The following is a 57671-nucleotide window of genomic DNA, read 5'->3' on the forward strand; positions in this document are numbered from 1 at the left end:
AGATGAAAAGCATGTAAGTCTGTTTAAACTTTTTGGCAAAGAAAATGCGAAAATTAATGGAATTATTTTATTTAATTTACGCTATGATTTTTTTGAAAAGGTTTTTAGTACTTCATTACTTAATAAAAGTGGATATTTAATGTTAGTCAGCCCGGAAGAGGCAATGACTTTTAAAAAAATCGATGAAAAATATCAGGTAAATAGTGAGATAGTAAAGCAATTACAAGAAGCCAAAACTAAAGAGGGGCAACTTGAGTTTGATAATCCACAGGGGAAGAAGATGGTTGTAATTTATAATACCTTGCTTACCAATCAGTGGAAACTTGCAGCTGTATTTACACAGGATGAGATTTTAGATCGAGTTAGGTATATTAAATATATTACATTATCCCTAATTGTTTTGTTAGTTATTGTTGCTGTTTTCTTGACAAATGTGCTTGCAATTTATATTACAAAACCGATTTCAGTTTTGACAGACAGTATGAAACGTATACGGGGCGAGAATATAAATTTTGTTTCTGATTCTCATCCTTTAAATGAGATGGGGGTTTTAAATCAGGGGGTTGAAGATTTAGTAGAACGAGTCAAAAATTTGGTAGAGCAGATCAATATAGATCAAGAAACAAAAAGGCAATTGGAATTTTCGGTGATACAAACCCAAATCCATCCACATTTTTTGTATAACACATTGTACTCTATTAAAGGGTTATGTGATATGGGGTTGAATGAAGATGCCAGTGCAATGATTACAGCCTTATCCAACTTCTTTCGCGTAAGTATTAGTTGCGGTAAGGAAATAATTAGCGTTGAGGAAGAGATGTCACATATACGCAATTATTTATTTATTCAAGAGATGCGCTATGGCGATGCCTTTTCATATGAGATTAATGTAAAGCCAGATATTCTATCTTATAGTATTGTCAAATTAACGTTACAGCCCTTGGTGGAAAATGCAATTTACCATGGTGTAAAACAAAAAAGAGGAATTGGTTGGATTAAGGTAAATGGCTATGAGCAGGATGGGCTTTTATGCTTTGAAGTGCAGGATAATGGGCTTGGAATGAGCTGTGAGCGGTTACAAGAAGTCCGTGGCAGTTTGAATAATAGAGGATTTGGACTAGAAAAGGTTGGGCTCGGTGTGCGTAGTGTGCATGAAAGGCTCCAACTTCATTATGGAAAAGAAGCTGGATTGCAGATAGAAAGTAAGTTAAGTGAGGGAACGATAGTAAAGGTAATCATTCCGATGAAACAATTGGAGGATAAATTAGATGTATAGGATTTTGATTATTGATGACGATCGGATTATCCGTAAGGGCTTAGCTAAGACAATTCCTTGGGAGGAACATGGGTTTCAGCTTGCAGGGGAAGCAGCTGATGGAGAGGAAGGGCTTAGACTCATTGAAGAGTTCCATCCTCACATTATAATATCTGATATTAGGATGCCATTTATGGATGGCCTGGATATGGCACGCATTGTTAAGGAACGATATCCTATGATTAAATTAATTCTTTTAACAGGATATAATGATTTTGCTTATGCACAGCAAGCTATAAAAATAAGGGCATTTGATTATTTACTCAAGCCAGTAGATAAAGAAATACTACTAGAAAAAGTAAAAAAAGCAGCGGAAGAATGGGATAATGAGAATCGAACACAGCAAAAAATAAGTGAAGCCAATCCCTTTTTTAGACAAGCATTCTTGAAAACGTTGTTAGAATGTCGAGAAGAAGAAGAGGAGCTATTGCGGGAAGCTCGGTCCTTAGGTATTGAATTAGTAGGTAAAACCTTTATTGTTTTTCTAATCAAAGTAGATGAATCTTATAAAGATGTTTCAGGGAAGGCAGAATCTCTTGAAAAAAGAGAAGCGCTAAAGTATTGTGTCTTTAATATTTGCGAAGAATTAACTGCAGGAGAAAAAAAAGGCGGAGTTGTTGGCTTAGAAAAAGATGAACTCGTTTTAATTTATTCCGCGAATGAAACACCTAAGGATGCAGAAGCAAACGCACGTAATTTTGCAGAAAAGATTAAAAATATTGTAAAAAAATATTTAAAAATTACTGTGACAATTGCTATAGGAGGAGCTTATCAGGGTATTTCCTGTATTCGATCTTCCTATCAGGATGCTAGGTCCGTCATTAGTTTTCGTCATTTTATTGGCAAGGACAAGGTATTTTCAATGTTAGACATTGGCGATCTGCCTAGTAAAAGTCGCATGCAGATTCAGTGGGACGAGGATGAGCTTGTAAACAAAGTGAAGTTAGGTTTAGTGCAAGATGCTATGGGGATTATCCATGATCTAGAATGTGAAATCTTGCAGCAAAATTACATATCCTTATATCACGTTCGCCTTCTTGCTGTGCAGTTAATCATATCATTATTTAGAGGTGCAGCAGAATGGGCACAAGAATGGGAGAAGGCACAGAGGGAAAACGTATCAATTTACTATAACCAGATAAACGAAATGCAAACAATTAGAGAAATCATGAATTTAATTAGGCCAGTTGTTTCTGCTCTTGCCGAGTTTATGACAATGCAGCGTGAAAGTCATAGTTATGGTGTCATAGGGGAAGCAGCAAAATATATTGAAGAACACTATGCAAAACAAGGACTGTCATTACAAGAAGTAGCTAAACATGTTCATATGAACTCGGTTTATCTGAGTACACTGTTCAAGCAAGAGAAAAATATTAATTTTTCCGATTTTTTATTGCAGATAAGAATGAATAAAGCAATGGAACTTTTGAGAAACAATAACATGAAGACCTATGAAGTAGCAGAGGTAGTGGGATATAGCAGCCCAGAATATTTTAGTGTATGTTTTAAAAAATATACGGGTGTTCCGCCTATTGAATTTAAAAATAAGGTATAAATATATAATAAACGGGGCTTATACAGTAAGATGTATAAGCCTCGTTTATTTACGAATTAAATCATCGTCTGTTGGCAAAACATTAAAAATGTTTACTAATGTATTTGGAGGTTATCGAGGAATATTAAAATATTACATAAGTGTCTTAAGATGTTTAATTACCAGAGAATTCATATTTATATAGAATGTAAATAGTTACTCTTATGGTATTTGATAATGGTAGTTAATTTTGGGAAAAAAGGAGAAATGATTGGATGAAAAAAGCAAAGTATATATCTCTTATGCTAGCTGTGGTCTTTACTTTTTCGGCGGTTTGTAGTATAGCCCTGCCAATAGAAAAAGCCTTTGCCGCAGCTATTGTGCAAGCTCCTCAAAATGTTCAGGTACCTGCATTAGCATATGATGAAAACAGCATTACTTTAGTGTGGGAAAAACCAGCGGTATATGATAATGTTGTAAACTACAATATTTATATGGATGGGAAACTGGTCGGTACGGCGTATGACAATAAGACTTCACCGGCTAAACCGTATATGGACAAATTCTATGCAGACAGTAGCAATCAGGATGCACAGAAAATTACCATGCATAACTATACGGCAAAAGACTTAAAACCGAATACTACTTATAGGTTCACCGTGCGGGCAATTGATAAAGATGGTAATGAATCACCGCCCAGCAAGGTGGTAACTCAAGTTACTACTGAGGTGCCTAAAGCATTTAATATTGTGGACTATGGTGCAGTTGGTGATAGTACTACTAGTAATACCAAAGCCATTCAAGCAGCGATTGACGCTTGTACGACTGGTGGAAAAGTAGTCGTTCCACCGGGTGTATTTAAAACAGGTGCTATTTGGTTAAAAAGTAATATGACCTTGGAAATTAGTAAAGATGCAACTTTGCTGGCAACTGAAAATGCAGATGAGTATGTGTATGGTAATCTACCTTACATCTACTCGACAGATACCCGCTTTTATTCTCTGATTAATGCCCACACTTTTGATTTTGGCAGTATGTCTAATATTCGAATTGTAGGGGAAGGCACAATTGACGGGAATGGATGGAAACAAATTGGCGTTGATAAAGACGAACCATCATTGCCTATATATGCAAGCCCGTTAAATGCTGCAGGACAGTCAGACCTTAAGGAAGTTCTCAATATTGGCATAACGGCAAAGACTACTGTGGAAAGAGCGGTAGGTATGGGGATGACGATGAAAGCCGTATACCCTAGACGACCAAGTTTAGTCAATTTTAGAGGCGTAAATAATGTGTACTTTAGTGGAATTACAGTAATAAACCCTGCAAATCATACGTTGATGAATGCCAATTGCAACAATGTGACAATCAATGGTGTAATTTTTAAAACCTATGATTGTAACAATGGGGATGGGATTGAATTTTCACATGGCTCTGGGTTAATAGTATTTAACAACTTCTTTGACACTGGTGATGACGGCATGAATTTTGCGGCAGGTCAAGGTGCAGTTGGCAATAAAGAACAACCAACGCAGAATGCGTGGATTTTCAATAACTATTTCCGTCATGGTCATGGTGCTATTGTAACAGGGAGCCACACTGCTGCTTGGATTCAAAATATATTAGCAGAAGATAATATTATGAACGGCGTCGACGTAGGATTACGCTGTAAAACAAATGGACCTACTGGTGGCGGTGCCAGAAATATTGTGTTTAGGGATAATGCATTAAAAAATATTCAATTGCAAGGGTTTATCTTTACTTCTGCTTATTCCGATCCAAATGCGGTCATGGAATTTGAACCTGCAGTTGAGCCAGGACGATTCAAAGATATAAAAGTTCAGAATTGTACAGTCGATGGCACTGGTAAAGCTTCTATTGAAGTGGCGGGCAATGCAAACGGTTATCATGAAAATATTAACTTTGAAAATGTTAGATTCCTTCATGTTAAATCTGCGCTACTTGATTATATGAAGAATAGTTCTTTTAAGAATGTCGTCTTTGACAATACGGAAGAACCTTGGAAAATTACCAATTCTACTGGACTTTCCTTTGACAAAAAGACTACACAAAATTCTGCATCAGTGGATGCAGAGTCCGCGCCAGTTTGGCCTGCTGCAAGTTCGATGACCGCAGGTGAAATAGGTGAGACAAGTGTAGTAGTAAGCTGGTCTGGGGCGATTGATAATGTAGCTGTGGCTAAATATAACATATTAGCTAATGATATTGTTGTAGCTACAGTAGTAGGCAGTGAAGTGAGTGAAAAAGTTACTGGGTTTGCCCCAGGTGAAACTTATAAACTTAAGGTAGAAGCGATTGATGCAACCGGTAATGTTACCACAACAGGTCCTAGCGTGATTGTTACAACAATGGGGATAAAAAGTACAGAACCTCCCATCGTGTCGACTGATAGCGATAGTGTGAAATTGGCGAACATCGGCACTACATGGGTAAACTTGACTTGGAATCCTGCTACAAGTCAGTATGGTATAAAACAGTATGTCGTGTATGTAAATGACATACAGGTTGCAGTTCTTGATTCCAAGGTTAAATCCTATAATATTGGCGGACTTACTGCTAATGAAAAATATACCTTTAAGGTAAAAGCTGTAGACGTTTCAGGTAATGAAACTGTTTATAGTGTACAGCCTGAAGGTACGACTAAACCGTTATATGATCTTGGTGCTCCGAAATGGGCAGCTAAGAGCAACATCACGGCTAATGTAACTAGTACCAGTGTAACCCTTAGTTGGCCTGCAGCAACGGATGATAAAGCGGTTATTGGCTATAGAGTATACAAAGATGGTAATGCGATTAGTCTGAGTGGTGAATCTATGAACACGGCGAATACCGTATATACGGTTAATAACACCACATTTGCCGTTAATGGCTTGTCGCCAAATACCAAATATACATTCAAAATAGAAGCCGGCGATGCAATGGGCAGATGGACAGGAACTGGGCCAAGCATAACAGTAACTACATCGAAGTAGAAAAAGGGCATTCCAAATTCTAGTTAAGTAAACGAGCAAGTTGAATCTTTTCAGCTTGTTCGTTTTTAATAAATAAAAGTTGGACAAAAGATAGTCTCGTTGAAAAGTTAAGACAAAAGACTCAACAAGCAGTGCAATACTGCAAGTTGAGTCTTTAATAATATCTGCATGCGAACTGCCGACAGCCATCGCATAGCAATTTCGTTCTTTTTCAGATTACTCCGTTTTTCAGAATATGATTTGATTGTCAGTGAGAAGCCTTTTAACATGTTATCGTGATGTGGATGTACATCATGATATTCTGTAAGTCTTGTATTATAGGTCTTAACTAGGTGAGCCTAAGGTGATTAGAGGAATTTGTTCAATGGCTAAGGAGTGCTATCATATTGCCATCCATTTGCACAGTGAGTATCAATCTTTAATGATATGAAGGATGTTACTCTTTTAAGACAAAACAGGCACCTTACGATTTGCGTAGGGTGCCTGTTTGACTACATCTTTTGTTAAGTTATTAAGATTAGAAGAATAATTCCATTTGAGCATATGCCATATGTTTATTGTTTATACCGGCAATATCATTCCCATTTACAGGTTTACCGGCAATGTAGAAGGCTTCAAATTTAGTATTTTTAATTAAGGTGTAATCTAATCCAACTTCCATACCTTTAATATTGTTCATACGAGCTGCTTTAGCATTATCATGACGGAAGCCAGTGGTCATGTCACCGCGATCAAAGCCATCATCGGCATATCTGTAGCCGATCCAAGAACCCCAAGTGCCAACTTTGCTTTTATCCGCATTACCGTAATCTAGTTTAATTTCATAACCTTTTGGTTTCTTGTCTGTAGCAGCTACTTTGTTGCTAAGCGCACCGTTTTTAATTCCCATAACTCGAGCAGCTCTGTTTTCAGCATACTCAGCACCTAATGTAAAATTACCCAAGTCATACTTAAAGCCAAGACCTATTGTGTCATAGCTACTACCTGTTATGCCCCTATCTTGGATAGGATTCTTTAACCATTGAGTAGCTACAGTGAAGTCAGGAGTAAAAGAGTATTTTGCCTGCATCAATTTAAACCAGGTATTTTTCTGTTTAAATATATCAGTTTCTGTAGTACTAAAAGTAGCAGTAGTATTAGCACCGCCATATTTCATAGCATACATGTCCAAGGTTACTTTATTGCCGATTGTCACGCCTGCGCCTTCCCAGTTATCTTTATCCCAACCGGTATAGGCATTGAAAGTTTTGAAATTGCCGCGACCAGCGAGTACATGCATACCGGAAACATCGCCTTCTAGATAAGCACGGACTAGGTTATTTGGATTGTCACTGCCGCTGCCGCCAAATTTCGGAGCTGACGATTCAAAACGGGAAACCATTTTCCAGTTATCATCCAAAGGAGCAGTCATATTCAAGCGATACCGTACTTGGCCATTTTTCTGTTTGTCAGAATTCGCGTTATCAAAACCAAGAACGCCATTACCAGCATAATCATAGCGAAAGCGTAATTCACCGCCAATTTTCAATCTACCAAGAGCGTCAACTTTCTTTTCCAACTTGCCTACACGAACCCCCAAATTGTCGAGTTCTTTAGCATATTCTGCAGTAAGTTTGTCAATTGAAGCTTTATTAGCAGCATCTGCTTTGTCGACATTACTCATTGCTTTGGCAACCAATGAAGCCATTTCATAACGGGTGATAGCATTATCGCCGCGGAAATCGCCATCTTTATAGCCATCAATAAGGCCTGCTTTAACTAGTTGTGTCACGGCAGGATATGCCCAATGAGTGGACGGAACTGTTGAAAACGGATTTTCCGATCCGGTTGCCGCAAGTGCTGTACCCGTAATACTACAGCCAAGCATTACAGCAAGTGCCAGGGCTAAACTTTTTTTTGTTTTTTTCATTTTTTTTCCCCCTAATTTTTTTTATATAGAAGGGGAGTCAAATAGAGTATATTGAGTTGCACATGTTCCCTCAACAGTTCTATTCTATCCCAATTATATCTATCACCATCATTAGAACTGTCTGAGAAACCTAGTATCACCTCATCCCAGCAGTCCCGATGGTCAAAGATCACGAATAAGTTATTGTATTAAAAACCATCTTCTTTCTATTAGCCCATTTTTTTACTTTATTTGAAAAAATGTCTACTTTTATGTTAAACAAATATTAACTTTTTGCGAATTCAATATATTAAGATTATTCTTCAATTTCTTAATATATTGAATAACATTCGTTTTTGATATAAATGACATAAGAGTGAGTTAAGCTAGCAGGCGCATCTTGTAAATCCATTGTTTTAATAAACCTCAGTCGAAGGTAGGATTGTATTGCCTAAAATGTTAAATTATCATCTTAATATTTTAAATTCACAGGAAATTGTTTATTGCTTAAAATAGGGAGGTAATGCTTATGTGAAAGTGCAAAAATAGCATCCATATAAATTGCATTTATTTTGATATCAAGAAAAATTGAGTGGCTAAAGCATAGATAACGCTTTAGCCACTCAATATGGTTATATTTAAGGATGCGTTCATTTAACAAATTACGGAGGTGGATAAGGTAAGATGAAGTGGTCATTAAAAACAGCAGCAATAATCCTTGGGGCATTGATGTTGATGCAAGAACCTGTAATTAAGGCAGAAAGTTTTTTATATTATGAGCCTGTAGAAATAAAAAGCCTGTCAGAGGAGCAGGTTTTTCCTGAACTTGCGGAAAATCTTCAATCCATTATATCAGCAGCGAACAAGGCATTAAAAGAAGAGCCTGCTAGTGTAACTCACAAAACCATACTTCCACCTTCAGGCGATCCTCATGATTATGTAAGCCTTGGTAAGTATTGGTGGAAAGATACTGATCAACCTAATGGATCGCCCTATACTAGTCGGGATGGCCTAATTAATCCAGAAGGGAATGACCCGTTACGGTATGATCATAATCGGCTTAGTAGAACCGCCAGTAATATTCATAAACTTAGTCTTGCTTATTATCTTACAGGTAAGGCAGAATATGCTGCTAAGGCAATTGAACTTATTGAGGTGTTTTTTATAAGCCCTGATACTCGTATGAATCCAAATCTAAATTTTGCTCAGGCCATTCCTGGAAAAGTTGTAGGTAGAGGATCGGGGATTATAGATACTGTCTGTTTGATTCAAATGACAGATGATTTACGAATGCTAGAAAAATCACCATTATATTCTAAGGATGACGACGAGGCTATGAGGCAGTGGTTTGCTAGCTATTTAGATTGGTTGCAGACTAGTAAACCTGGGATTCATGAAAGGCAAGCGCTTAATAATCATGGAGTGTGGTATGATGCGCAATTGAGCGCTTATGCTTTATTTATTGATCATAAAGATCTTGCTGCCCAAATTGTTAAAGAAGCTACAGTGAAGAGAGTCGATCAGCAAATACAGCCTGACGGTAGTATGCCAAAAGAACTAGCTAGAACAAAATCCATGAGCTATACAACCTTTAATTTGAAAGCATTTATTACGTTGGCGAGAGTAGGAAATCAAGTTGGGGTTAATATCTGGGACGATAGTAGCCCTAATGGTCGAAATATAAAAAAAGCGATTGATTATCTCATACCCTATATTGAAGGTACTGCACAGTGGCAGTACGAGCAGATCGTACCCTATCACGAGCCGGGTTTTGCTAGGTATTTATATTTGGCAAAAACTCAGTATGGGACACATGAGTATGACCAGGCTATCCAAAATCTTTTGAAAGATTAAGAATCTTAAGAAAGTAAATACTTGTCTTAAGATGTTAGATTCTCTAGAAAGTCATTGCAAACTATAATAGATTTGTATTTGGATTAGTAAAGAGATTATAAGGTAGGGTGTAGAAGTGTTGAAATTGAACAACGTTAGTATTGTGTATAAACTCTTTATATTGTTGGTTATTTCTATTGTAGGAGTAGGTATAGTAGGCTACACTGGCTATTCCCATTTACTAAAAGCAAATCGGGATATGAACGCTATGTACCAAGATCGATTAATTGCTGTAAAGTTAATTAATGAAAATATTGGTCATTTTCGTTTTATACAAGCATTTGTGTTTGAAGCGATGGTTACTGTAGATGGGGCCCGGAAAGAGGCGGTGGTAAAAGCCATAGATCTTCGGGATGAGATGTTTAATAAAAATATTATAGAGTATGAAAAAAGTAACTTGAATGAAAAAGAGATAGAACAACTGAAGGAAATGAAAATTGCCATGGAAAAATATCGTGATGGGCGAAAAAGAATCATGAATTTAGCTATGGAAAACAAGAGTGCAGAAGCATATAAAGAATATGTTACAAATGTGTTGCCTTATTCCAATATCTTTATAGACTTGTTAAAGAAAATAGCAGAGGATAATACGAAAGCGGCTGATGAACTCAACAGGCAAAATGGTGAAGCGTTTATTCGTGCGAGAAATTTAATTGGTGGTAGTTTTATCGGGGTGTTAAGTATCATGGGGGTAGTTAGTTTTTTGATTGGTCGAAACATAACCCATCCGATGAAAATAGGTACTAGTCACTTGTGTGAAATGGCAAAAGGAAATTTTTCGATTGATGTACCTAAAAATTTGCTGGAAAGTAAAGATGAATTTGGCGTCATGGGGCAAGCCTTTCATATGTTAAATCACAATATGAGGATGTTAGTACAAAAGATTGGAGATTCTGCGGAGAAGTTGGTTGCAGCATCAGAGCTGTTAACTGCTAGTGCCGAACAATCTGCGGATGCCTCAAATCAAGTAGCTGCTTCTGTGACTGATATTACCTCTGGAACCGAGATACAGGCAAGTGCTTTGAAGGAAACGACTGGAGTTATAGAAGAGATGTCTCGTCAAATTCAAATTGTGGCAGATAATACAGAACAAACTGTTGTCTTGACTGAGAAGACAGCTGTAGCATCTAAAAATGGTACTCACTCGGTCAGTGTTGCATTAGAACAAATGAGAAATATTGAAAGAACGGTCAATACATCTGCAGAGGTTGTGACTAAGTTAGGAGAGCGTTCCAATGAAATTGGACAAATTGTTGGTACCATTTCCACGATTGCTGGACAAACGAATCTTTTAGCATTAAACGCCGCTATCGAAGCGGCAAGAGCTGGAGAGACGGGGCGAGGTTTTGCTGTTGTCGCGGAGGAAGTAAGGAAATTAGCAGAACAGTCTCAAGAGGCAGCGGAGCAGATTTCTACTTTGATTCATGAGATTCGTAGCGAAACAGATAGTGCTGTTACTGCAATGATGGCAGGAACGCGAGAAGTCGTAAGCGGAAGGGTAGCTGTCAACGGAGCAACGACTGCGTTTTCAGATATTGCTGATTTGGTGAATTCTGTTTCTGGCCAGGTACATACCATTTCCAGTGCTATGAAGAATGTAATAGAAGGAAGCAGGCAAGTAAATTTAGTAATGAAGAACGCAAGTGATATTACTACAAATACATTCATGGAAGTACAGAATGTATCAGCAGCCACACAAGAACAATCAGCAGCTGCAGCTGAAATTGCATCCTCTAGCCGGGACCTAGCAAAATTGGCGGAAGAATTGCAAATCACAATGCATCAGTTTAAGGTATAAAGTATTTAGCCATTTTTAATATAGTGCTTATGGAAATAAAACTAAGGGTTACTTTGTGATGGAGGTAAATAGTATGAAGTCTGAACACATTATGGATGACGGGGCAGAAGTAGAACAAGGGTGGGGGAAACTAGAGGATATTCTAAGTCAAATTACGCCTCCCACTTTTCCAAATCGGGATTTTGTGATAACAGATTATGGTGCGGTTGGGGATGGGATAACGGATTGTACGGATGCTTTTAAGAACGTAATGAATGTGGTGAATGCAGCTGGTGGAGGGCGGGTGATAGTTCCTCCAGGAATCTATCTTACAGGCCCAATCCATTTTAAAAGCAACACAAATTTATATATTTCGAAAGAGGCGACGATAAAATTTAGCCAGGACTTAGAGAAGTATTTACCGATGGTATTAAATCGTTTTGAGGGAGTAGAGCTGTACAACTATTCTCCATTAATCTACTCCTACGGGGCAATGAATCTTGCGATTACTGGAGAGGGTATTTTAGATGGAAATGGTGATAATGAACATTGGTGGCCATGGAAAGGGCTAACGAAGTATGGATGGCAAGTAGGGCAGCCTCATCAAGCTGAGGATCGCGATCTGCTTTTTGCAATGGCAGAAAAGAATGTACCGGTAGAGGAAAGAAAATTTGGTACGGGACATTATTTGCGTCCAAGCTTTATACAATTTTATAACAGCAAAAATATTTTAATCGAGGGTGTAACAGTAAAGGACTCTCCCATGTGGCAGATTTCTCCCGTTCTTTGTGAAAATATTACGATTGATAAGGTGAAAATTATTGGGCATGGTCCTAATACGGACGGATTTGATCCCGACTCTTGCAAAAATATGTTGATTAAGAATTGCTATTTTGATAATGGAGATGATTGTATCGCTATTAAATCAGGTAGAAATGGTGATGGCAGGCGGATCAACATTCCATGTGAAAACATTGTGATTCAGAATAATTACATGAAGGATGGGCATGGTGGAATAACAATCGGAAGTGAAATATCAGGAAGTGTCCGTAATGTTTTTGCTGATAATAATGTGATGGATAGTCCCAATTTAGATCGTGCTTTACGGTTTAAAACCAATTCTGTACGTGGCGGTATTATTGAAAATATTTACTTTAGAAATACAGTAGTAAAAAGTATTGGAGAAGAAATTCTTATTGTAGATATGGATTATGAAGAAGGAGATGCTGGAGAACATACGCCCATTGTTCGCAATATCTACGTTGAAAATTTAGAGAGCTTTGGCGGAAAAACAGGAATTTTGATGAGTGCATATGATCGCACTCCCATTACAAATGTACAATTCATGAACTGTACATTAAACAATGTAAAAACTCCCTTTGTTTTGAAAAATGTTGAAAAATTAGTATTTAAAAATGTCAGTATTAATGGAAAACATTATGATGACATAAAATAAATTTTGAAAGAGTGCAAGCCACATTGGGTTTGCACTCTTTTGCATAGCGGCGATAACATACTAAAATATTTAATAATTATCTTAATATATCAAAGTATTAGAAAATTGATTTTATTCTTTAATTACAATATGATAAAGAATGAGATGAATAGTTATCCATGCAATTATTATAAAAGCTAAGTCACTAAAAAAACGGGCTCTCTTAAGGATCGGTTAATTTTCTTGTCTAGAATGTAAACGACTAAAAATACTAAAAGCAAGAAGGAGTGATGTTAACCATGCTCACAAAAGGTACCAGGATTCTATTGACGGCCTGTATATTAAGCTCTATTGTATTCTTGTCTGGATGTGGACAAAAAGCTGCTGCCACTCAACCAAACACGGGAGAAAAGGTCAATGTTGTATTTTGGGATGAAAATGCAGGTCCTGATCGTACTCCATATTATGAGGTATTGATCAAAAAATTTGAAGCCCAGAACCCTAACATTCACGTTGAGTATGTTGGTCTTCCCAAAAAATCAGCAAAACAAAAAATTGATACTGCCATTGCAGCCAATGACCTTCCTGATGTATCCGGGATTCAAACAAGTTGGATAGCGGATTTTGCTGCACGAAAGGTATTATTGGATCTGGATCCAATGTTTGATAAATGGAGTGAGAAGGAAAAAATCTCTCCGTCGATCATACAATCAAACCGTGATATGGTATTGGACAAAAAACTCTATCAAATTCCAAATACGATGAATATGGAAATTTTATGGTATAGACCCGATTGGTTTAAAGAAGCAGGGGTAAAGGCTCCTGAAAATTGGGATGAGTTTTTTGATGCTGCTGAAAAAATGACAGATAAAGAAAAAAATCGTTATGGTTTTACCATCCGCGGTGGTGATGGTGCAGCAATACAATTACCAAGAATGATGTTTGCTTACTCTGGTTATACCGATTTTTTTGATGAAAATGGTAAGTGCCGAATTAATGATCCTAAACATATTGAATTTGTAAAAAAGTATTTGGCTCTTTATAAAACCTTTACACCGAAAAGTGATGTAACGAATGGTTATAAAGAAATGGTTACTGCGTTCGATACGGGTGCTGTTGCTATGGTACAACATAATATTGGCTCTTACTCAGAACAAAAAAAATCGATGAAACCAGAGCAATATGCTCCGTTGATTTTGCCTAAGACAGCAGATGGTAAGATGATACAGGAAGGCGGAAATACAATTGGATATGGTATTTATAACACGTCTAAACACCCAGAAGAAGCGTGGAAGTTTATAAGCTTCTTATGCTCACAAGAAAGTCAAAGTTATTGGAATCAAAGTATAGGTCAAATCCCTACACACTTAGATTCACTAAAAGAGCCATGGGCGAAAGAATTGCCTCATATGCAACTTGCATTCAAGGTACTTTCCGATCCTAACCTTAGATTCTATCAACCTCCTATGTATTTGCCTGAATATCGTTCCATTTTGGATCAAACAGGTGACCCAGGTATTCAAGCTGTAATGATTGGCAAGAAAACAGTAGAAGAGTTTCTCAATGAGTGGGCTGCCACTTTTGAGAAATCAAAACAAAAATATGATGCATACATAGCAGGTAAAAAGTAATCCTATGAAGGGATATCCATCTGAAATAATAGTAGATATAAGTAGGAATTGGATATAATAGGGAAACGGTAGGTGTAAACGATGGTGGTGTAAAGGTAGAGAAATATAAGTTAGCGTAGGTGGCTGTAGAAGGAATTATTTATAAAAGTACACGATAATTACCAAGTAACATGGCAATTATCGTGTATTTTTTTTGTTTTTTTCCTATCATTTTCACATTTGTAAAATAATGAGATTAATAAAAAACTTATTAAAATAGTAAATAATTATCTTAATATATCAAATTCTTAGGTAATTCTATTCGTTCTATAATAGAGTCAAGTTCAAACATTATTTAGGGAGGTGAGTTGTTAATGGATAAAATAAAAAAGTGGAAGAACCTTTGTCAAGCAAAGGATATCGTAGAAGTACTAAATAAAAAACACTTTAAGGCTTCCTATGTGGAAACCCTGGAGGAAGCTAAAGATAAACTCATTGAAATGATAGAAGAAGGAGCTAGTGTTGCCATTGGTGGATCGACAACCTTAAGTGAAATGGGATTGATTGATATTTTAAGAAGCGGCAAGTATAAGTTTTTTGATAGGTATCAAGATCTTCCCTTCGATCCAGACATTGTAGAGATACATAGAAAATCTCTTACTGCTGATTTCCTACTAACAGGAACTAATGCGATTACGAAAAGTGGAGAGTTAGTGAATACGGATTGTACTGGTAATCGAATTGCGCCAATGATTTTTGGACCTAAGAACGTCGTTATCGTAGCAGGAGTTAATAAAATAGTAGATAGTTTGGATGATGCATTTAAGAGAATAAGAGAAATTGCACCGATGAATGCTAAAAGAATAAAACATGAAACACCCTGTGTAGAGACTGGAACTTGTGTGGACTGTGATTGTAAAAAAAGAATCTGCAATTTTACTACGATTATTCACAATGGGATCAAGTTTGAAGGCAGAATTAAAATCCTAATCATAGCTGATGAAGTTGGATATTAATGGGTTATTTCGTTAAAGGCAGAAGTGAAAATTAGAGGTGGATATAATGAGAAACTATGCACAATGGATGGCAGACTCTATCATAGCAAGAAAAACAAATTTAACAGATCACTGGGGATATGAATATGGCCTAACTTTAGATGGTTTTGTAAAAGTGTGGCAACAAACAGGGGATAAAAAGTATTTTGATTTTATTGTAAAAACAATGGATCACTTTATACAAGAAGATGGATCAATCAATGGATATCGATTAGAAGAATATAATATCGATCATTTAAATAACGGAAAAATAGTAATAACTTTGTATAAAGAAACTGGAAATGAAAAATATAAAAAAGCATTACAGCTCATCAGAAAACAAATTGATACTCATCCACGTACCAAGGAAGGTGTTTTTTGGCATAAAAATATCTATCCTCATCAAATCTGGTTAGATGGTTTGTATATGGGTGCAACATTCTATGCTGCGTATATAAAAGAGTTTGGAAATATAACAGAATTTGATGATGTGGCTGCCCAGTTTATAATATCTGAGAAAAACTTGAAGGACGAAAAAACGGGTCTTTTATACCACGCTTGGGACGAGGCCAAAGAACAACCTTGGGCAGATAAAAAAACAGGATTATCAGCCCATTTTTGGGTAAGAGCAATGGGCTGGTATGTGATGGCTTTAGTTGATACATTAGAAGTTTTCCCTGAAGAAAATAAAAATAGGGAAAAACTATTGACTATATTTAATGATTGTATGCAAGCCTTACTGAAGGTACAAGACAAGATTAGCCATGTATGGTATCAAGTCTTGGATGCGGGAGATCGAAAAGGCAACTATTTAGAATCCTCAGGATCATCTATGATTGTATACGCTTTATTAAAAGGCGTAAGAAAAGGATATTTACCAGCAAGCTTGCAAGAAACTGCCAAACAAGCCTATCAAGGATTAGTAGATGAGTTTATCTTAGAAACAAAAGAAGGACTAATCAATTTAAATAAGGTTTGTTATGTGGCAGGATTGGGGGGGGAAGACCAACGGGATGGCACTTTTACCTATTATATAAGTGAGCCAATCATCAGTAATGAGCCAAAAGGCTTAGGCCCGTTTATATTAGCTTCTGCCGAAAAAAATCGTTTTTAAATGAATCTACTTGTATTGAATTTAAAATAAGTAAGAAATTTAAAGAGTTGGAGGTTTATGATGGTTAGAAAAGTAACTCTAAAGACTATTATTGGTTATGCTTCTGTAAATTTTTTAGGGGGCGGAGCTCAATTACTAATATCCTTGTGGCTCATGTATTTTTATACAACAATGTGTAATTTGAGTGCGGTACAAGCTGGTCTTATTTTTACTGTGGCAAGGCTATTAGATGCTGTAGGCAATCCTATCATGGGCTTTATAACTGATAACTTTCGCAATACAAGATTGGGGCGAAAGTTTGGTCGAAGAAGATTTTTTATTCTCATGGGCGTACCTACCGTAGCGATCGTATATCCTTTATTATGGATTACAGGTCAATCCTTCACGTATTATCTTATTATGAATTTGCTATATGAAATAATATTTACCATGGTTATTGTCCCTTGTTCCACTTTGCCGGCAGAGATGACCCAGGATGCCGGTGATAAAGCTAAGCTAACGGGAGCGAAACAATTTACTGGTACAATCGCCAATTTTGTTGCATCCTTTATACCTGGTCAATTTTTTCTGATGTATGGGAAAAATTCTCCAGAGGCGTTCTGGATAACTGGTCTTGTTTATGGGCTCTTGACAGCCTTTACCTTACTGTTAGTGTGGGCCTTTACCTTTGAACGTGATCCTAAAGAAGTAGAATATAATAGTAATATCGGCAGTGTTTGGTCGATTTTGCCTCAAATTTGTTCAGATGTAGCATCAAGTATGAGGATTAAGACTTTTAGACTACATTGTGTATTGATGGGTGTAGGTGGTATATTCAAAAATCTGACTACTGGCGTGTTTACTTATTTTGTTATATTTGTTTTAATGTTAGACACGGTTGCCACTGCAAATATAACAAGTGTTATGGCTTTTGTTGCCCCAGTTGCATTAATGTTCTATATCGGGACCTGTTATAAGTATGGCGGACCTGTCACTTACAAGATATCTACTATATTTGTTTTTGCTTCATTATTTGGATATTATGTATTGACTACAGGAATTTCTACTGGATTGGTGATGATGGTAACTATTTTTGCAATCATCAATACCATAGGAAGAACGGGAATTGATTATGTTCCTGTATTTCAGCTGGCGTTTATCGCAGACGTTGATGAAGCCGTAACGGGACAAAGAAGAGAAGGACTATTTTCAGGAGTTAATTCCCTACTCTCGAAAATAGCAACTGCAGTAGAAGCTGCGCTGCTTGGTTTTGTGTTACAGGCGTATGGCTTCAAAGCAGGAGTTACTGTACAACCAGAGAGTGCAGTACTTGGAATCACTGTTTTAACGATTGCTACTCCATTTTTATTATTAGGAATCACCTGGATTGCTTCTACAAGACTGAAATTGAATAAAGAAAGACATAAAATACTGGTGGATGAAGTTCATCGGTTAAGAGCTGGCGGTTCTATGGAGGACGCTACAATAGAAGCAAAAACTGCTTTTAAAGAATTAACCGGTTGGGAATATAAAGAATGTTGGGGAAACAATAATGTAGTACGTACAAAAATACATAATACCAATCAAGTGGCGGGATAAGTAGGAGAGGGTTACCTTTTTAATAAAGATAGCATTTGTAAACCTAGTAAATGGGTTTGCAAATGCCATTTTTATATACAATAAAAAAGAGGAGTTAATAAAATGAAAAAGAATAGAACTTCTGATTTTTTTACAATAGTAAGCGTATTTGCTTTTTTCGTCTGTATATTGATTCAGGCTGTTATTCCATCTTTTGCAGCAAGTTCACCAGCAACTAATGAAGAAATTTTTCTTTGGCCTGGCGTAGCACCTGGTTCAGAAGGATTGAATCTTTCTGAAATTGTGAAAGATGAAAGCGAAGACCCAAAGATACAAAGTCGTGGTATTACAAAAATAGGTAAACCATCTATTACTGTATTTATGCCTGAGCAAAAGAATGGTATTGCTGCATTAATTGTTCCAGGTGGCGGTTACACTCAAAATGTTTTTGACAAAGAAGGGACTGATATTGCCAAGTGGCTTAATAATATGGGGATTGCTGCCTTTGTTTTGAAATCACGTCTACCAGGAGAGGGGCATGCTGATGCAAGGCATGTTCCATTACAAGATAGCCAAAGGGCACTAAGGATCATACGTAGTAATGCTGCTCAGTGGGGGCTAAATTCACAGAAAGTTGGAGTTGTGGGGTTGTCTTCAGGCGGGCATCTTGCGTCTATGCTTGGCACAAACTACGATAAAAAAGTTTATGTTCCTGTTGACCTTATCGACGAGGAAAGTGCTAGACCAGATTTTATGGTACTTGCTTACCCTCCCGTTTCTACCAATGCAAGAATTCCTCAAAATGGACTGGAGAAAACTCCATTAAGTCCATTAGCCAAACAAGAGTTATACGACGAATATCCAACCGATTTGCAAATAACCAAAGATACACCAAGAACCTTTATTGTTACAGCTGATGATGATCCTAAAGTACCTAGTGAAAATGCAGTCCGCTTTTACATGGGGCTTAAGAAAATTGGAATCCCAGCAGAACTTCATATTTTTATGAATGGTGGTCATGGTTTTGCTATTCGCAATGCCAAAGGTGCAGTAGCAGCATGGCCGGAACTTTGCCGAGAATGGATGATTGAAATAGGTTTGTTTAAATAATTTAAAGGTGATCAATCCTTAGTTTTACAGCCAGATTGAATTATCTTTGTGATAAAATGGAACCTGCTTATTTGAGTATAATAAGAAAAGTATGTGCTTATTTCACAAAAAAAACGAATCGATTTATGAAATACTCACAACCATATTCCATTGACTGTCTCTAGGAAGTCTGTTATCCTAAAAAAAACATAACAATTCCTGTAAGGGATATAGTCAAAGAAGACTGGAAAGCAATGTATATTATATATGCATGATTCCAGTCTCTTTTTAACGGAATCAGAAAGTATAACACTTTCTTGATTCCAAGTAAGAACGGCTAAGGCTTCTGCCTGCGTCCGAGGACTTGGAACAAGCCAAGTCTTTTCTTATGGCTACGACACCTTCAGGTGCAGTATTCTAAAGAAGATAAGGAGGTAGTAATGTGAAAGAATATGGTTTATTTATTAATGGAAAGTGGATTGTAACAGAAGAAAAAATTGGTGTAACAAATAAGGCAACAGGCAGTAATCATGCCTTTATTTCTGTAGCGGGCAAAAAAGAGGTAAAAGAGGCGGTAGATGCTGCCGAAACTGCATTTAAAACAGTAAAAATGGAGCCTTATCAACGTTACGAAATATTGATGAAGGCCAGTCAAATACTGATGGATAATCAAAGGAAAATGGCAGAGTTCCTGTCTGAAGAGGTGGGAAAGCCAATAAAGGAAGCAATGGCTGAAGTAGCACGGGCAAAGCAGACACTAATTCTTTCTGCTGAAGAAGCAAAGCGGATGACTGGCGAAATGGTTCCTCTTGAAGGAGCACCAGGTTGTGGCAACCGTTTGGCTTTTACCATGCGAATGCCTGTGGGGATTGTTTGCGCTATTACTCCATTTAATTTTCCTCTTAACTTAGCATGTCATAAAATTGGTCCTGCTCTTGCTGCGGGAAATTCTGTGGTGTACAAGCCAGCGACCGTCACTCCCTTATCCGCAGTATTTCTATGTGAGATTTTTGCAGAGGCAGGATTGCCTGGAGGTTACTTAAATTTACTGACAGGATCAGGTTCTAAATTGGGAAAATTTCTGACAGAAGAGGAACGGATTGGATTTTACAGTTTTACAGGCAGTCCAGTTGTTGGTAAACAGTTACTGGAAAATGCAGGGTTTCGACGGGTGGCTCTTGAATTAGGATCAAACTCAGCAAATATTGTACATCATGATGCAGATAGTAAGGTAACGGCAGAATTGTGCGTCAAACATGCGTTTGCGAATGCTGGGCAGGTTTGCATATCTTGCCAGCGGGTGTATGTACACCGTACTATTTACAATGAATTTTGTAGTCAAGCAGTGGCCTATACACAAAACTTCGTAATGGGTAATCCTCTTGATCCTAAAACTGACATTGGACCTATGATTAGTGAGTCTGAAGCTGCAAGAGCAGAAGAGTGGGTAAAAGAAGCTGTTGCCCAAGGGGCCAAAATCTTGGCAGGTGGTAAACGTCGTGGAGCTTGGTTTGAACCCACGATTCTCACAGATGTACAGCATGATATGAAAATCGTATCCATGGAAGCCTTTGCTCCTGTTTTTTCTATAATACCTTATGATACGATTGAAGAAGCCATCGCCTTGGTTAATGACTCAATCTATGGGCTACAAGCCGGTGTATTTACTAATTCTTTGGAGATTGCTAGGTTATGTGCTATGAAAATTGAAACTGGCGGCGTGATTATCAATGATGGTGCAACTTTCAGAACTGATAACATGCCTTATGGCGGTATTAAGGAAAGTGGCATTGGCAAAGAGGGTCCACAGTATGCTGTTAAAGAGATGACAGAAGAAAAATTGATCGTGTTTAAATTTTAACACTTATTTTATACTGCAAGGAGGATACCTGTTATGATCAGTTGTCGCGAAATTGTCAAATTGCCTTCTCTGAGCAAGCTTACTATTGTGGCTGGAAAGTCTGGTCTAGATCGATTGGTGCGGTGGGTGCATTTTATTGATTTACCGGACGTAATCCCATGGGTGCAAGGTGGAGAACTATTGATTATAACGGGTATCGGTTTAAACGGTGATGAAAATAAACTGAAAGAAATTGTTCAGGGAATTATAAAAAAGAAATTAGCTGGGCTGATTGTAAATGTCGGTCCTTATATTAAAAAAGTTCCCACGGAAGTTATTAGCTTAGCAGACCAGGCAGGTTTCCCTATTTTTGAACTTCCCTGGGAGGTCAAACTCATTGAGGTAACTAAAGAAATATGTGGCCATATTGTTATGAAGCAGACAGAACAACGCTCCGTAAAAGATTTCTTGGAGCAATTGCTGCTTTGTCCTTTGGAAAACCCTGAAGTCTTAATTCAACGAGCGGCTTACTATGGCTATGATTTGGCAAAGGCTCATCAGGTAGCTATTGTAAGTCCTACCCGCTTAACGGAATTTTTACAGGGACGAAAGGCAAAGGATGAAAAAGCCCTGATAACTCTTAAACTACGTTTTGAACAAATAATCCAAGAGGTTTTAACGATACGCGGTAGGAAAATTCTACAAATGTTGTGGGCAGATAATGTTGTATTATTAATGCCTTACGAAAATGAGAGCGCGGGAGTCCAACAAAACATAGATATCTTAACCGAAGTTTTGGAGAAGATTGCGACTAAAATGCCTGGTCTCGTAGTTACTGCAGGTTTAGGTGGCAGGTTTGAAAGTTTAGAGGCGGCTAGGCAAAGTTATCTTCAGGCCCTTAAAGTGCTACGTTTTGCTGAGTTAAAGACAGCCTCCAAATCCATATATGCGTATGAACAGTTGGGAGTATATAAGCTATTATTTGAGATTGAGCCTGAAAAGCTGGCAAGGTACTATCAAGAAGTAATGGAACCTCTCCAGACTTATGATAATAAGCAGCAAATGGATATGGTTTCTACCTTATTCGTGTATTTTGAAGAAAACTGTAATGCTGTAAAAACTGCCAAGCGTTTGTTTGTACACCGTAATACCCTTGACTATCGCTTAAAAAAGATTGAAGAAATAACCGGCAGAAGTTTGGATGATCCTTATGATCGTCTTACATTGCAGTTAGGGGTTATTGTTGGCAGTGAAATGTTTCCTAATAAATTGCAAAAATAATAAAGTGCAAACCGCTCTAAGATTCCTGCTTTTAGAAAGTAAGGATCTTAGAGCGGTTTATTTTTAACTCAACTTTTGTGGCTCAAATAGGTGATTTGCCTTGATATAATTGAGCCGAATTTTTCATGTCATAATATTTTTTTATATAGTCTATAAAAGCATGTACTGCTGATAGTTCTAGTGATGAATTCCGATATAACATCCATGTTCGTCGTAAAACCGGCGTACCATCGCGCCAGTGCAACTTTTGGGTGTAGAGGGAGTCATGTTCTTTTAATCCAATAAAGGGTAAGATTGCCCACCCAAGGCCATGGAGAACCATTTGCCGACAAGTATCCATACTATCAACCTCCATCGTTATATTGGGAGGACAGGGAAAGATTTCATGCCACCAATTTTCTAGCATTTCGTGTAAAGAGGAGTCTGTCCCGTAATTAATTCGGGGAAGTTGAGGTAAATCGTCAAAATTTATCTCACTCCGTGAGGTAAGGCAAATATGCTCTTCCTGTAGCATGTGTTTTTCTTCTGGCCAGAAATGGTCTCCACGTAATATTGCTACAGTAAATTCATCTTTTTGCAACATTTTATTAATTTGAGAACTTAAACCAGTTTTTAGGGATATATCCACATCTGGATAGCATTCAAGGAATCCTTTTAATATCGAGGGAAGTTCATAGTGGGCAAAGATAGCAGAAGTTCCGATACGTAATGTTCCTTGTATTTTATTTTTCATATTCTGAATTCGTTCTTTGGTTATTGTCAATTGCGATAGCATTTTCAGTGCATAGTCCAATAGATATTCGCCTTGATGAGTAAATGCAACTCCTGTAGTGTTGCGCAATACGATTTTAGCTCCGAATTCCTTTTCAAGATTTTTGAGCCGGTAGCTAAGGGCAGGCTGTGAGATGTATAGACGTTCAGCGGCTTTAGTGATATTTTTTTCTTCTGAAATAGTTCTTAGCATTAGCCAATCTTTATTGTCCACCGTTATTACCTCGCTTTATCAATTTGTAAATAAAAAAAACTTATGGATTATAATAAAATATCAATATTAGATTTATTGGATACATTATAGTACAATTTTCTTGAAATTAAAAGATTCAGAAGATAATGAAAAAGAGTTAATTAATAAGTCTATTTTAAAAATAAAGTTGGAGGTGTCTTATGCTGAAAATAATACAATCTAGTCAAGCTGGCACAGTTGAGTCAAATGATATCTTAATTATTCTTAATCCTGCTGAAGCAGACAGTGGAATTAAGATTGATTTGACAAGCCCGGTATTGCAAAAATATGGTCGTCAAATAAAGAATGTCATTCAGGAAGTTTTAAATGGACAAGGAATTGTAGATGCCGAGGTGTCAGCAAATGATCGGGGGGCATTGGATTGTACTGTTCGAGCTCGTATGATGACAGCAATTGATAGGGCACTACTCAAAGAGGAGGCAAAAGGATGAAACTACGCAGAACAATGATGTTTGTACCTGGCAATAATCCAGGCATGTTAATAAATGCTGGTATTTATGGCGCGGATACTATTATCTTTGATTTAGAAGATTCGGTAGCAATCAGTGAAAAGGATGCTGCTCGTCATTTGGTATATAACGCGATGAAAGCCATTAAATATCCTTGTGAAGTAGCAGTACGAATTAACCATATTAGTACTCCTTTTGGCTATAAGGATTTAGAAGTTATTTTAGCAGTAAAACCTGACTTAATTCGCCTACCTAAGTCTGAGACAGCTGCAGATATACAAGAAATAGATGCTATCATTACTGCTGCAGAGATAAAACATGGATTTGTGCCTGGTAGTATAAAAATGATGGCAGCCATTGAGACGGCTAAAGGTATACGTAATGCTTTTGAAATTGCTACTGCAAGCCCACGTATGGTGGCAATTGCAATCGGTGGAGAAGACTTCTTAGCAGATTTACAAACTTCTCGGACAAAAGATGGTAAAGAGTTTCATTCGGCTAGAGGACAGTTGATTTTGGCGGCGCGAGAAGCTGGAATTCATGCCATTGATACGGTATTTGGTGATGTGAATAATGAGGAAGATTTTATTGCCGAAACTACTCGTATTAAGGAAATGGGATTTGACGGAAAATCTGTGGTCAATCCACGTCAAATTAATATTACCCACCAAATCTTTATGCCTACTACGAAGGAAATCGATCATGCGGAAAGAGTGATTGCAGCATATAAGGAGTCTTTGGCTCGCAAATCAGGTGTAGTGTCATTAAACGGTAAGATGATAGATGTTCCAGTTGTAAAGAGGGCAGAAAGAACTCTTGCTTATGCGAATGCTGCTGGCAAGAACAACGGGAGGGTGAAATTGTGATCAATGCAATCGGTAGAGAAATACCAGAAAACATAGCGGGAATAAAAAATATAAAACCCTATGGTGGTCCTTTTGAGTATGTACCGACAGGACGATTGACGGGTCCTAACATTATTTTGAATAGACCTCGTTCGGAGAAAGTTCTCAAGTCAATTGAACAGGCGATTGATGCAACCGGCTTAAAAGATGGTATGACGATTTCCTTTCACCATCATTTTCGTAATGGAGACTATGTTCTCAATATGGTGGTTGCTGCTATTGCCAAGAAAGGTATAAAAGGTTTAACGTTAGCTCCTAGTTCATTGAATAATATTAATGAGGAGATTATTCCCTATATTGAGCAAGGGGTTATTACTGCAGTTGAAACTAGTGGTGCTAGGGGAAAAATGGGCAAGCTTCTGACTAGTGGGAAAATGGCAAAGACAACTATTATTCGTTCCCATGGTGGAAGGGCTAGAGCCATTGAATCCGGTGAACTTCGAATTGATGTGGCTTTTATTGGAGCACCAGCTTGCGATACCTATGGCAATATCAATGGTGTAGAAGGAAAATCAGCATGTGGTTCTCTTGGCTATGCTATGGTAGATGCGGCTTATGCGGATAAAGTTGTTGCCATTACCGATCATTTAGTACCGTATCCTCTCTTTCCTGTTAGTATTCCTCAAACTCAGGTTGATTATATTGTGGAAGTGGAAGCGATTGGCGATCCCAAAGGCATTGCATCAGGTGCACTTAGGATTAGTAAAGACCCAAGGGAATTATTAATTGCTCAATATGCTACAACAGCTATCGAATATTCCGGATATTTTAAACAAGACTACTCCATTCAGTTGGGGAGTGGTGGAGCATCTTTGGCAGCAGCTCAATTTCTGAAAGCAAAGATGAAACAACAAGGTATTACGGCGAGTTTTGGCTTAGGCGGCGTAACAGCGCCTTTTATTGAAATGTTGGATGAAGGATTAATTAAGGCTATTTATGATGTACAGGATTTTGATATTCCATCCATACAATCGATGAAGAAAAATGCGAACCATCAGGAAATGTCAGCCTCTTTTTATGCTAATCCACATAATCGAGGACCGATTGTTAATCAGCTTGATGTGGTTATTTTGAGTGCCACAGAAGTAGATGTAGATTTTAATGTCAACGTAATCACTGATTCAAATGGTGTAATTATGGGGGCTGTAGGCGGGCATCAGGATACGGCGGCAGGTGCTGCTTTATCAATTGTGGTAGCACCACTCTTACGTGGCCGTTTGCCGATGGTTATTGATCAGGTGCATACCGTTTGTACACCGGGAGAGACAGTGGATATTATTGTTACTGAGCGGGGAGTGGCTGTAAATCCTCGGCGTAAAGACTTGCGAGATAATTTAAGAGAGGCGAATATTCCAGTAATGGATATTGAAGAGTTAAGAGACCTTGCCTATGAATTTGCTGGCAAGCCTGACCCTATTCTGGTAAGTGATGAAGTTGCTGCTGTTGTCGAATATCGTGATGGCACATTGATTGACGTCATTCGTAGACCTTTGCAACTATAAATAGAGGATTGATTTGAAAAAAGGAGTGTAATATTCTATGGGACAAAATTTATTTAAAAAGATTATAGCTGCTCATTTAATGTCAGGTACTATGACCGTAGGTAGTGAGGTGGGAATACGCGTCGACCAAACTCTTACCCAAGATGCTTTAGGTACCATGGCCTATCTTCAGTTTGAGGCGATGGATGTACCTGTAGTGAAAACGAAATCCGTATCTTATATTGATCATAATACATTGCAAGATGGTTTTGAAAATGCCGATGATCATCGATATCTGCAAACAGTAGCAGATAAACACGGTATTAAATATTCTAAAGCTGGTAACGGCATTTGTCACCAAGTTCATTTAGAGCGTTTCAGTCGTCCAGGAGACACGCTAATCGGTTCTGATAGTCATACGCCTACCTGTGGTGCAGTCGGGATGAGTGCTATGGGTGTTGGCGGCATGGACGTTGCAGTTGCTATGGCGGGAGGCCCCTTTTATTTTGTGTATCCCCAAGTAGTTCGTGTGAATCTAGAAGGTAAATTACAACCATGGTGTGCGGCTAAGGATATTATATTAGAACTTTTAAAAATTCTTACAACCAAGGGTAATGTAGGAACCGTAATTGAGTATGGTGGTTCTGGTTTAGCTCATTTGACGGTGCCTGAACGGGCTACGATTACTAATATGGGTGCAGAATTAGGAGTCACTACTTCTTTATTCCCTAGTGATGAAATGACTCGGCAATTTTTCAAAGCTCAAGCGAGGGAGCAAGACTGGCAGGAGTTAAAGCCTGATGAAGATGCTGACTATGATAGGGTAATTAATTTAGATTTAGCTTCTATTGAACCTAATATTGCTTGTCCCCATTCTCCAGACAATGTGAAGACGGTTCGCGAAGTTGCAGGACTTGAGGTCCAGCAGGTTATGGTTGGTAGTTGTACTAATTCTTCCTACCGCGATCTTATGATGGTAGCTGCCATGCTTAAAGGCAAGCAGGTTCATCCTAAAGTCAGTCTAGGTATTGCTCCAGGCAGTAAACAAGTATTAGCTATGATAGCAGAAAATGGAGCACTGAAGGATCTGGTTGCTGCTGGGGCACGTATATTAGAGTCCACCTGTGGTTTTTGTGTCGGTTGTGGTCAGGCACCTCAGACGAAAGGAGTGTCATTGCGTACCAATAATCGGAATTTTGAAGGACGTAGTGGTACGAAGGATGGTCAAGTCTATCTGGTCAGTCCCGAAACGGCAGTGGCAGCGGCTCTAAGTGGAAAGGTTACTGATCCCCGAGAACTAGATATGGAATACCCTACTATTATTTTGCCAGAAGTATACGAAATTGATGATAGTATGATTCTTTTACCTTCAGAGGATCAATCTGTAGAGGTATTTCGCGGTCCTAATATTGGCGAACCGCCGAAAAATACCCCAATGCCTGAAAAATTGACTACTAAGGTTGCTATTAAAGTAGGGGATAAGATCACGACTGATCATATTATGCCAGCAGGTGCGTATTTAAAATATCGGTCTAATGTTCCTAAATATTCGAGCTATGTTTTTTATCACATAGATCCTGAGTTTGCGACTAAATGTGATACGAATAAAGCAGAAGGTTTAGCTTCTGTAATTGTTGCAGGTCTGAGTTATGGACAAGGTTCATCGCGGGAGCATGCTGCTTTGTGCCCAATGTATTTAGGGGTTCGCGTGTTATTGGCTAAGAGTGTAGAGCGAATTCATGGGGCCAACTTAACGAATTTTGGTATTTTGCAACTTACTTTTGCTGACGATACCGACTATGAGCGAATTCAGGCTGGAGATGAATTGGCAGTTGATAACATGTACCAAGCGATAAAACAGGATATAGTGCTTGTGCGCAATGTAACGCAGGGATATACCTTCGAAACAAAATGTAACCTGACACCAAGGCAAAGAGATATTGTGTTATGTGGTGGCTTGTTAAATTACACAGCAAAATAAAAAGATAGGTAATTTAAAAGATTGAGGAGATTTTTACATGGATATTTTTGCTGCTTTTAAGGGTATTATTCAAGCGGGACCGACGGTGTTACTTCCAGTTGTTATTTTTATATTTGCAATTGCCTTTCGATTAGAGATAGGAAAAGCTATACAAAGTGCACTGACAGTTGGAGCTGCATTTGCAGGGTTGAAGTTAGTCGTTGAGTTCCTGGCAAAAAGCCTAGGGCCGGCAACCAAAGAGATGGTTACACATTTAGGAGTTCACTTAAATGTCATTGATATGGGGTTTGGCACGGTAGCAGCAATTGGCTGGAGCTCTCCCATTGTTCCCTTTATGGTTTTTGCAATTATGGGGGTCAATATCGTGTTATTAGTGCTAAATAAGACGAATACACTAAGCGTCGATATTTGGAATTATCATCATGCTCTCACCATTGGCAGTCTGGTTTATCTTGAAACTAACAACGTTGCGGTTTCTGTCGCGGCAGCTGCCTGCACAGGATTGTTTGTGTACAAAATGGCTGACTGGGCTGCACCACTGGTAAGTAATTACTATAAAATACCGGGTGTCACAATACCCGCTATCCATGCGTTGATGAACTTGCCGATTGCTGCTCCTATCAACGTATTATTTGATAAGATACCGGGGTTTAACAAGATCGACTTTAACATGGAAACTCTCCGCAAATACTTCGGCGTTTTTGGGCAGCCACTTGTGATTGGTTTAATTCTTGGAACTAGTATTGGACTTTTAGCTGGCTATGCTCCTTATAAGGCTTTTGGACTTGGCATAAACATGGCAGCAGCTATGATGTTACTGCCCAAAATGACGCATATGTTCGTCGACGGTTTAAAACCTATTTCGGAGCAAGCCAGAAAGATTACCGATAATAAATTTAAGGGAAGAAGGATACTGATTGGTTTAGATCCCTCTGTTCTATTGGGAGATGCCGCCGTAATTACTACAGCGTTATTGATGGTGCCTATACTCATCGGACTCGCTGTAATCATTCCCGGAAATAAGTTGTTACCCTTTGCGGACTTGGCTGCATTGCCGTATAAGGTGGCAATGGTTGTTGCCTTGACAAACGGGAACATATTCCGAAGTATCATTTTATGTACAATTGCTTTTATTCCGTATTTTTTCTTTGGAACGTGGACGGCTCCAATGATTACTGCAGCGGCAACATCTGTGGGTTTAAGTGAAAGCATTCCGGCTGGGATGATGATTAGTTCTTTCACAGGTACTACTATGCCAATAAGCTTTATGCTGTATAAAGTGTTCACAGGTAATGTAATGGTAACCGTGCCAATATTGTTAGCAGTCTTTTTAGCTATATGGATCTTTATGGAGAAAAAAATTATGCCGAAAGTAGAAGTGAAAGATAATATCTCAGGTTAAAGTCATCATCAGCTGCTTGGCTTTATTATTAGGCGACGCTAGGTTTTACCCTTAGGTATTAAGCGGCGATTACTAAAAGCAAAAGGAGGAGAGGAATATGGGGGAGTATTTAAAAATTCCTGCAGTACTTATGCGGGGTGGAACAAGTAAAGGTGTATATTTGATGGAAAGTGATCTTCCGGCAGATAGCGGGCTCCGAGATCAAGTTATCCTTGCTATTTATGGCAGTCCAGATATACGTCAAATTAATGGACTGGGTGGTGCCGATCCCCTTACCAGTAAAGTAGCTATTATAGCACCGTCGGTCAGAGAAAATGTGGATGTGGATTACACCTTTGGTTATGTGGGAATTAAAGATGCAGTTGTGGATTATGAAGGTAACTGTGGCAATATGTCCTCTGGCGTAGGTCCTTTTGCAATTCAGCAGGGACTGGTGGCGATAACAGAGCCCATTACTAAGGTACGGATTTATAATACAAACACCAAGAAGATAATTGAAGCTGAGATTCCGGTAAAAGATGGTGAAGTGGTTACTGAAGGCGATTACGCCATTGACGGTGTACCGGGCACCGGTGCGAAAATAGTTCTAAATTTTTTAAATTCCGGTGGCTCTAAGACGGGTAAGCTGTTGCCTACTGGTAATGTAGTCGATGAAATTGTCCTCAAGGACGGTAAAAAGGTGCGGGTGAGTTTGGTTGATGCAGCCAATCCATCAGTTTTTATCAAAGCAACAGATATTGGTCTTACAGGGATCGAATTACCCAAAGACACGGAAACAAATCCAGATATATTGGAACTTATGGAGGATATTCGGACAACTGCGGCTGTCATGATGGGCTTGGCAACTAGTAAAGATGCAGTAGGTCCTGCTGTTCCTAAAGTAGCTTTTGTTTCCGCACCCAAAGACTATTTCACTATCAATGGCGTCGCAGTAAAGGCCAAGGATATTGATTTGGTGGCTAGGACCAAGGCATTGGCAGTTATGCACAAGGCTTATGCTGTTACAGGTGGTATCTGTGTATCTACGGCAGCTTTGATTGAGGGGACAGTAGTCAACGAAATCGTTGGTGAACAGGCTAAAGTTAGGGGGACTGTTCGCCTAGGTCACCCTTCTGGCATCCTGGATTTTGAGATTAATCTGGAAAAAAACGGGGAAAAGTGGCAGCTTGATAAGGCAGGAGTAAGCCGTACGGCAAGACCAATTATGGATGGTCACGTATACGTTTCTCGCAGAGTTTTTGGCTAAAGATTAATATGGTATCCCATATTGATACCATGATATGAGTTATTACTTGGTCAAAAATATAGAAAGTTCGGGAGGTTGAAAAAATGTCAGAAGCTACAAATAAGGTGTCTTATAAGCCGATACACATTTTGATTGGGTTGTTGATTATGACTGTCATTGCTGTTATGCCGCAGATAGCAGGGCTTTCATCAGCTGGACAGAAGATGATTGGAGTACTAGCTTTTTCCGTATATATCTGGATTACAGAAGCTATGCCTTATCCTATAAGTGCTATTGCCATCTGTTTTTCGATGATTATGTTTCTTGGCTTATCGCCTGCAACTGGTACTACAGGTAAGCTTCTGGGTACAACGCAAGCTATTCCTTTGGCCATGTCAGGTTTTATAAATTCCGGATGGGTGCTGGTGGCTGCAGGAATGTTTCTAGCAGAAGCTGTCCGTTTTACCGGTTTAGATCGGCGTATTGCACTAAATATATTAAGAATTGTAGGAACTGAGCCTAAAAGAATCATCGGGGGAATTATGATTGCCGCATATATACTGGCTTTTATTATTCCTTCTATTGCAGCACGGGCAGCCGCTTTAATTCCTATATCCATGGGACTCATTACAGCTTTTGGTGTTGATCTGAGAAGTGTTTTTTCTAGACAGCTCATGTTGGTTACAGGAATAATAGCACCGATTACGGCACTAATGGTTCTAACCGCCGGAGCTCCCAATCCTTATACAGTTGGTCTTCTTAACAGCCAATTAAATCATACGGTTACTTGGAGCCAATGGCTACTTTATGCTGGACCTTTTTCCATTGCATTAGGGGTTATTGCGTACATTTTAGTTATTACGATGAACAAGTTTGAACCACTTCCTGGGGGGCCTGCCCTAGTAGAAAAATATATGGCAGAGATCGGACCTATGAGCTCTAAAGAAAAACGCATTGGTAGTATATTTATCATCACTATCATTCTATGGGGATCAGAGCACTGGCATCATATTGATGCTAATACGATTACTGTATTCGCAACTTTGCTTCTCTTCTTAACCCGGGTAGCTACCTGGAAACAAATGAGCGACAGAGTGCAATGGGGTACTTTGGTATTATTCGGTATTGGGATATCCATTGGTGAAGTGTTGCTAAAGACTGGTGCAGCGACCTGGGGAGCGAAAGCAACTTTGGGTGCCTTGGGGCTTCAAACCATGAGTGCTCCAATGATGTTGGCAGTGATTGCAGTGCCTCTCATTGTGATTCGTTTAGCATTTTCAAGTATCGTAGCATTAGGAGCTCTTGTAGTACCAACGATATTGGGACTGTTAGTTAGCTTTAATGATCCAAACATTTCCGTATGGAGTATTACCTTAATATCCTCATTTCTTGTATACTTTTCCTTCATTCTTCCCGTAAACACTCCTGCTACATTATTGACATATGCTACAGACACTTATGAACTAAAAGATATGCTTAAGTTAGGCGTTCCTTTAACTATTCTAGGCTTATTAGTGTACGTTTTATTTACTCACACTTATTGGCACTGGATAGGCTTGCTTTAAAAATAATCAAAATAGAACCTCATTTGAAATTTATATAAGAGGGGGGGATATTGGATGAATATTTTAGATCAAATATTAAGGGCAAATCAGTCGTTTATTGAAAAATTACCAAATGAGTATGTGGATTTTCATAGTTGTCCGGAAAAAGGCAAATATCCAAACCGACATTTGGCGATTTTTACTTGCATGGATACTCGACTGGTGAATTTTTTGGAACTGGCGATGGGAATTAAGCGGGGGGAAGCTAAAGTAATAAAGAATGCCGGGAACTCTATTACTGGCCCCTTTGAGGCTACTATTCGAAGCTTATTAGTAGGGATTTTTGAATTAGGCATTAAAGAAATTCTTGTAATTGGCCATCTGGATTGTGGCGTCTCTAAATCGACGGCCCAAAGCCTAATTCAGAAAATGCTAGCTAGAGGAATATCGGCAGATGCTATAAAAATGATAGAAAAAGATTTAGTGGACTGGATCGACAATTTCCATAATCCAGAACAGAACATAACAGACACGGTCTTGAAAATTAGCCAAAATCCATTAATCCCTAAAGATGTGCCTGTGCATGGTTTAATCTTAGACCCTCATACTGGTGAGTTAAAATTATTGGTTGATGGGTATCAATATTGTGATAAACCACTTTCTTCCGTCAGCTAATGTTTCTTGTGCAAAGTAATGTAGTCAATTGACATAAAAGAGAAAGGGCCACAAAATTCTTGTATAGATTTTAGTGGCTCTTTTTATAGAATTTGTAGACATATCCAACAAATAACCTCTTGTTGCACTAGTGGGTATTATAAAATGATAATGGGAGAGAAAAAATGAACGGAAAGCTTATAAAAGGATTGATTTGCTTAGGGGTCCCTGGGATTGTGTTACTATGTCCTACACCCGCTGGTTTAAAGCTTTGGGCTTGGCAACTTTTTGCAGTGTATCTCGGTGCAGTGCTTGGACTTATTTTAAGACCTGTAAAAGAACCCATTGTCTTGATTACAGCTATGGGTGTAGTGGCTTTATGTTTTAATCAGACAAAAGTCGCATTAGAAGCATTTGGTGAAACAACACCATGGTTAGTATTTACAGCCTTTATTATCGGTCAATGTTTTGTGGAAACAGGTCTAGGGAGTCGAATTGCTTACGTACTCATTGATAAATTTGGCAAGTCTACGTTGCGCCTAGGGTATATCGCAGCGCTTTCAGATTTGATATTATCACCAGCAATTCCTTCGAATACTGCTAGATCAGGCGGACTGGTATATCCAATTTTTCAGAGTTTAGCATATACACTCAATTCTCGTCCCGATGATGGGACAGAGAGGAAGATTGGTTCTTATCTAATGGTCTTAATGTATCAGAACAGCTTGATCACTGGAACGATGTTTATTACCGCTGGAGCTATTATGCCGCTGATGATTAAACTGACGAATGATATTATGCATGCTGATATTTCTTGGATACAATGGGCGGTGGCCATGTCCGTACCTGGGTTATTGTGTTTGCTACTAGCGCCGTATATGGTTTACAAAATTTATCCACCTGATCTAAAAGAGGTAGATAACAAAGCTGTTGCTCAAGAGGGGTATAAAAAAATAGGCTCTATGAGCCGGAAAGAAAAGACATTGGCAGTGCTTTTTTTGTGTGCTATCATTGGCTGGGCCACAGGCACTATTACCAAAATTGATTCAACAGCAGTGGCTCTAGCTTTACTGTCTTTAAGTTTACTAACGGGTGTTATTTCATGGGAAAAAGTATTAGCAAGTAAGAGCGCATGGAGTACGTTTATCTGGTATGGCGGTATCATTTCTTTGGCTAATGGTTTAAATAAAGCTGGTTTCTTTGTATGGTTGGGAAAACTATTTTCAGAGCATTTAGACTTTACTGGGGTCCATAGCGTAGCTATACTTGGCGGATTGATTTTTATAACAATTATCGTTCGTTATTTGTTTGCATCAACAATCGCTTTTGTCGTCACCTTCATTCCAGTAATCTATACTTTGGGGGCCGTTACTCATGTGCCAGCCCTTCCACTGCTATTGATGACAGCTGCTTCAGCTCAAATCGCTAGTTTAATGACTCACTATGGTAATGCAGTAGGTACAGTATTGTATGGCGCAGGATATGTCCCACAAGGGACATGGTGGAAGATTGGGCATGTTGTAATGGCTGTTTCAATGACCATTTATTTTATTATTGGTTTATCTTGGTGGAAATTTTTAGGGTTATGGTAATACTTTAGTAGGATTAGAAATTTTTATTGACGGGAGAGAATCAGTGATTGATTTACGTAGATCAATTGCTGATTCTTTTATTTTTGGACAACTTCTCCTTAAACTCATATAAATGCCATATAAACAGGGATAGCGAGTATGGCAAAGAGTGTTGTAATAGTCACTAGAACCGCTGCATATTCTGCATCTGCTTCATAAACCTTAGCAAGGATTGTAGTTTGAGTCATAGACGGTAAGGCTGCTTGAATAACGAAAACTTTTTTCATTAAGTCTGGAATGGGGATAACAGATGCAACTAACAAGACTGCAATTGGTGAAATAACAAATCTTCCTATTAATACTGCGATGACATCTTTACTAAGTTGTATTGTACTTAATTTGACTCCAAATATTGCAATTCCAATAAAAAGCATGGATAACGGAGTTGTCATATTACCTAAATATTTGCAAGTGCTCATTATAAAATTGGGTAAGGGAAGTTCTAGGAGGATGAGTGCTACTGCTAACATAAAGCCTATAAATGGCGGTGAAAATACTCTTTTAACCGTATCAATACTAATTATTTTAGAAGGGACTGCCTTCCCGGACAGACTGATGGAGTAGTTTCCGATTGTCCAAAAAAGAAAAGCATTTGCAAGAAAATATACGAGGACATAAGGTATGCTATTTTCTCCCATTAAAGCTAGGTTTACTGGGACTCCTATAAAAAGAGAACTTGAGCAGAAAAAGGCTGAGCGAAAAATACCTTTTCGATTAGGGGGTAAATGAAGAAGGTTAGAGATTAGAAAGCTGATCATAAAGCTAATGATCATCGAGAGAACAGGAACGATAATTCCACTAAACAGGGTTATAAAATGCTCCTTGTTAAATGTATTGAGTAAGTTCCAAACCATGTAAGTTGGTAAGGAAACGTAGGTAACTAATTTGGGAAGTAGCTTTGAGTTTTCGGGGTTAAACCACCCTTTGCCAGTAAGAATGTATCCTAATGAAACCATAATAATAATACTTATTAATCCTTCAATTGCATGTAAAAAGACCATGTTTACCTCCTGCATTTGCTATAAGTTATGATAATGAAAAATTGTAAAATAGAATACTCTTACATTGATTATGGCAAGAGTATTTCTTTACTCAATAATTAGGAAGAAGGCTATTGGGAGATTTTAGACTTGAAGGGAAGATTTTTTTAATTTATATCCATCAAGGTCCCTTTGACTTAAAGCGCTCTTGCAGGTAAGTTGCTGCCAAAATTCACGGTAAGAAAGTAAAGAAGATTGAAGTCGATCAAATTTAAAGGGTTTAAGTATATAATCAAATATCCCGTGACGTAAAGCCCAATGGATTGCGATACCATCAGTTATTTCAGTAATTATAATAAAATCAATTGGCAGCTCTTCTGTTCGAGCAAAAGAGATCACTTCTATTGTGTTACTATCTGAGACACAATCATTAATAATTACTAAATCAGGTTTCTTCCTAGCTAATAGTTCGAAAACCTCACTTTGATTTTTGCCAATCCCTATTAGTGTAAAGCCACCTACCTCTTGAATATAGGATCTATGAATGTTAGTAATAACAGCTTCAGGATCTACAATCAATATTTTAATATCGGTCATAGTCGACATCCTCCGGTATATTATTATTTTGTATCATCGTTACTTCTTTTGTGTTTAATTTTAATGAAGGACAAGCAGATGTAGCAATAATAGGGCCAATTAATGAAAAAGAGAATCTGTTTTGACAATACCTAACCTTTCTTATATCATTATAGCAAAGCATTAGATATATATATAATATTGAAAAAGTTACTTTGCTATACGAAAAAAATATGTCAGAAGGATGGGGTTTTGTGAATAGTAAGCAGCTTACCTATTTTTTGGCCATTGCTGAGGAGGGGCAAATTTCAAAGGCTGCCAAGCGGTTACATATGGCCCAACCTCCATTGAGTCAACAACTTAAATTATTAGAAGAAGAATTAAATGTAAAATTAGTAGAACGCGAACGTCGAGGAATCATATTAACCGACGCGGGCCATTTGCTCTATAAAAGGGCGGCCCACATATTAGAATTCATGAATATGACTACGAAAGAATTAAAAGAATTAGATGAAGGATATACAGGAACCTTATCGATTGGAGCTGTTGCATCCTCAGGAACGACCTTCTTACCCTTCAAAGTTGTCAACTTCCATAAACGCTATCCCCATATAAGTTTTCAGCTATGGGAAGGTGACACAAACAAAATTTTAGATTTACTGAATACTGGAATCATTGAAATAGGTATTGTAAGAGCAGTTTTTGATTCAAGAATGTATCATTCCGTGAATTTACCGAATGAACCCATGGTAGTTGCCATGTGCAAATATTGGGAAGATAAAGAACAGGCGACTCAACATATAAAGTTAGAAGAACTTGTCGATAAGCCCTTATTACTTCATCGGAGTAATGAAAGTATGATTGTGGAGTGTTGTCAGAAAAATGGTTTTGAGCCTCAAATTTTGTGTCGAGGGGACGATGTTAGATCCTTACTCGTATGGGCTGACGCAGGATTAGGCATGGCTATAGTACCTAAATCGGCAGTAGGTCTTGTGCCGAGCAACACATTAATATACAAAGAAATCATTGAATCTTCCTTAGAAATAAAAAAAGCAATTATTTGGCTGCGAAATCGCTACCTCTCAGCGAGTACTAGGAATTTTATAGATATGATACTGTCAGACTTATCGTAAGGATAAAAGTGAATAGGTCACAATATGGTACAACATAATCTGTGATCTATTCACATAGACGCTAGTTGATACCTCTGGTATTATTTAAGTATCAACAAAATATGAGCATGTATTTAGCAACGGCGCTGAATGTATATCCTGGAGATATATTCAGCGTTTTTATTTTTATAAAAATGTTAAGGAGGGACTTTATAATGGATAATGGAAAAAGTAAGACTGAAACACTGATACAAAGAAAAAACAATGCAGTTGCTAGGGGGATCGCTAACTCGACAGGGGTTTTTGTAGAAAAGGCCAGTGGAGCGGTCATTACAGATGTAGAGGGTAGGGAGTTTCTTGATTTTTATGCGGGTGTAGGGGTTTTAAATGTTGGTCATTGTCCAGAACCAGTGGTTAAAGCCATACAAAAACAAGCGGAACAATTACTTCATTCATTTTTTGCCATTGCCATGTATGAACCCTATGTCCAGCTGGCAGAAAAAATGAACTCTCTAATGCCTGGCTTGTCTCCGAAAAAGACGATGTTTGCTAATAGTGGTGCAGAAGCCGTTGAGAATGCGGTGAAAATTGCCCGCCATGCAACGAAAAGAACCGGAATCATATCTTTTGAATGTGCATTCCATGGACGTACTTTTATGACCATGGGTCTTACCAGTAAAGTAAAACCTTATAAATATGGTTTTGGACCTTTTGCTCCGGAGGTTTACAAGGTTCCTTCTGCATATTGCTACCGCTGCCATTATCGTTCTACCTATCCAGGTTGTGGAATGCATTGTCTAGAAAATTTTGAACGGTTTTTTACAGCAGAAATTGATGCTGAGCATATTGCAGCTATGATTATTGAACCAGTGCAGGGAGAAGGTGGTTTTCTCGTACCGCCACCAGAATTTTTGCCAGGTCTTAAGGCTATCTGTGAGAGTAAGGGAATCTTATTAATTGCTGATGAGGTACAAAGTGGTTTTGGTCGTACAGGGAAAATGTTCGCCATTGAAAATTGGGGTGTGGAACCGGACTTAATGACTACGGCGAAGTCAATCGCTGCTGGTGTTCCTCTCAGTGCTGTAACAGGCAAGGCTCAGTATATGGATGCACCTGACGCTGGTAATATTGGCGGGACCTATGGTGGCAATCCTTTAGCCTGTGTGGCGGGTTTAGAGACGATAAAATTAATTGAGGAAAACAATCTCTGTAGCCGGGCATCAGAAATTGGCCACAAAACCATGAAGAGACTGGAAGCCTTACAGGAGCGATGTTGTGCTATCGGTGATGTGAGGGGGATTGGTGCGATGATTGGTATTGAACTAGTCAAAGACCGAAAAACGAAAGAACCAGCGAAAGAATTGACTGGCAAGGTAGTGAAATATTGTCTGGAACAAGGTGTAATGCTAATTAGTGCTGGTATTTTTAGTAATGTAATTCGGTTATTGATTCCTTTGGTGGTTACTGATGAACAATTAGATCGTGGACTTACGGTTTTAGAACAAAGTATCCTAAAAGCTGCTGCCGAAGAGTAATGTAGTTTAAATAAAATAGCTGCAAGCAAAGACGCTTGTCAACAATTATGAGGTTGTTGATGAGCGTCTTTTTATATAAAAAAAGGAGGCGAACAGATATGAAAGAACAATCCTTATATTTAGAAAAAGAGAACTTGAAGAAAGATCTAAAAGACAGACATATCCAGTTGATTGCTATTGGTGGTGTTATTGGCGTTGCTCTATTTATGGGGTCTGCTCAGGCTAGTAAGATGGCAGGACCAGCTCTCACGTTAGCCTATGCCCTCGGCGGTATCGTTATGTATTTTGTACTGCGTGCATTAGGTGAAGTCGCTGTAGAACATCCTGTTGCTTCATCCTTTGCTGGCTATGCCAGAGCCTTTTGCGGGCCGCTAGTTTCCTTTGTTACTGGATGGACTTATTGGTACCAATGGGTTGTCTTGGCTATGTGTGAGATTTCAGCAGTCGGCATGTATATGAAATACTGGTCACCAGATATAGAACAGTGGATTCCTGCGCTGATTTGCCTTGGTGTAATTCTCGCCATTAATTTAGTTGCAGTGAAATATTACGGCGAGTTTGAATTTTGGTTTGCGCTAATTAAAGTTGTGACTATCATAGCCATGCTGCTAGTTGGCTTTGCAATGATTCTCTTTGGTCTTGGTAACGACGGGGTGGCAATTGGTTTTTCTAATCTATGGACTCACGGAGGTTTTATGCCTTTTGGTTGGAGTGGTGTAGCCATGGCGTTGGTTATGGTAGTGTTTGCGTATTCAGGAGTTGAACTAATCGGAATTACCGCTGGTGAAGCCATTAATCCTGAGTCCTCTCTTAAATCAGCGATTGATAAGGTGTTTTGGCGAGTATTGGTTTTCTATGTTGGCTCTATGGTAGCCATTCTGTCTATTTTTCCTTATGATACGTTGCCGAAAGGCATTAGTCCCTTTGTGATGATCTTTGAAAAAGCGGGCATTCCTTATGCAGCTTCCATTATAAATGTTGTAATTTTGTCCTCGGCAGCTTCTTGCTTAAATAGTGGTATGTATGTTTGTGGACGAATGCTTTATGGATTAGCACTTAGAAATGAGGCTCCCGCATTTTTAGGGAAATTATCAGGCAGTCAAGTTCCCGCTAATGGCATTCTATTTTCTAGTGCTGTTTGCTTGATAGGTGTTTATCTAAATTATGCATCTCCAGATAGCGTATTTTATTATATGTCGGCGATCACAACAACGGGTTGTATGTGGACTTGGTCATTGATCATGTATATTCAGTTTAAATGGCGAAAAAGCCTTAGTAGTGAGCAAATTACTCAGTTAAAATATCCTATGCCTTGTTATCCATATGCTAATTATGCAGTAGGGATATTTATGCTGGCTGTAACCTTAGGTATGGGATATGACCATGATAATCTGGTAGGATTATATGTTGCACCTGTTTGGTATGGTGGTCTTTATATTGTATATAAACTATTAAAAATTGGTGAAGCCCAACAGAAAGCTGATTTGAGCATTCGTACAGAATGGTAAGTTCGGTTATCTTTGAGGATTAGGTAAAGGATTGAGCCAGGCAGGTGACTGCTTGGCTTTCCTGTTTGTCAATTCATAGAAGTAAAAAAATGGAGCACAAGTGTGCTCCATTACGAGGATACTTAAAAATTTCTAGAAATAGAATGGTTAGAGGGCGCACTTATTGCGCGAAATATTTTTTAATTCCATTATAAATTCCAAGTGCTGCTTTTTTGTCAAAAGTAGGATTAGAGAGTAGTTTTTCTTCTTGCGGATTGGAGATAAAAGCGACTTCTGTTAATATGGCTGGCATCGTTGTGTTTTTGAGAACATAAAAATCATTAGGTTGATAGCCTCTATCAGATAATTTTAGTTGGCTAACCATACTATCTTGTACTAAACTGGCAAAAGTATCGCTATTGCCGTAAAAATAAGTTGCTGTACCACTGACAGGTTCGTCAGAAGCGTCAGCATGAATGCTAACAAACAAGTCTGCACTAGCCTGGTTTGCAATTGCAACGCGAGCCTGTAGTTCGTCAATATCTGATGTTCCTTCATTGGCAACATCCTTGTCAGAGGTACGGGTCAAGATGACCTTCGCTCCTCCATCCGATAGTAACTTACCTAGATCACGAGCAATGGCCAATGTAACATTTTTTTCGGCAACATGATTAGGGCCTATAGCGCCAGTATCACTGCCACCATGACCAGGATCAACAACGATTACTTTGCCTTTCAGTGTAGAATTTTTCGTTTGGTTACTTTGAAGACCTATAAAGTTGATGATATTTTGACTCAGTGTATCAAAGGAAGCGGCACTCGCCGTAGCTGCCGGTAAGCTAGTTAGTAACATTAATAAGATTAGTAAAAGAGGCGTTTGTTTTTTCATGTAATGTTTCCTTGCTAATTTTATAGTTTTATGTGGCATTCAAATTATACTGTAATTACATTCTTCACAGCAAACGTAATATTTGCCATTCTCTATTATATTATAATGAGGCTTAAGTCCCAGAAAATTGCACCAAAGTCCTGAAATACGTTGACGAATATATGGAATAATAATATAATATAAGAAAATACTACATAGATAGACAAAAATTAACAATATTGGCAAACCTATCGAAAGATAGGGACGCAAAGCTATGGGTCTACAGTCGCTGGGCGACCAAGACTGCCAGGCCGCCATGTTAGCTTACACTACCATGTATTAGGTCAGGCTACCCCTGATCTTTTTTTGCGTTTTTTTTAGGGTGAGGCAAAGGATAGCTGTAATAACCAGGTAACGATACATGATTGCAAGTTGATATTACTTGCCGATGAAAGGATGAAAATATGAAAGTACTTATTGTCGATGATGCCGTCTTTATTAGGTTAACACTAAAAATGATGTTGGAAAAAAACGGTTACCAAGTTGTGGGCGAAGCTGCAAATGGTGCAGAAGCAATCCTAAAATACAATGAACTTAAACCTGATCTGGTTACAATGGATATAACAATGCCCCAAATGGATGGTATAACGGCTTTGAAGGCGATAAAAAAGATGGATTCTAGTGCGAAAGTCGTTATGATATCGGCTATGGGGCAAGAAGCGACTGTAAAAGATGCCATCGTGTCTGGTGCTAATGGATTTATCGTAAAACCGTTTGTTGAAGAACAGGTCATTCGAGGGCTAAGCAAGTTTAAATAAAAAGACTAGATTTTGAAAAAAGCTATGTAGTACCGTACTTCCAGTATCTGCAGTAATTTGTGAGGGTGATTGAAATTGGCCAATAATGATAGCAAAGCCCCAATGCTTGACCTCTTTGTATTTGAAACAAACCAGCTGTTAGAACAGCTTGAACGCCTTATTTTAGATAGTGAAAAGTCCGGGGGCTTAGAAGTCGTCATCAATGAAGTATTTAGAATTATGCATACCCTAAAGGGTTCGGCTGCTATGATGATGTTCAATGATATTTCTTCCGTAGCCCACTCTTTAGAGGATGTTTTCTTTTATATTCGCGAGACAAAGCCTCAAAGTGTAGATTATTCGGAACTGACAGATCTAGTTTTAAATGCCGTAGATTTCATTAAGGGTGAAGTAGCTAAGGTGGAAAACGGGGCAGATGCAACAGGTGATTCCTATGTTGTCTGCGAGAAAAGCAGGGAGTTTTTGTCCAGTTTAAAGGAAGGTCATCCCAAACTGACTGATACTACGAATTTTGATATTGATGATTCAACTATCCATTCTTTAACGGATGTATCTGATACATCAAAGGGTGAGGGGGAAATCAGATATGAAGCCAGGATCTTTTTTGACGAAGATTGCGGCATGGAAAATATAAGAGCCTTTACCCTAATTCATGAGCTTAGTGAACTTGCCGAGAACATTGTACATTCACCAATGGATATTTTAGAAAACGATGCTACATCGGAAGTTATCAAAAATGAAGGATTCCAGATAACATTTTCGACACAAAAATCTTTGGAAATAGTGCAAGAATTTTTCTGCAACACAATGTTTCTAAAAGAGTTCAACTTAAATGTAGTGGCGGATGACAGTGTCAAAAAAGCACAGCAGAAAAAAGTAATAGTCTTAGATGACCCAATTCCAGATGAGCCCGTGAATGCTGCTGGCAAGGAAATGGAGCAGCAAACGGAAGGGGCACAAAGTTTTATTAGTGTAAATGTGTCAAAGATGGATATCCTTATGGATTTAGTGGGAGAGCTTGTTATTGCTGAGGCAATGGTAACTCAAAATCCTGAACTGCAAGGACTGAGGCTCGATAAGTTCTATAAGTCGGCTCGCCAATTAAGAAAAATTACTAGCGAACTTCAAGATACGGTCATGTCCATACGTATGGTGCCATTATCAGCAACTTTTCATAAGATGAATCGCATTGTCAGAGATATGGTGCGAAAGCTTGATAAAGAAGCGCAGTTAGAGATTATCGGAGAGCAGACAGAAGTAGATAAAAATATCATAGAAAGTATATCAGATCCCTTAATGCACCTAATTCGTAATGCTGTGGACCATGGCATTGAACCTGCTCAAGAAAGAATAACCCAAGGGAAACCGAAAGTGGGCAAGATTCGTCTAGAGGCAAAAAGTGCCGGTGGTGATGTTTTGATTACGATACAAGATGATGGTGGAGGGTTAAACAAAGAAAAGATTCTTAAAAAAGCTTGGGAACGCGGTTTAATTGAAAAGGAAGAGACTTCTTTAAGCGATAACCAGATCTATTCTTTTATTTTACAGCCTGGCTTTTCTACCAATGACACTGTGACAGAATTCTCTGGTCGTGGTGTTGGCATGGACGTCGTAGCCAAGAATATTGAAAAAATAGGTGGTACGATTAGTGTTGATAGCATAGTGGGAGAAGGTACAACAATGTCGATAAGAATTCCTCTTACTCTTGCAATCATTGATGGGATGAATATAAAGGTCGGAAATTCCATCTATACGATACCGATTATTGCGATAAAAGAGTCCTTTCGGCTGAAAGAGCAGAATCTGATAAAAGATACAAATAATAATGAAATGATCATGATTCGGGGGGAGTGCCACCCTGTTTTGCGTCTTTATGAAAGATTTCAGGTAAAAACAGAGGTCAAAGATCTAAGGGAAGGAATCATGGTAATGGTTGAAGCTGATGGGAAAGGTATTTGCTTATTTGCTGACTCCTTAATAGGACAGCAGCAGGTAGTGGTCAAGGCTTTGCCTTCCTATATCAAAAAGACGAAGGGAATTGCGGGTTGTACCTTGCTCGGAGATGGTGGTGTCAGCCTGATACTCGATGTTGCCGCCCTGAATTCTTAGTAGATTTTATCCTAGAATCTATAGGCTAGCAAGTAACGGAGAATAGATTAAACAAAGGAGACATATCATGTCTGAGATTGCTGAAAATGTGCTAGATGAAGAAGACACGCAGAAGGACAAATTTCTGACATTTTCCTTAGGGACTGAAGTTTATGGTATTGAAATAAAATTTGTCACTGAGATAATCGGTATGCAGTCTGTGACAGAAATACCTGACCTCCCAGAATATGTGCAGGGCATAATTAACCTCAGAGGGAAAATAATTCCTGTTATTGATGTTAGGTTACGGTTTAAAAAAGTATATCGAGAGTACAATGATCGCACTTGTATTGTAGTAGTTGATATAAAAAATGTAACCTTAGGGCTCATCGTTGATGCGGTAGAGGAAGTGCTCATCATTGCAGCTCAAGAAATTGTTTTGCCGCCTCAATTTGATAATGGCAGCTATCATCAACGATTTATTAAAGGGATAGGTAAAGTAGGTAAAGATGTAAAGCTAATCCTCGATAGTGATCGATTATTAAATGATAATGAAGTTAGCAGCTTAGAGAAAATTTGTTAGGAAGTATTTAACAAATAGTAAAGGAAGGCGAAAAAAATGATGAAATGGTTTCAGAATCTTAAAATTGCTAACAAACTTACTGTTGCGTTTCTTTGTGTAGCTGTAATTGCAGGGATGGTAGGAGCGGTAGGTGTATTTAATCTTTCTAGTTTGTCCCAAGCGGATGCGGATTTGTATGAAAAATATACGGTGCCTATGGGACAGATGGGTGATATTAGTGAAGCCTATCAAAAGGGGCGCGTAAGTTTTAGAGATATCCTTTTGACAAAGGATGTAAATACCCAAAATCAAAAAATGAAAAGTTTTAATGAATCCATCAGTAAAATGAAATCGGGAAGTAATGATATTGGTAAAACGTTAGTGAGCGATGAAGGACGTAAATTGCATAAGACCCTCGACGATACGATTGCTCAATATGATTCCTATTCTAAAAACCTATTTCCCATGCTTCAGGCGGGACAAGTAGCGCAAGTAAATCAATTAATACAAACTGAGGGTGTTCGAATCGCAGAGACGATGGAAGATACCCTCAATAAGTTAAGTGACATGAAAATAGAGTTAGCAAAACAAAAGGCAGCAGCCAATAAAGCAGATGCAAATAGGGCTATGCTCTTTATGATAATTCTTGTTGCCTTTAGTGTCGTTATAGCGATTGCCCTTGGTATTTATATTGCTAGAATCATTTCTCAACCAGTTAAAGAGATTGTTGATGTTGCTGGCAAGATTGCAGGTGGCGATTTGAACGTTGCAGTAAATGTTCGAACAAGTGATGAAATTGGCCAACTAGCCCAAGCCTTTAATTTGATGGCGGAAAATATAAATCGAGCGATGAGTAGTATCAATGAAGCCGCAGAGCAAGTAGCTGCTGGTGCTCAGCAAATTGCTTCATCTGGAGAAGTTCTGTCCCAGGGCTCTACAGAGCAAGCTAGTTCTATTGAAGAAATAACTGCTTCTATGACACAAGTAGCTGTGCAGACTAAACAAAATGCGGTAAATGCAAATCAAGCCAATGAATTGACTATATCTTCTAAAGAGCAGGCCATTGAAGGTAATACACAAATGCAGGAAATGATAAAGGCGATGTCTGAAATTAATGAATCATCGACTAATATATCAAAAATTATTAAGGTTATCGATGAAATTGCCTTCCAAACAAATATATTGGCTCTAAATGCAGCCGTAGAAGCGGCTAGAGCAGGACAGCATGGTAAAGGATTTGCTGTGGTAGCGGAAGAAGTCAGAAATTTAGCTGCGAGAAGTGCTAATGCGGCGAAGGAAACAACAGCCATGATTGAAGGGTCAATCAAAAAGGTGGACATTGGAACAAAAATCGCCAACGATACAGCAGAAGCTTTAAACGGCATTGTAGGTGGTGTTGCAAAGGCAGCTGAACTTGTCGGTAACATTGCAGCTGCCTCAAATGAACAAGCTTCTGCAATTTCCCAGATCAATCAAGCTATCAATCAGGTGTCTCAAGTGGTCCAAACGAACTCAGCGACAGCGGAGGAAAGTGCATCTGCCAGTGAGGAATTATCTAGCCAAGCCGAGGTCATGAGAGATAATGTATCTAAATTTAAACTAAAACAACAAGCGACTCAAGGTTTTAGGGATTCAGCAGGAGTCAGTCCAGAAGTTTTACGAGCAATTGAAAACATGATGGAGCAAAAAAAATATAGACAGGAAAGACGAGAGGATAAATACGAAGTGGCATTGGCGTCCACAGGGAAAATTGATCTTGATGATAAAGAGTTTGGTAAGTACTAGTAGGACTCGATGATAAAATAAGAATAGTTCTTAGTGATAAGGATTCCTACAAGTCTTAGTAGTATTTTAGCAAGTGACATTAAGATTTGTAGGATCTTTTTATCCATTTGAAGGGTGGGAGAACTATAAAGGACATAACAGAAAGGGAATTTAGCGAGCTTGTTCATTTTATAAAACAGAACTATGGAATCAACTTATCGCAAAAAAGGACTTTGGTGTATGGTCGTCTAAATAATTATATAGTACAAAGCGGCTTTACTAGCTTCTCAGAGTATTTTTCCTATGTGAAAAATGATCTTATAGGTAAGGCTGGAGTGACTTTGGTAAATAAACTAACGACCAACCATACCTACTTTTTACGTGAGCCCCAGCATTTTGAACTACTCAAGAAAGTGGTTTTACCGTATTTTGCCGAGGCTGAGAAGAAAAACAAAGATCTACGGGTATGGAGTGCTGGCTGCTCCACAGGAGAAGAGCCATATACCTTGGCAATGATGATTGACTCCTATTTTGGACCTGAAAAATACCTATGGGATACTAAGATACTGGCAACGGATATTTCTACATCTGTCTTGGAAAAAGCGCAGAAAGCCATTTATCCTACGCAGCAACTAGAAATGCTGCCAGACAAATGGCGAGCGACATACTTTCAAAAACTTAGTGAAGAATCTAGCATTTTAAGAGAGACAATTCGACGTGAGGTCATATTTCGGCGATTTAATCTTATGAATGAAGTCTTTCCTTTTAAAAAAAAGTTTCATCTTATCCTATGTCGCAATGTAATGATATATTTTGATGAAAAAACAAAAAAAGATTTGATCAATCGATTTTATGAGCATATGGAACCGGGGGGTTATTTGCTTATTGGACATTCTGAATCGATTAATCGTTATGAAAGTAAATATCAGTTTATAGCGCCCGCCGTTTATAGAAAGGGTTAAAAATATGAATAATAACAAACGTAAGATTCGAGTTTTAGTGGTAGATGATTCTATCGTCTTTCGCGAAACGTTAGCACGCCAAATATCGCAAGATCCTTTAATTGAAGTTGTAGCAACCGCATCCGACCCTTATATAGCAAGGGATAAAATTTTGGAATTTGAGCCTGATGTTATGACTCTTGATGTAGAGATGCCCCGAATGAGCGGCATTGAATTTTTAAAGAAATTGATTCCACAATATCCCATACCAGTTGTTGTGGTAAGTGCCGTAAGTCAAAGTGTATTTGATGCTTTAAAAGCAGGCGCAGTTGATTTTGTTACAAAACCAGATCCATTGAATGGACGGGGCGTTGAGGCGTTTATCAGTGAATTGATAGTGAAAATTAAAATTGCGTCTACAGCTAAGGTGGCAACGCAAAAGGGGAATGCCATCACATCTTCTAATAACCAGGGGGCCGGCTTAGCGAAGCAGAATTGTATTATAGCAATTGGTGCCTCTACCGGGGGAACTGAAGCAATTGATAGGATACTTAAAGGATTTCCTGCCAATATGCCAGGTACGGTTATTGTACAGCATATGCCACCTGTTTTTACCGGCTTGTTTGCTGCTCGATTGAATAGTTCTTGCACTGTAGAAGTGAAGGAAGCCAAAACAGGAGATTTGGTTTTACCAGGACGGGTGCTAATTGCCCCCGGCGATCATCATATGCGTATTAAAAAGGTGAATGCGAATTATATGGTAGAATGTTTTCGCGGTGAGAAGGTTAATGGGCATTGCCCTGCTGTTGATGTTCTATTTCATTCTGTAGCTGAACATGCTGGTAAGAATGCAATTGGAGTGATTTTGACGGGAATGGGAAATGATGGTGCTAATGGTTTGCTCGCTCTTCGTAAATCTGGGGCCAATACTTTAGGACAAGATGAACGTTCTTCCGTTGTCTACGGTATGCCCAAGGCAGCTTTTACCATTGGAGCTGTCCAAGAACAAGTTCCCCTTGAGCTTATGCCGCGAAAAATATATGCTTTGGTAAACAATAGAAGATAATTATCTTACATAAGTGATTAAATTGCCTCTCGAGGATGCTTAACATTCTTCGAGGGGATTTTTATATTCGGATGTAGAGTAATCAAGGAATTATAGTAAGTGATCAATAGGCGATAGGTATACATCAAGTGATGGGCTCCGATTCTTTTGCATCTGCATAGATTATCATAATACTAGGTTTATAAAAGGGGGGAGTTTATGTTTGAACTTACTTCTTTGCACTGGATTTTCACCCTATTTATCTTATTGATCATAGTAGCTATGATAATGCGCAGAGATACAAGTATAATTTGTATTATTGGGATATTTTTAATTGGTTATGTGGCAAAAGGAACAATCAACCAAGCTATCATCGGGATATTTAATAGTTTCGTTTATGCATTGAATGAATTGTCAGGAACTATATTAATCATTTCCCTGATTGTAGCAATGAGTAAAGCATTGTTATACACGGGGGTAAATGAAATTATGGTAGAACCATTTGCTAGGGCAATTCGTACTCCGAGTATGGCTTATTGGATCATTGGCGTATTTATGATGATGATTTCCTGGTTTTTTTGGCCATCACCAGCTGCGGCACTTATGGGGGCTGTGTTGTTACCTGTTGGTCTTCGAGTAGGTTTGCCAGCTATGGGAGTGGCTGCCTCGATGAACTTATTTGGACACGGTATTGCCCTATCTAGTGATTGGGTGATTCAGGGTGCACCGAAGCTTACCTCGGCGGCAGCGGGAATTCCTGTTCAAGATGTAGTAAATGCAAGTGTACCATTAATTCTTGTCATGGGATTGGTAACTGTGAGCGTTGCTTACTGGACATTGAAACGTGACATCGAAAAAGGCAGATTGAGCATTGAAAAGGACACTGTGTTAATTAACTCATCTGATTCTTTGGATGAGACAGCGGCATTTCCTCTCGCCACAAGAGTAAAAAAATGGTTAGCAGCCATGGTACTTATTCTTTTCGGTATTGATGTGGCTGTTATGGTTAGTTTTAATCTTCGGGGGGGAGATGCAACGGCTCTCATTGGTGGAACAGCAATTTTGATTATGATCATGATAGTCCTTATAGCGCACAAAGGAAAAGGGATTGAGCAGACAACAAGTTATTTGGTAGAAGGGTTTAAATTCGGCATTACGGTTTTTGGGCCAGTGATTCCCATTGCTGCATTTTTTTACCTAGGGGATAGTGGTTTTGTTACTATATTTGGCAAGGTTTTGCCACTAGACTCACAAGGATTGGTCAATGATTTAGGGCTTGTTATGGCGCAGAACGTTTCGATAAGCCCAGTGATCGGAGCATTTACCATAATGATTGTTGGCATTATCACAGGTTTAGATGGTTCAGGTTTTTCAGGGATCTCTCTTGTTGGATCATTAGCTAAACTTTTCTCCGTTTCCATTGGATCGGGCACCGCGACTCTCACTGCTTTGGGCCAGATTGCTGCAATTTTTACCGGAGGAGGTACATTAGTTCCCTGGAGCTTAATTGCTGTTGCAGCAATTTGTAATGTGAATCCTTTTGAACTAGCTAGGCGAAACCTGCTACCAGTAATGGCTGGACTTATTGTAACGACGGTAGTAGCCATCTTCCTGCTATAGCGTGAAAGTCATCAGACAACTTAAATTGTGGATATTGTTAATTTAGATTGTATTTTTTAAAAGAATGATTCATTATATTAGTAGAATATACTCAACTGGAGAGGTGCTTTTATGTCGCGTAGACGCTGCTGTGGTCTGGTAGAAGAAATACCCTATACGAAACGATTTGTGCCAGACAATCAAAGAAATGTTGCAGTATCCGAAATTCTTATTGAAGAAATTGAATCAATTCGATTAAAAGACGTAGAAGGCTTGGATCAGCAAATGTGTGCAGAAGCAATGGGAGTATCGAGAGCAACCTTTCAGCGGATTTTACAACGTGCAAGATTTAAGGTTGCATCGGCACTAGTTCAAGGCCAAACGATACTCATTAGAGGTGGAAACTATATACTGAAAAACAGGGTCTTTGAATGTTTAGACTGTCATCATGTTTGGGATGTAGGGCCTTGTGAAAAAGGGGCAAAGCATGGTTATGAAATTTCCTGCCCTGCATGTAACAGTATGAAAAAAATAAAGGTTTCTGATGAAGGAGCTAAGTGTACTTGTGGTAAGCTTCATCAAGGTGGTAGATGTTGTGGCGGAATGAACTTTAATGAACAGGGAAGCAAATTCTGAAATTAGTACAACAATCTCTTGATTGTAATTGTATTAAAACCCGTATGAACATTCATGCGGGTTTGCTTGCCTTATTAACTAATTTGTCACGAAACCTTTCTTTTAGTATAAATACCAATTGGTAAGGTTAATTTAATGATATTCTGTTAAAATGGGGGTGGTCTTGATGAACGAAACCCAATCAGAGGGCATCGGAGATTTTCGAAAAGCAGATAAATTAGGACTGACATTATTAGCAGGAATACATGGGATACCTGAAATAAGACGCGATGAAAAAAGATATCATCTGGGGGAGTTTAAGGAACGTATACTAAGAAAAATGTCAAAAAAACAAGTGACTGAAACTGCTATTTATCCAGAAGTATTTCAATCTTTAAAAGATCAGAGAGCAAATAAGTTAATTATTAACGGCGAAATTGATAGATCTTCTATAGAAAAATACAGAGTATTAGCAAGACGTGTAAATATAAACAGTACTGTACGCATTGATCCTAGTTTTAAAGGAGATACAGGCCTCGTCGTAGCAAGTAATCAGGCAGTAGAGGAACAAGAGATTGCTGTTGTCGATAGAAGTCTACGATTACAGAGGCTTGGTTTATCAACTGCCCTTATCCAGGCAGCAGGCAAAAAAGTATGTCGAAAATGTATTAAGAGAATTGTCGAAGTTGATGAGAATGAACTGATTAACTATCACCAGCTTACATGGATAGATCGTTTAGGTGGAGAAAGATGCCCAGTGCATAATAAGGAATTATAACTTATTTTAGTTCACATAAATTTTAGATAGTATACCTTAAGATGGAGGTAATCCTTCTAGAAATAGATTATTATATAAATATTGTAGGATAATATCTTACGGGTTTATGTGTTACTATAAAAAGAAGTTAGGTGAGATTGTGAATTATTCTGAACTAAAGGCACTCAAAGATGTGATAATACTTGTTACATTTCTATATTTATTGAAGTTTCTAGATGTTGTAAATTAATAGACTATAATTCAAATTCTGTATTTTGCTTGCGGTAAAGCATGCAAGAACGTTCAATAAAGAGGAATAGTTAAAAAAGAAGTACAATGATCAAAAAACATCCACAGATACAAATAATAACAGCAAGCACCACTCTCAAAAAGAGTGGTGCTTGCTATAAGTAAAGATAACTTAAGTGAGCCTAATATATTACTTGGATATTGTGTTTGCAATAAATCCGTCCAAGTTTTAGTGGGCTCGCGGTCAGTAAATAAGTAATCAATATCGCTATAGTCCAAAATTTTTATAAATGCTATTTTATCGAATTTAAAGTGATCAACGAGTAAAATGATTTTTTTTGCTTGTTTGGTCATTTCTTTTTTTTTACTCACTTTCGGGCTCGTTTGATTCCATAATACCTTTTATCCAAGGAAAGCCCTTTACAACTCATAATTGACATAGTCTCCTCTGTGACATCGAATAATTTGCTCAAATTTGATACATGTACTTTTCTGTCTTGTTGAATGAATTCAACAATTTTTAGTCGGCGTTCTGTTGCGAGCATAAAGTTTCCTCCTTTTTATCAAAATATGACACCTAGATTCTATTCTAGCCGTATTTTGAGAGTATATCAAACAGATAATAAATCTGAATCAAAGAAAAAATAAAAGAGTAACAGACATAAAAGAAGAATAAAGAAGTAAAACAAAAATTGTTTTACTAGAAATATATTGACAAAAAAGATAATGGTGTTAAAATTAGGATGTAAATGTCAGAAAATATTAATTAAATTTGAAAAATGTTTAAAATCAACATTGGAATAACCACAAAATGCAACAGAAACAAAAAATAAATAACATTTTGAGCTTTCTAGGAAGATGATAAAACTAAACGGCAACTTGTTTTAGAACTTGTTGTATAAGGAGTAATAGATGAAAAAACATATTGCTATCGACATTGGTGCATCAAGTGGACGCTTGATAAGCGGAATATTAAATGATGGGAAAATTGAGTTAGAAGAGATTTATCGTTTCGATAATAAGATCACGAAGAAAGAAGCGAATGATTTCTGGGATATTGACACATTATTTGATGAAATTATTACGGGGTTAAAGGTAGCGAAAAAAAACGGTATTGATGAATGTACTTTAGGAATTGATACTTGGGCAGTAGATTATGTATTGGTGGATTACGAAGGGAATCGTATGCAAGAAGTTTATGCATACCGTGATGATCGAACAGAAAAAGCAATATTGAATATAGCAAAAAAAATATCTATAGAAGAGATTTACGAAAAAACTGGGATACAATTCTTGCAATTTAATACACTGTTTCAATTGAGCGTACATGATAAGGATGAATTAAAGAAAGCTCACAAAATACTATTGGTACCGGATTATTTGTATTATCGTTTAACAGGAGAGTTTATTAGTGAAAAAACCAATGCTTCAACGACACAGCTATTGAATATTTCTACAAAAGAGTATGATCAGGATTTATTAAAATTGATTGGTGTGAAGCGGGAACAATTCGCTACACTGTTTGATCCAGGAAAAGTTGTGAAGAAAGTTATTCCGAACCTGCGGGACCAGTATGATTTACCTCAATGTGAGGTTATCTGCGTAGCAAGCCACGATACAGCTTCTGCCGTATTAGGGGTTCCAGGAACAAATAACAAGTTTGCCTATCTTTGCAGTGGAACTTGGTCCCTAATGGGTGTAGAAATGGCTCACCCTATTGTTAATGCACAAACATATGCGAAAAATTACACCAATGAATGGGGGGCTTATAACACATATCGATTTTTGAAAAATATTATGGGACTTTGGTTGATTCAGGAAGTACGTCGAAATTTGAAGACGGAAATTTCATTTACCGATCTTACTAAGGAAGCAGAGAGAATTACACCTTTCCAATTCTTAATTAACTGTAATGACGCTTGTTTTTTAAGACCAGAGAACATGATTAAGGAAATTCAAAACTATTGTAGGAGAACTGGACAATTAGTACCAAGCACTGGGGGCGAGCTTGCTAGATGTATTTTTGATAGTCTTGCTTTGACATACCGCAAAACACTTGAAGAAATTAATGTGATAACCGGATATTCTATTGAATCCTTACATGTAGTTGGTGGAGGGGTGAAAAATGAACTGCTATGTCAGATTACGGCAAATGTTACACAAATACCGGTGGTTGCAGGTCCGATAGAATCGACAGCACTTGGCAATCTTTTAGTACAAATGATTAGTTGTGGTGACTTAGAAAATATCTTGGAAGCTAGGAAAGTGATCATTAAATCTTTTGCCATAAAAACGTATCAACCTATTAAAATTAAAAACTTAGACGAAGTGTATAAAAGATTTATTCAGTTAGTAGGAACAAATTAATCATCTTAATTTAAATAGAAAAGATTATAGTTATAGCAGCATTTTAAGGCAATTGAATAATCGAGGGGAGAATTACATATGGACAAGCTGTTAAAGAGGCAATTTGAAGAAGCAAAAGCAATTTACGCTAAAATAGGTATTGATGTGGATGAAGTACTCAATAAACTGGCACAAGTAAAGATTTCACTGCATTGTTGGCAAGGGGATGATGTTCGAGGCTTTCTTAAAAGTGAAGAATTATCTGGAGGAATTTCAGTTACAGGTAATTATCCAGGAGCAGCCCGTACGCCCTTGGAACTTCGAAAAGATTTAGAGAAGGCATTTTCTCTGATACCTGGTAAACATAAGGTGAATTTGCATGCTATTTATGCTGATACTGATGAAAAAGTTGATGTAGATCAATTAGAGCCTAAGCATTTTACACCTTGGGTTAATTGGGCTAAAGAACAGGGTCTTGGATTAGATTTTAATCCAACTTGTTTTTCCCATCCTAATTTTAAAGATGGATTCTCCATAAGTCATCCTGATAGTAGCATTCGAGATTTTTGGATCACACATTGCAAAGCAGCGCGTAAAATCGCTGCATATTTCGGTAAAGAACTAAACCAAACTTGTATTACTAATTTCTGGTTTCCTGATGGGTTCAAAGACATACCTGTTGATCGCATGGCACCTAGAAAAAGGATGAAAGAAGCCCTAGATGAGGTGTTTTCTGAAGAAATTAGTTATCAATATAATGTGGATGCAGTGGAAAGTAAGCTATTTGGCATTGGTTCGGAAAGTTATGTAGTAGGATCGCATGAATTTTGTTTGAGTTATGCGCTTCAGAATAAGAAGGCAATTTGCTTGGACGTAGGACATTTTCATCCGACAGAGACTATATCAAATAAACTTTCAGCTATAGCACTATTTGATACTGAAATTTTACTACATGTGAGTCGCCCAGTCCGCTGGGATAGTGATCATGTGGTTATCATGGATGATGAATTACAAGAAATTGCCAAAGAACTTGTACGAAATAATTTGCTAGATAAAGTTCATATAGGGCTTGATTATTTTGACGCTAGCATCAACCGCATTGCTGCATGGGTGATTGGATCACGTAATATGCTGAAAGCATTACTTCGTGCAATGCTTGAACCAATTGAAATGTTAAAGGAAGCAGAAAATAAAGCTGATTTTACAACACGGTTAGTTTTGTTGGAAGAAATGAAGTCTTACCCTTTTGGCGCGGTTTGGGATTATTATTGTGCAACAGCGAATGTTCCTATCCGGGAATCATGGTTGGCAGATGTGAAAAAATATGAAAAAGACGTATTGTTAAAACGATAGTTCTAGGAAAAGGTATTGCACGTCATATTAATGGCTGTTGCTGTTATTGAAGAAATGGAGGAATCAGTATGGGAATAACTACGATGCAACATAGAATTCCGTTTGTGAATGAGATGATGGAAGTTACTCGCAATATGTGGGAGCTAGGGTGGGATGAACGTAATGGGGGAAATATCAGTTACCTTTTAAAAAAGAATGAAGTAAAAGAATATATAGATATAAAAGACGTTAAACGCACTATTCCCCTTGAATTTCCGGTTAGAGAGTTGGTAGATAAATATTTCATTGTAACTGGAACGGGAAAATACTTTAAAAATGTGGTGGTGAATCCAGAAAAAAATCTTGGTGTTATTCGTATAACAGAGGATGGAAATGCTATAGAAGTTTTGTGGGGATATGAAGATGGCAGCCGTCCAACAAGTGAGTTAGCAGCTCACTTTATGAGCCACATTGAACGGCTAAAAAAAGATCCAGAACATCGTGTTATCATGCATGCTCATGCCACAAATGTTCTGGCGATGACTTTCGTACATGATCTTGATGAAAAGAATTTCACTAAGACCTTGTGGCAGATGTGTACAGAGTGTTTAGTTGTTTTTCCAGATGGCATTGGTATCATTCCTTGGATAGTCCCGGGAACGAATGAAATAGGTCAAAGAACAGCAAATAAAATGAAAGATTGTCGCTTAGTTATTTGGCCACAACACGGAATCTTTGGTGCAGGTAGTACTATAGATGAAACATTTGGATTGATTGAGACAGTTGAAAAAGCAGCGCAAATTTATATGCTGATCAATTCACATCAAGGTGGAATTAAGCAAATCATTACAGAACAGCAACTGTTAGATTTGGCCAAGGTTTTTGGAGTAAATCCGGTAGACGGGATACTCAATGCAAAGTGAAAAATAAAAAGGTGAGGAGGGAGGAAATGATTCGTAAAGCATTTATTATGAAATTATTTAATAACTGTTATGAAGAGTACAAAACACGTCACGATGAAATTTGGCCAGAAATGGTACAAATGCTTAAGGAACATGGCGCATCTAACTACTCAATCTATTTTGAGCCCAACACAAATTCCTTATTTGCATATCTTGAAATTCAAGATGAAAATCAATGGAATAAAAGCGCCGAAACGCAAGTCTGTCAAAAATGGTGGGAGCATATGAAAGGTCTGATGGAGACGAATGATGATAATTCTCCAGTGATAACCAACCTGCAAGAAGTGTTCTTTTTAAAATGATATAAAGCGAAAAAGGAGTGTCAATTACATTATGGCAAGTAGTGTTAATAAAGTGGGAAGAAGAGATATTGTACATAAAATAAATTTACTTATGGATAATTTGATCAATATTAAAGATGAGACAGGCGAATTTTTATTAAGACTTGATGATGGAAGAGTCATAGACACGAAGGGGTGGGCTGGCTGGGAGTGGACCCATGGAATTGGGTTATATGGCATGTATAAGTACTATGAATTAACACAAGATGAAAAGGCTTTACGCATTATAAACGATTGGTTTACCGATCGGTTTGCAGAGGAAAGTACAACCAAAAACGTCAATACCGTTTCGCCGTTCTTGACCTTAGCTTATTTATATGAAGATACTAAAAATAAATCTTATCGGTCTTATTTAGAACAATGGATGGATTGGGTCATGTATGAAATGCCCAGAACAGAAGAAAATGGCTTGCAGCATATTGTTTATAATAGCGAAAATAAACAGCAAATTTGGGATGACACCTTAATGATGTGTGTATTGCCTTTAGCAAAAGTAGGTAAGCTTTTTAATAATCTTGCGTATATCGAAGAAGCAAAAAAGCAATTTTTATTACATATCAAGTATTTAGCAGACAAAAAAACGGGACTTTGGTTTCATGGTTGGAACTTTGAAGGGCGGCATAATTTTGCTGATGCATTATGGGCGAGAGGCAATTGCTGGATTACAATCGCTATCCCTGAATTTATAGAGCTGTTAGATTTGAATGAGGATAATTCTATAAAAGAATTTTTGCTAGATGCATTAAAAAATCAAATAGAAGCATTGGCTAACTATCAAGATGAGCATAGTGGTTTGTGGCATACCATATTGGACGATGATAGTTCCTATTTGGAAGCTTCGGCTACAGCTGGTTTTGCTTATGGCATATTGAAGGCAGTCCGTAAGCGATACGTTGATAAGAAATATGAAGGGATGGCTATTAAAGCAATACAGGGGGTCTTGAATAATATCAGCGAAGATGGCGAACTTCAAAATGTCTCTTTTGGCACACCTGTTTTTCATTCCATTCAAGAGTATAAAGATATACCTCTTACCTC

The 57671-nt window shown here is 38.1% G+C and carries 46 protein-coding genes and 1 riboswitch (2 of these 47 cut by a window edge); of the genes, 39 read left to right on the forward strand and 7 right to left on the reverse strand.

Features of this window, described 5'->3' with window-relative positions:
- The 3 genes from QSJ81_RS00515 to QSJ81_RS00525 form a co-directional block, all read left to right on the forward strand.
- Nucleotides 1–1276: the 3' portion of a sensor histidine kinase gene (locus QSJ81_RS00515; RefSeq protein ID WP_285715456.1), read on the forward strand. 539 nt of this gene lie to the left of the window's left edge; 1276 of the gene's 1815 nt are visible here — the last part of the coding sequence; the start codon falls outside the window, past its left edge; the stop codon is at nucleotides 1274–1276.
- Complete coding sequence (locus QSJ81_RS00520; RefSeq protein ID WP_285715457.1) at nucleotides 1269–2870, forward strand: response regulator; 1602 nt, start codon at nucleotides 1269–1271, stop codon at nucleotides 2868–2870. Before QSJ81_RS00515 ends, QSJ81_RS00520 begins: the two co-directional genes overlap by 8 nt.
- A 254-nt stretch (nucleotides 2871–3124) precedes the next feature.
- Entirely contained in the window at nucleotides 3125–5842 is a 2718-nt protein-coding gene (locus QSJ81_RS00525) for a fibronectin type III domain-containing protein (RefSeq protein ID WP_285715458.1), read from the forward strand.
- Nucleotides 5843–6359: 517 nt separating this feature from the next.
- On the opposite strand, the gene QSJ81_RS00530 is transcribed toward QSJ81_RS00525, so the two are convergent.
- Nucleotides 6360–7751, reverse strand: a complete 1392-nt coding sequence (locus QSJ81_RS00530) for a putative porin (protein WP_285715459.1) — start codon at nucleotides 7749–7751, stop codon at nucleotides 6360–6362.
- Between the two features lie 663 nt (nucleotides 7752–8414).
- Between QSJ81_RS00530 and QSJ81_RS00535 the strand changes: the two genes are divergently transcribed.
- The 10 genes from QSJ81_RS00535 (at nucleotide 8415) to QSJ81_RS00580 (ending at nucleotide 22360) form a co-directional block, all read left to right on the forward strand.
- The gene (locus QSJ81_RS00535) at nucleotides 8415–9584 is read left to right on the forward strand and encodes an alginate lyase family protein (RefSeq protein WP_285715460.1); all 1170 of its coding nucleotides are present in this window, start codon (nucleotides 8415–8417) and stop codon (nucleotides 9582–9584) included.
- A 115-nt stretch (nucleotides 9585–9699) separates the two neighbouring features.
- A complete protein-coding gene (locus QSJ81_RS00540) occupies nucleotides 9700–11421 on the forward strand; it encodes a methyl-accepting chemotaxis protein (RefSeq protein WP_285715461.1) in 1722 nt (573 codons plus the stop codon).
- A gap of 73 nt (nucleotides 11422–11494) precedes the next feature.
- Entirely contained in the window at nucleotides 11495–12856 is a 1362-nt protein-coding gene (locus QSJ81_RS00545; protein WP_285715462.1) for a glycoside hydrolase family 28 protein, read from the forward strand.
- 278 nt (nucleotides 12857–13134) lie between these two features.
- Nucleotides 13135–14466 (forward strand): ABC transporter substrate-binding protein, encoded by a 1332-nt coding sequence (locus tag QSJ81_RS00550; protein ID WP_285715463.1) that lies wholly within the window; start codon nucleotides 13135–13137, stop codon nucleotides 14464–14466.
- 353 nt (nucleotides 14467–14819) lie between these two features.
- Nucleotides 14820–15461: a lactate utilization protein gene (locus QSJ81_RS00555; RefSeq protein WP_285715464.1), complete on the forward strand. Its 642-nt coding sequence runs from the start codon at nucleotides 14820–14822 to the stop codon at nucleotides 15459–15461.
- Nucleotides 15462–15507: 46 nt separating this feature from the next.
- The gene (locus tag QSJ81_RS00560) at nucleotides 15508–16593 is read left to right on the forward strand and encodes a glycoside hydrolase family 88/105 protein (RefSeq protein ID WP_285715465.1); all 1086 of its coding nucleotides are present in this window, start codon (nucleotides 15508–15510) and stop codon (nucleotides 16591–16593) included.
- Between the two features lie 57 nt (nucleotides 16594–16650).
- Nucleotides 16651–18171: an MFS transporter gene (locus QSJ81_RS00565; protein WP_285715466.1), complete on the forward strand. Its 1521-nt coding sequence runs from the start codon at nucleotides 16651–16653 to the stop codon at nucleotides 18169–18171.
- Nucleotides 18172–18273: 102 nt separating this feature from the next.
- Nucleotides 18274–19260 (forward strand): alpha/beta hydrolase, encoded by a 987-nt coding sequence (locus QSJ81_RS00570; RefSeq protein WP_285715467.1) that lies wholly within the window; start codon nucleotides 18274–18276, stop codon nucleotides 19258–19260.
- 421 nt (nucleotides 19261–19681) lie between these two features.
- Entirely contained in the window at nucleotides 19682–21100 is a 1419-nt protein-coding gene (locus tag QSJ81_RS00575) for an aldehyde dehydrogenase family protein (protein WP_285715468.1), read from the forward strand.
- A gap of 33 nt (nucleotides 21101–21133) precedes the next feature.
- On the forward strand, nucleotides 21134–22360 hold the full coding sequence (locus QSJ81_RS00580; protein WP_285715469.1) for a PucR family transcriptional regulator: 1227 nt from the start codon (nucleotides 21134–21136) through the stop codon (nucleotides 22358–22360).
- A gap of 82 nt (nucleotides 22361–22442) precedes the next feature.
- Here QSJ81_RS00580 and QSJ81_RS00585 read toward each other — a convergent pair whose 3' ends face one another.
- Complete coding sequence (locus QSJ81_RS00585) at nucleotides 22443–23345, reverse strand: LysR family transcriptional regulator (RefSeq protein ID WP_285715470.1); 903 nt, start codon at nucleotides 23343–23345, stop codon at nucleotides 22443–22445.
- 179 nt (nucleotides 23346–23524) lie between these two features.
- Here QSJ81_RS00585 and citD point away from each other — a divergent pair, with 179 nt between their 5' ends.
- From citD to QSJ81_RS00630, 9 genes are all read left to right on the forward strand, one after another.
- Nucleotides 23525–23815: a citrate lyase acyl carrier protein gene (gene citD / locus QSJ81_RS00590; protein WP_285715471.1), complete on the forward strand. Its 291-nt coding sequence runs from the start codon at nucleotides 23525–23527 to the stop codon at nucleotides 23813–23815.
- Nucleotides 23812–24699, forward strand: coding sequence for an aldolase/citrate lyase family protein (locus tag QSJ81_RS00595; protein ID WP_285715472.1), 888 nt, complete (start codon nucleotides 23812–23814; stop codon nucleotides 24697–24699). The genes citD and QSJ81_RS00595 overlap by 4 nt, the downstream gene beginning before the upstream one ends.
- The gene (gene citF / locus QSJ81_RS00600) at nucleotides 24696–26240 is read left to right on the forward strand and encodes a citrate lyase subunit alpha (RefSeq protein WP_285715473.1); all 1545 of its coding nucleotides are present in this window, start codon (nucleotides 24696–24698) and stop codon (nucleotides 26238–26240) included. Before QSJ81_RS00595 ends, citF begins: the two co-directional genes overlap by 4 nt.
- A 37-nt stretch (nucleotides 26241–26277) precedes the next feature.
- Nucleotides 26278–28200: an aconitate hydratase gene (locus QSJ81_RS00605; RefSeq protein WP_285715474.1), complete on the forward strand. Its 1923-nt coding sequence runs from the start codon at nucleotides 26278–26280 to the stop codon at nucleotides 28198–28200.
- A gap of 37 nt (nucleotides 28201–28237) precedes the next feature.
- A complete protein-coding gene (locus QSJ81_RS00610) occupies nucleotides 28238–29602 on the forward strand; it encodes a PTS galactitol transporter subunit IIC (RefSeq protein WP_285715475.1) in 1365 nt (454 codons plus the stop codon).
- Nucleotides 29603–29699: 97 nt separating this feature from the next.
- A complete protein-coding gene (locus tag QSJ81_RS00615; protein WP_285715476.1) occupies nucleotides 29700–30848 on the forward strand; it encodes a 2-methylaconitate cis-trans isomerase PrpF family protein in 1149 nt (382 codons plus the stop codon).
- 83 nt (nucleotides 30849–30931) lie between these two features.
- Nucleotides 30932–32392: an SLC13 family permease gene (locus tag QSJ81_RS00620; protein WP_285715477.1), complete on the forward strand. Its 1461-nt coding sequence runs from the start codon at nucleotides 30932–30934 to the stop codon at nucleotides 32390–32392.
- Between the two features lie 54 nt (nucleotides 32393–32446).
- Complete coding sequence (locus QSJ81_RS00625; protein ID WP_038668259.1) at nucleotides 32447–33046, forward strand: beta-class carbonic anhydrase; 600 nt, start codon at nucleotides 32447–32449, stop codon at nucleotides 33044–33046.
- 164 nt (nucleotides 33047–33210) lie between these two features.
- Complete coding sequence (locus QSJ81_RS00630) at nucleotides 33211–34617, forward strand: DASS family sodium-coupled anion symporter (RefSeq protein ID WP_285715478.1); 1407 nt, start codon at nucleotides 33211–33213, stop codon at nucleotides 34615–34617.
- A gap of 104 nt (nucleotides 34618–34721) precedes the next feature.
- Here QSJ81_RS00630 and QSJ81_RS00635 read toward each other — a convergent pair whose 3' ends face one another.
- Together QSJ81_RS00635 and QSJ81_RS00640 are read right to left on the reverse strand one after the other, a co-directional pair.
- Nucleotides 34722–35657, reverse strand: coding sequence for an AEC family transporter (locus tag QSJ81_RS00635; RefSeq protein ID WP_285715479.1), 936 nt, complete (start codon nucleotides 35655–35657; stop codon nucleotides 34722–34724).
- 123 nt (nucleotides 35658–35780) lie between these two features.
- On the reverse strand, nucleotides 35781–36233 hold the full coding sequence (locus tag QSJ81_RS00640) for a response regulator (RefSeq protein WP_285715480.1): 453 nt from the start codon (nucleotides 36231–36233) through the stop codon (nucleotides 35781–35783).
- A gap of 233 nt (nucleotides 36234–36466) precedes the next feature.
- On the opposite strand from QSJ81_RS00640, the gene QSJ81_RS00645 reads away from it, so the two are divergent.
- From QSJ81_RS00645 to QSJ81_RS00655, 3 genes are all read left to right on the forward strand, one after another.
- Entirely contained in the window at nucleotides 36467–37345 is an 879-nt protein-coding gene (locus QSJ81_RS00645) for a LysR family transcriptional regulator (RefSeq protein WP_285715481.1), read from the forward strand.
- A gap of 194 nt (nucleotides 37346–37539) precedes the next feature.
- Nucleotides 37540–38859, forward strand: coding sequence for a 4-aminobutyrate--2-oxoglutarate transaminase (gene gabT / locus QSJ81_RS00650; protein ID WP_285715482.1), 1320 nt, complete (start codon nucleotides 37540–37542; stop codon nucleotides 38857–38859).
- A 98-nt stretch (nucleotides 38860–38957) separates the two neighbouring features.
- Nucleotides 38958–40367 carry an amino acid permease gene (locus QSJ81_RS00655; RefSeq protein ID WP_285715483.1) on the forward strand — a complete coding sequence of 470 codons (1410 nt, stop codon included), beginning with the start codon at nucleotides 38958–38960 and terminating at the stop codon, nucleotides 40365–40367.
- 160 nt (nucleotides 40368–40527) lie between these two features.
- Here QSJ81_RS00655 and QSJ81_RS00660 read toward each other — a convergent pair whose 3' ends face one another.
- Nucleotides 40528–41235 (reverse strand): N-acetylmuramoyl-L-alanine amidase family protein, encoded by a 708-nt coding sequence (locus tag QSJ81_RS00660; RefSeq protein WP_285715484.1) that lies wholly within the window; start codon nucleotides 41233–41235, stop codon nucleotides 40528–40530.
- 210 nt (nucleotides 41236–41445) lie between these two features.
- Nucleotides 41446–41533: riboswitch (cyclic di-GMP riboswitch) on the forward strand.
- 145 nt (nucleotides 41534–41678) lie between these two features.
- Here QSJ81_RS00660 and QSJ81_RS00665 point away from each other — a divergent pair.
- From QSJ81_RS00665 to QSJ81_RS00705, 9 genes are all read left to right on the forward strand, one after another.
- On the forward strand, nucleotides 41679–42032 hold the full coding sequence (locus tag QSJ81_RS00665; RefSeq protein WP_038668274.1) for a response regulator: 354 nt from the start codon (nucleotides 41679–41681) through the stop codon (nucleotides 42030–42032).
- A 75-nt stretch (nucleotides 42033–42107) separates the two neighbouring features.
- Nucleotides 42108–44141, forward strand: a complete 2034-nt coding sequence (locus tag QSJ81_RS00670) for a chemotaxis protein CheW (RefSeq protein WP_285715485.1) — start codon at nucleotides 42108–42110, stop codon at nucleotides 44139–44141.
- Between the two features lie 67 nt (nucleotides 44142–44208).
- The gene (locus QSJ81_RS00675; RefSeq protein WP_285715486.1) at nucleotides 44209–44703 is read left to right on the forward strand and encodes a chemotaxis protein CheW; all 495 of its coding nucleotides are present in this window, start codon (nucleotides 44209–44211) and stop codon (nucleotides 44701–44703) included.
- Between the two features lie 36 nt (nucleotides 44704–44739).
- On the forward strand, nucleotides 44740–46467 hold the full coding sequence (locus QSJ81_RS00680; protein ID WP_285715487.1) for a methyl-accepting chemotaxis protein: 1728 nt from the start codon (nucleotides 44740–44742) through the stop codon (nucleotides 46465–46467).
- A 107-nt stretch (nucleotides 46468–46574) separates the two neighbouring features.
- Entirely contained in the window at nucleotides 46575–47408 is an 834-nt protein-coding gene (locus QSJ81_RS00685) for a CheR family methyltransferase (RefSeq protein ID WP_285715488.1), read from the forward strand.
- 4 nt (nucleotides 47409–47412) lie between these two features.
- The gene (locus tag QSJ81_RS00690) at nucleotides 47413–48453 is read left to right on the forward strand and encodes a protein-glutamate methylesterase/protein-glutamine glutaminase (RefSeq protein WP_285715489.1); all 1041 of its coding nucleotides are present in this window, start codon (nucleotides 47413–47415) and stop codon (nucleotides 48451–48453) included.
- 198 nt (nucleotides 48454–48651) lie between these two features.
- On the forward strand, nucleotides 48652–50052 hold the full coding sequence (locus QSJ81_RS00695; RefSeq protein WP_285715490.1) for a hypothetical protein: 1401 nt from the start codon (nucleotides 48652–48654) through the stop codon (nucleotides 50050–50052).
- Between the two features lie 111 nt (nucleotides 50053–50163).
- The gene (locus QSJ81_RS00700; RefSeq protein WP_285715491.1) at nucleotides 50164–50667 is read left to right on the forward strand and encodes a DUF134 domain-containing protein; all 504 of its coding nucleotides are present in this window, start codon (nucleotides 50164–50166) and stop codon (nucleotides 50665–50667) included.
- 166 nt (nucleotides 50668–50833) lie between these two features.
- Nucleotides 50834–51424, forward strand: coding sequence for a YueI family protein (locus tag QSJ81_RS00705; protein WP_285715492.1), 591 nt, complete (start codon nucleotides 50834–50836; stop codon nucleotides 51422–51424).
- A gap of 282 nt (nucleotides 51425–51706) precedes the next feature.
- Here the strand turns inward: QSJ81_RS00705 and QSJ81_RS00710 are convergent, their stop codons facing one another.
- Both QSJ81_RS00710 and QSJ81_RS00715 read right to left on the reverse strand, forming a co-directional pair.
- Nucleotides 51707–52024 carry a DeoR/GlpR family DNA-binding transcription regulator gene (locus tag QSJ81_RS00710; protein ID WP_285715493.1) on the reverse strand — a complete coding sequence of 106 codons (318 nt, stop codon included), beginning with the start codon at nucleotides 52022–52024 and terminating at the stop codon, nucleotides 51707–51709.
- Complete coding sequence (locus QSJ81_RS00715; RefSeq protein WP_285715494.1) at nucleotides 52021–52197, reverse strand: DeoR family transcriptional regulator; 177 nt, start codon at nucleotides 52195–52197, stop codon at nucleotides 52021–52023. The genes QSJ81_RS00710 and QSJ81_RS00715 overlap by 4 nt, the downstream gene beginning before the upstream one ends.
- 367 nt (nucleotides 52198–52564) lie before the next feature.
- On the opposite strand from QSJ81_RS00715, the gene rhaB reads away from it, so the two are divergent.
- The 5 genes from rhaB to bglB form a co-directional block, all read left to right on the forward strand.
- Nucleotides 52565–54019: a rhamnulokinase gene (rhaB, locus tag QSJ81_RS00720; protein ID WP_285715495.1), complete on the forward strand. Its 1455-nt coding sequence runs from the start codon at nucleotides 52565–52567 to the stop codon at nucleotides 54017–54019.
- A gap of 78 nt (nucleotides 54020–54097) precedes the next feature.
- Nucleotides 54098–55351, forward strand: a complete 1254-nt coding sequence (gene rhaA / locus QSJ81_RS00725; RefSeq protein WP_285715496.1) for an L-rhamnose isomerase — start codon at nucleotides 54098–54100, stop codon at nucleotides 55349–55351.
- Between the two features lie 68 nt (nucleotides 55352–55419).
- The gene (rhaD, locus tag QSJ81_RS00730) at nucleotides 55420–56253 is read left to right on the forward strand and encodes a rhamnulose-1-phosphate aldolase (RefSeq protein ID WP_285715497.1); all 834 of its coding nucleotides are present in this window, start codon (nucleotides 55420–55422) and stop codon (nucleotides 56251–56253) included.
- 26 nt (nucleotides 56254–56279) lie between these two features.
- Nucleotides 56280–56594, forward strand: a complete 315-nt coding sequence (gene rhaM, locus QSJ81_RS00735) for an L-rhamnose mutarotase (protein ID WP_285715498.1) — start codon at nucleotides 56280–56282, stop codon at nucleotides 56592–56594.
- Nucleotides 56595–56625: 31 nt separating this feature from the next.
- Nucleotides 56626–57671: the 5' portion of a beta-galactosidase BglB gene (gene bglB / locus QSJ81_RS00740; RefSeq protein WP_285715499.1), read on the forward strand. Its footprint extends 64 nt past the window's final position; 1046 of the gene's 1110 nt are visible here — the first part of the coding sequence; its start codon is at nucleotides 56626–56628; the stop codon falls past the right edge of the window.

Source organism: Pelosinus sp. IPA-1 (genome assembly GCF_030269905.1).
Classification (GTDB): Bacteria; Bacillota; Negativicutes; order DSM-13327; family DSM-13327; genus Pelosinus.

Bases quoted from the DNA above. Each gene is read 5' to 3' on its own strand.
- QSJ81_RS00680 (WP_285715487.1), top strand. From the start codon at position 44,740: ATGATGAAATGGTTTCAGAATCTTAAAATTGCTAACAAACTTACTGTT.
- rhaB (WP_285715495.1), top strand. From the start codon at position 52,565: ATGAAAAAACATATTGCTATCGACATTGGTGCATCAAGTGGACGCTTG.
- QSJ81_RS00635 (WP_285715479.1), bottom strand. From the start codon at position 35,657: ATGGTCTTTTTACATGCAATTGAAGGATTAATAAGTATTATTATTATG.
- QSJ81_RS00625 (WP_038668259.1), top strand. From the start codon at position 32,447: ATGAATATTTTAGATCAAATATTAAGGGCAAATCAGTCGTTTATTGAA.
- QSJ81_RS00580 (WP_285715469.1), top strand. From the start codon at position 21,134: ATGATCAGTTGTCGCGAAATTGTCAAATTGCCTTCTCTGAGCAAGCTT.
- QSJ81_RS00570 (WP_285715467.1), top strand. From the start codon at position 18,274: ATGAAAAAGAATAGAACTTCTGATTTTTTTACAATAGTAAGCGTATTT.
- QSJ81_RS00615 (WP_285715476.1), top strand. From the start codon at position 29,700: ATGGGGGAGTATTTAAAAATTCCTGCAGTACTTATGCGGGGTGGAACA.
- QSJ81_RS00530 (WP_285715459.1), bottom strand. From the start codon at position 7,751: ATGAAAAAAACAAAAAAAAGTTTAGCCCTGGCACTTGCTGTAATGCTT.
- QSJ81_RS00675 (WP_285715486.1), top strand. From the start codon at position 44,209: ATGTCTGAGATTGCTGAAAATGTGCTAGATGAAGAAGACACGCAGAAG.
- QSJ81_RS00595 (WP_285715472.1), top strand. From the start codon at position 23,812: ATGAAACTACGCAGAACAATGATGTTTGTACCTGGCAATAATCCAGGC.
- gabT (WP_285715482.1), top strand. From the start codon at position 37,540: ATGGATAATGGAAAAAGTAAGACTGAAACACTGATACAAAGAAAAAAC.
- QSJ81_RS00545 (WP_285715462.1), top strand. From the start codon at position 11,495: ATGAAGTCTGAACACATTATGGATGACGGGGCAGAAGTAGAACAAGGG.
- QSJ81_RS00705 (WP_285715492.1), top strand. From the start codon at position 50,834: ATGAACGAAACCCAATCAGAGGGCATCGGAGATTTTCGAAAAGCAGAT.
- rhaD (WP_285715497.1), top strand. From the start codon at position 55,420: ATGGGAATAACTACGATGCAACATAGAATTCCGTTTGTGAATGAGATG.
- QSJ81_RS00715 (WP_285715494.1), bottom strand. From the start codon at position 52,197: ATGCTCGCAACAGAACGCCGACTAAAAATTGTTGAATTCATTCAACAA.
- QSJ81_RS00695 (WP_285715490.1), top strand. From the start codon at position 48,652: ATGTTTGAACTTACTTCTTTGCACTGGATTTTCACCCTATTTATCTTA.
- QSJ81_RS00610 (WP_285715475.1), top strand. From the start codon at position 28,238: ATGGATATTTTTGCTGCTTTTAAGGGTATTATTCAAGCGGGACCGACG.
- QSJ81_RS00630 (WP_285715478.1), top strand. From the start codon at position 33,211: ATGAACGGAAAGCTTATAAAAGGATTGATTTGCTTAGGGGTCCCTGGG.
- rhaA (WP_285715496.1), top strand. From the start codon at position 54,098: ATGGACAAGCTGTTAAAGAGGCAATTTGAAGAAGCAAAAGCAATTTAC.
- citD (WP_285715471.1), top strand. From the start codon at position 23,525: ATGCTGAAAATAATACAATCTAGTCAAGCTGGCACAGTTGAGTCAAAT.
- QSJ81_RS00660 (WP_285715484.1), bottom strand. From the start codon at position 41,235: ATGAAAAAACAAACGCCTCTTTTACTAATCTTATTAATGTTACTAACT.
- QSJ81_RS00605 (WP_285715474.1), top strand. From the start codon at position 26,278: ATGGGACAAAATTTATTTAAAAAGATTATAGCTGCTCATTTAATGTCA.
- QSJ81_RS00555 (WP_285715464.1), top strand. From the start codon at position 14,820: ATGGATAAAATAAAAAAGTGGAAGAACCTTTGTCAAGCAAAGGATATC.
- QSJ81_RS00520 (WP_285715457.1), top strand. From the start codon at position 1,269: ATGTATAGGATTTTGATTATTGATGACGATCGGATTATCCGTAAGGGC.
- QSJ81_RS00640 (WP_285715480.1), bottom strand. From the start codon at position 36,233: ATGACCGATATTAAAATATTGATTGTAGATCCTGAAGCTGTTATTACT.
- QSJ81_RS00690 (WP_285715489.1), top strand. From the start codon at position 47,413: ATGAATAATAACAAACGTAAGATTCGAGTTTTAGTGGTAGATGATTCT.
- QSJ81_RS00550 (WP_285715463.1), top strand. From the start codon at position 13,135: ATGCTCACAAAAGGTACCAGGATTCTATTGACGGCCTGTATATTAAGC.
- QSJ81_RS00525 (WP_285715458.1), top strand. From the start codon at position 3,125: ATGAAAAAAGCAAAGTATATATCTCTTATGCTAGCTGTGGTCTTTACT.
- rhaM (WP_285715498.1), top strand. From the start codon at position 56,280: ATGATTCGTAAAGCATTTATTATGAAATTATTTAATAACTGTTATGAA.
- QSJ81_RS00620 (WP_285715477.1), top strand. From the start codon at position 30,932: ATGTCAGAAGCTACAAATAAGGTGTCTTATAAGCCGATACACATTTTG.
- QSJ81_RS00535 (WP_285715460.1), top strand. From the start codon at position 8,415: ATGAAGTGGTCATTAAAAACAGCAGCAATAATCCTTGGGGCATTGATG.
- QSJ81_RS00565 (WP_285715466.1), top strand. From the start codon at position 16,651: ATGATGGTTAGAAAAGTAACTCTAAAGACTATTATTGGTTATGCTTCT.
- QSJ81_RS00665 (WP_038668274.1), top strand. From the start codon at position 41,679: ATGAAAGTACTTATTGTCGATGATGCCGTCTTTATTAGGTTAACACTA.
- QSJ81_RS00560 (WP_285715465.1), top strand. From the start codon at position 15,508: ATGAGAAACTATGCACAATGGATGGCAGACTCTATCATAGCAAGAAAA.
- QSJ81_RS00700 (WP_285715491.1), top strand. From the start codon at position 50,164: ATGTCGCGTAGACGCTGCTGTGGTCTGGTAGAAGAAATACCCTATACG.
- QSJ81_RS00655 (WP_285715483.1), top strand. From the start codon at position 38,958: ATGAAAGAACAATCCTTATATTTAGAAAAAGAGAACTTGAAGAAAGAT.